This is a genomic window from Gudongella sp. DL1XJH-153 (assembly GCF_049310905.1).
Taxonomy (GTDB): domain Bacteria; phylum Bacillota; class Clostridia; order Tissierellales; family Tissierellaceae; genus Gudongella.
This window is the reverse complement of sequence record NZ_JBMEMN010000014.1, coordinates 1-57,671: the sequence shown is the minus strand read 5'-3', so window position 1 is coordinate 57,671 and position 57,671 is coordinate 1. Positions and strand designations below refer to the sequence as shown.

At 39.1% G+C, this 57,671-nt stretch carries 55 protein-coding genes, 2 tRNA genes, 1 rRNA gene, 1 pseudogene, 1 riboswitch and 1 other annotated feature; of the genes and pseudogenes, 8 read left to right on the top strand and 51 right to left on the bottom strand.

Features of this window, described 5'->3' with window-relative positions; all coding sequences use genetic code 11:
- The first annotated feature begins 233 nt into the window (after positions 1–233).
- Positions 234–998, top strand: a complete 765-nt coding sequence (locus ACOEN1_RS07210; protein ID WP_422486038.1) for an EFR1 family ferrodoxin — start codon at positions 234–236, stop codon at positions 996–998.
- Positions 999–1,211: 213 nt separating this feature from the next.
- Here ACOEN1_RS07210 and ACOEN1_RS07205 read toward each other — a convergent pair whose 3' ends face one another.
- From ACOEN1_RS07205 to rpsF, 23 genes are all read right to left on the bottom strand, one after another.
- Positions 1,212–2,930, bottom strand: coding sequence for a hypothetical protein (locus tag ACOEN1_RS07205; protein WP_422486036.1), 1,719 nt, complete (start codon positions 2,928–2,930; stop codon positions 1,212–1,214).
- Between the two features lie 266 nt (positions 2,931–3,196).
- Positions 3,197–5,122 carry a stalk domain-containing protein gene (locus tag ACOEN1_RS07200; RefSeq protein WP_422486034.1) on the bottom strand — a complete coding sequence of 642 codons (1,926 nt, stop codon included), beginning with the start codon at positions 5,120–5,122 and terminating at the stop codon, positions 3,197–3,199.
- A 142-nt stretch (positions 5,123–5,264) separates the two neighbouring features.
- Positions 5,265–6,578, bottom strand: a complete 1,314-nt coding sequence (locus tag ACOEN1_RS07195; RefSeq protein WP_422486032.1) for a copper amine oxidase N-terminal domain-containing protein — start codon at positions 6,576–6,578, stop codon at positions 5,265–5,267.
- 276 nt (positions 6,579–6,854) lie between these two features.
- A tRNA-Ser gene (locus tag ACOEN1_RS07190) sits at positions 6,855–6,946 on the bottom strand.
- A gap of 79 nt (positions 6,947–7,025) precedes the next feature.
- Entirely contained in the window at positions 7,026–9,014 is a 1,989-nt protein-coding gene (locus tag ACOEN1_RS07185) for a molybdopterin-dependent oxidoreductase (RefSeq protein WP_422486030.1), read from the bottom strand.
- The gene (tadA, locus tag ACOEN1_RS07180) at positions 9,007–9,471 is read right to left on the bottom strand and encodes a tRNA adenosine(34) deaminase TadA (protein ID WP_422486028.1); all 465 of its coding nucleotides are present in this window, start codon (positions 9,469–9,471) and stop codon (positions 9,007–9,009) included. The genes ACOEN1_RS07185 and tadA overlap by 8 nt, the downstream gene beginning before the upstream one ends.
- A gap of 20 nt (positions 9,472–9,491) precedes the next feature.
- Positions 9,492–9,567 (bottom strand) — tRNA-Arg (locus ACOEN1_RS07175).
- Between the two features lie 102 nt (positions 9,568–9,669).
- The gene (locus ACOEN1_RS07170) at positions 9,670–11,754 is read right to left on the bottom strand and encodes a TRAP transporter permease (RefSeq protein ID WP_422486026.1); all 2,085 of its coding nucleotides are present in this window, start codon (positions 11,752–11,754) and stop codon (positions 9,670–9,672) included.
- A complete protein-coding gene (locus tag ACOEN1_RS07165) occupies positions 11,751–12,308 on the bottom strand; it encodes a DUF1850 domain-containing protein (RefSeq protein WP_422486024.1) in 558 nt (185 codons plus the stop codon). Before ACOEN1_RS07165 ends, ACOEN1_RS07170 begins: the two co-directional genes overlap by 4 nt.
- The gene (locus tag ACOEN1_RS07160; RefSeq protein ID WP_422486022.1) at positions 12,289–13,320 is read right to left on the bottom strand and encodes a TAXI family TRAP transporter solute-binding subunit; all 1,032 of its coding nucleotides are present in this window, start codon (positions 13,318–13,320) and stop codon (positions 12,289–12,291) included. Before ACOEN1_RS07160 ends, ACOEN1_RS07165 begins: the two co-directional genes overlap by 20 nt.
- Positions 13,321–13,519: 199 nt before the next feature.
- On the bottom strand, positions 13,520–14,794 hold the full coding sequence (serS, locus tag ACOEN1_RS07155) for a serine--tRNA ligase (RefSeq protein ID WP_422486020.1): 1,275 nt from the start codon (positions 14,792–14,794) through the stop codon (positions 13,520–13,522).
- A gap of 51 nt (positions 14,795–14,845) precedes the next feature.
- Positions 14,846–15,012, bottom strand: a binding site (T-box leader).
- 44 nt (positions 15,013–15,056) lie between these two features.
- Positions 15,057–15,857 (bottom strand): glutamate racemase, encoded by an 801-nt coding sequence (gene murI, locus ACOEN1_RS07150; protein ID WP_422486018.1) that lies wholly within the window; start codon positions 15,855–15,857, stop codon positions 15,057–15,059.
- 15 nt (positions 15,858–15,872) lie between these two features.
- On the bottom strand, positions 15,873–16,892 hold the full coding sequence (locus tag ACOEN1_RS07145; protein ID WP_422486016.1) for a PTS transporter subunit IIC: 1,020 nt from the start codon (positions 16,890–16,892) through the stop codon (positions 15,873–15,875).
- A gap of 19 nt (positions 16,893–16,911) precedes the next feature.
- Positions 16,912–17,892: an ATP-binding protein gene (locus ACOEN1_RS07140; protein ID WP_422486048.1), complete on the bottom strand. Its 981-nt coding sequence runs from the start codon at positions 17,890–17,892 to the stop codon at positions 16,912–16,914.
- Positions 17,885–18,973, bottom strand: a complete 1,089-nt coding sequence (locus ACOEN1_RS07135) for a DnaD domain protein (protein WP_422486014.1) — start codon at positions 18,971–18,973, stop codon at positions 17,885–17,887. Before ACOEN1_RS07135 ends, ACOEN1_RS07140 begins: the two co-directional genes overlap by 8 nt.
- Positions 18,970–19,587, bottom strand: coding sequence for a GNAT family N-acetyltransferase (locus tag ACOEN1_RS07130; RefSeq protein ID WP_422486012.1), 618 nt, complete (start codon positions 19,585–19,587; stop codon positions 18,970–18,972). The genes ACOEN1_RS07135 and ACOEN1_RS07130 overlap by 4 nt, the downstream gene beginning before the upstream one ends.
- A 150-nt stretch (positions 19,588–19,737) precedes the next feature.
- Complete coding sequence (gene dnaB, locus ACOEN1_RS07125) at positions 19,738–21,084, bottom strand: replicative DNA helicase (RefSeq protein WP_422486010.1); 1,347 nt, start codon at positions 21,082–21,084, stop codon at positions 19,738–19,740.
- 12 nt (positions 21,085–21,096) lie between these two features.
- Entirely contained in the window at positions 21,097–21,543 is a 447-nt protein-coding gene (gene rplI, locus ACOEN1_RS07120) for a 50S ribosomal protein L9 (RefSeq protein WP_422486008.1), read from the bottom strand.
- Positions 21,540–23,534: a DHH family phosphoesterase gene (locus ACOEN1_RS07115; protein ID WP_422486006.1), complete on the bottom strand. Its 1,995-nt coding sequence runs from the start codon at positions 23,532–23,534 to the stop codon at positions 21,540–21,542. Before ACOEN1_RS07115 ends, rplI begins: the two co-directional genes overlap by 4 nt.
- A gap of 10 nt (positions 23,535–23,544) precedes the next feature.
- A complete protein-coding gene (locus tag ACOEN1_RS07110; protein ID WP_422486005.1) occupies positions 23,545–24,501 on the bottom strand; it encodes a DUF2232 domain-containing protein in 957 nt (318 codons plus the stop codon).
- A gap of 147 nt (positions 24,502–24,648) precedes the next feature.
- Entirely contained in the window at positions 24,649–24,873 is a 225-nt protein-coding gene (gene rpsR / locus ACOEN1_RS07105) for a 30S ribosomal protein S18 (protein WP_422486003.1), read from the bottom strand.
- A 17-nt stretch (positions 24,874–24,890) separates the two neighbouring features.
- Positions 24,891–25,322: a single-stranded DNA-binding protein gene (locus ACOEN1_RS07100; protein ID WP_422486002.1), complete on the bottom strand. Its 432-nt coding sequence runs from the start codon at positions 25,320–25,322 to the stop codon at positions 24,891–24,893.
- Between the two features lie 20 nt (positions 25,323–25,342).
- Positions 25,343–25,627: a 30S ribosomal protein S6 gene (rpsF, locus tag ACOEN1_RS07095; protein ID WP_422486001.1), complete on the bottom strand. Its 285-nt coding sequence runs from the start codon at positions 25,625–25,627 to the stop codon at positions 25,343–25,345.
- 230 nt (positions 25,628–25,857) lie between these two features.
- Between rpsF and phoU the strand changes: the two genes are divergently transcribed.
- From phoU to ACOEN1_RS07080, 3 genes are read left to right on the top strand one after another with little or no spacing between them, the layout of a single operon-like run.
- Positions 25,858–26,508, top strand: a complete 651-nt coding sequence (gene phoU, locus ACOEN1_RS07090) for a phosphate signaling complex protein PhoU (RefSeq protein ID WP_422486000.1) — start codon at positions 25,858–25,860, stop codon at positions 26,506–26,508.
- Between the two features lie 5 nt (positions 26,509–26,513).
- Positions 26,514–27,185 carry a winged helix-turn-helix domain-containing protein gene (locus ACOEN1_RS07085; protein WP_422485999.1) on the top strand — a complete coding sequence of 224 codons (672 nt, stop codon included), beginning with the start codon at positions 26,514–26,516 and terminating at the stop codon, positions 27,183–27,185.
- A complete protein-coding gene (locus tag ACOEN1_RS07080; RefSeq protein WP_422485998.1) occupies positions 27,186–28,244 on the top strand; it encodes a sensor histidine kinase in 1,059 nt (352 codons plus the stop codon).
- A 60-nt stretch (positions 28,245–28,304) separates the two neighbouring features.
- Here the strand turns inward: ACOEN1_RS07080 and ACOEN1_RS07075 are convergent, their stop codons facing one another.
- The 3 genes from ACOEN1_RS07075 to ACOEN1_RS07065 form a co-directional block, all read right to left on the bottom strand.
- On the bottom strand, positions 28,305–29,201 hold the full coding sequence (locus ACOEN1_RS07075; protein ID WP_422485997.1) for a glycine betaine ABC transporter substrate-binding protein: 897 nt from the start codon (positions 29,199–29,201) through the stop codon (positions 28,305–28,307).
- 65 nt (positions 29,202–29,266) lie between these two features.
- The gene (locus ACOEN1_RS07070) at positions 29,267–30,106 is read right to left on the bottom strand and encodes an ABC transporter permease (RefSeq protein WP_422485996.1); all 840 of its coding nucleotides are present in this window, start codon (positions 30,104–30,106) and stop codon (positions 29,267–29,269) included.
- Positions 30,099–31,292, bottom strand: a complete 1,194-nt coding sequence (locus ACOEN1_RS07065; protein WP_422485994.1) for a quaternary amine ABC transporter ATP-binding protein — start codon at positions 31,290–31,292, stop codon at positions 30,099–30,101. The genes ACOEN1_RS07070 and ACOEN1_RS07065 overlap by 8 nt, the downstream gene beginning before the upstream one ends.
- Positions 31,293–31,721: 429 nt before the next feature.
- On the opposite strand from ACOEN1_RS07065, the gene ACOEN1_RS07060 reads away from it, so the two are divergent.
- The gene (locus tag ACOEN1_RS07060) at positions 31,722–32,264 is read left to right on the top strand and encodes a GbsR/MarR family transcriptional regulator (protein WP_422485992.1); all 543 of its coding nucleotides are present in this window, start codon (positions 31,722–31,724) and stop codon (positions 32,262–32,264) included.
- A 2-nt stretch (positions 32,265–32,266) separates the two neighbouring features.
- Here the strand turns inward: ACOEN1_RS07060 and ACOEN1_RS07055 are convergent, their stop codons facing one another.
- The 14 genes and pseudogenes from ACOEN1_RS07055 to ACOEN1_RS06990 form a co-directional block, all read right to left on the bottom strand.
- Positions 32,267–32,698 carry an HNH endonuclease gene (locus tag ACOEN1_RS07055; protein ID WP_422485991.1) on the bottom strand — a complete coding sequence of 144 codons (432 nt, stop codon included), beginning with the start codon at positions 32,696–32,698 and terminating at the stop codon, positions 32,267–32,269.
- Between the two features lie 55 nt (positions 32,699–32,753).
- Positions 32,754–33,938: a PLP-dependent aminotransferase family protein gene (locus tag ACOEN1_RS07050; protein WP_422485989.1), complete on the bottom strand. Its 1,185-nt coding sequence runs from the start codon at positions 33,936–33,938 to the stop codon at positions 32,754–32,756.
- 85 nt (positions 33,939–34,023) lie between these two features.
- Positions 34,024–35,082 carry an S-methyl-5-thioribose-1-phosphate isomerase gene (locus ACOEN1_RS07045; protein WP_422485987.1) on the bottom strand — a complete coding sequence of 353 codons (1,059 nt, stop codon included), beginning with the start codon at positions 35,080–35,082 and terminating at the stop codon, positions 34,024–34,026.
- 10 nt (positions 35,083–35,092) lie between these two features.
- On the bottom strand, positions 35,093–35,914 hold the full coding sequence (locus ACOEN1_RS07040; RefSeq protein ID WP_422485985.1) for a purine-nucleoside phosphorylase: 822 nt from the start codon (positions 35,912–35,914) through the stop codon (positions 35,093–35,095).
- A gap of 87 nt (positions 35,915–36,001) precedes the next feature.
- A complete protein-coding gene (locus ACOEN1_RS07035; protein WP_422485983.1) occupies positions 36,002–37,165 on the bottom strand; it encodes an iron-containing alcohol dehydrogenase in 1,164 nt (387 codons plus the stop codon).
- 66 nt (positions 37,166–37,231) lie between these two features.
- Positions 37,232–39,385, bottom strand: a complete 2,154-nt coding sequence (locus ACOEN1_RS07030) for a hypothetical protein (protein ID WP_422485981.1) — start codon at positions 39,383–39,385, stop codon at positions 37,232–37,234.
- Positions 39,382–39,696 carry a hypothetical protein gene (locus ACOEN1_RS07025; RefSeq protein WP_422485980.1) on the bottom strand — a complete coding sequence of 105 codons (315 nt, stop codon included), beginning with the start codon at positions 39,694–39,696 and terminating at the stop codon, positions 39,382–39,384. Before ACOEN1_RS07025 ends, ACOEN1_RS07030 begins: the two co-directional genes overlap by 4 nt.
- Positions 39,683–40,222, bottom strand: coding sequence for an RNA polymerase sigma factor (locus tag ACOEN1_RS07020; RefSeq protein WP_422485978.1), 540 nt, complete (start codon positions 40,220–40,222; stop codon positions 39,683–39,685). The genes ACOEN1_RS07025 and ACOEN1_RS07020 overlap by 14 nt, the downstream gene beginning before the upstream one ends.
- Positions 40,223–40,641: 419 nt before the next feature.
- Complete coding sequence (locus ACOEN1_RS07015) at positions 40,642–40,872, bottom strand: DUF951 domain-containing protein (RefSeq protein ID WP_422485976.1); 231 nt, start codon at positions 40,870–40,872, stop codon at positions 40,642–40,644.
- A complete protein-coding gene (locus ACOEN1_RS07010; protein ID WP_422485974.1) occupies positions 40,872–41,747 on the bottom strand; it encodes a mechanosensitive ion channel family protein in 876 nt (291 codons plus the stop codon). Before ACOEN1_RS07010 ends, ACOEN1_RS07015 begins: the two co-directional genes overlap by 1 nt.
- A 9-nt stretch (positions 41,748–41,756) precedes the next feature.
- Positions 41,757–42,017, bottom strand: a complete 261-nt coding sequence (locus ACOEN1_RS07005; protein ID WP_422485972.1) for a DUF3343 domain-containing protein — start codon at positions 42,015–42,017, stop codon at positions 41,757–41,759.
- Positions 42,018–42,022: 5 nt separating this feature from the next.
- Positions 42,023–42,628 carry a sulfurtransferase-like selenium metabolism protein YedF gene (yedF, locus tag ACOEN1_RS07000; protein WP_422485971.1) on the bottom strand — a complete coding sequence of 202 codons (606 nt, stop codon included), beginning with the start codon at positions 42,626–42,628 and terminating at the stop codon, positions 42,023–42,025.
- Positions 42,625–43,707 (bottom strand): DUF5711 family protein, encoded by a 1,083-nt coding sequence (locus ACOEN1_RS06995; RefSeq protein ID WP_422485969.1) that lies wholly within the window; start codon positions 43,705–43,707, stop codon positions 42,625–42,627. The genes yedF and ACOEN1_RS06995 overlap by 4 nt, the downstream gene beginning before the upstream one ends.
- A gap of 58 nt (positions 43,708–43,765) precedes the next feature.
- Positions 43,766–44,224 (bottom strand): annotated as a pseudogene (locus ACOEN1_RS06990) (Csac_0668 family 2Fe-2S cluster-binding (seleno)protein); the annotation flags it as partial.
- Positions 44,225–44,437: 213 nt separating this feature from the next.
- On the opposite strand from ACOEN1_RS06990, the gene ACOEN1_RS06985 reads away from it, so the two are divergent.
- On the top strand, positions 44,438–45,358 hold the full coding sequence (locus ACOEN1_RS06985) for a carbon-nitrogen hydrolase family protein (RefSeq protein ID WP_422485967.1): 921 nt from the start codon (positions 44,438–44,440) through the stop codon (positions 45,356–45,358).
- Positions 45,359–45,361: 3 nt separating this feature from the next.
- Here the strand turns inward: ACOEN1_RS06985 and ACOEN1_RS06980 are convergent, their stop codons facing one another.
- The 3 genes from ACOEN1_RS06980 to ACOEN1_RS06970 are packed head-to-tail and all read right to left on the bottom strand — an operon-like array spanning position 45,362 to position 47,189.
- Complete coding sequence (locus tag ACOEN1_RS06980) at positions 45,362–46,120, bottom strand: hypothetical protein (RefSeq protein ID WP_422485965.1); 759 nt, start codon at positions 46,118–46,120, stop codon at positions 45,362–45,364.
- Between the two features lie 15 nt (positions 46,121–46,135).
- Positions 46,136–46,408, bottom strand: coding sequence for a hypothetical protein (locus tag ACOEN1_RS06975; protein ID WP_422485963.1), 273 nt, complete (start codon positions 46,406–46,408; stop codon positions 46,136–46,138).
- Between the two features lies 1 nt (position 46,409).
- The gene (locus ACOEN1_RS06970) at positions 46,410–47,189 is read right to left on the bottom strand and encodes a transposase (RefSeq protein WP_422485961.1); all 780 of its coding nucleotides are present in this window, start codon (positions 47,187–47,189) and stop codon (positions 46,410–46,412) included.
- A gap of 288 nt (positions 47,190–47,477) precedes the next feature.
- Here ACOEN1_RS06970 and ACOEN1_RS06965 point away from each other — a divergent pair, with 288 nt between their 5' ends.
- Positions 47,478–48,890, top strand: a complete 1,413-nt coding sequence (locus ACOEN1_RS06965) for a PLP-dependent aminotransferase family protein (protein WP_422485959.1) — start codon at positions 47,478–47,480, stop codon at positions 48,888–48,890.
- A gap of 74 nt (positions 48,891–48,964) precedes the next feature.
- Positions 48,965–49,136: riboswitch (cobalamin riboswitch) on the top strand.
- A gap of 219 nt (positions 49,137–49,355) precedes the next feature.
- Entirely contained in the window at positions 49,356–49,853 is a 498-nt protein-coding gene (locus ACOEN1_RS06960) for a hypothetical protein (protein ID WP_422485957.1), read from the top strand.
- 137 nt (positions 49,854–49,990) lie between these two features.
- Here ACOEN1_RS06960 and ACOEN1_RS06955 read toward each other — a convergent pair whose 3' ends face one another.
- The 8 genes from ACOEN1_RS06955 to rrf all read right to left on the bottom strand — a co-directional run.
- Entirely contained in the window at positions 49,991–50,830 is an 840-nt protein-coding gene (locus ACOEN1_RS06955; protein WP_422485955.1) for an alpha/beta fold hydrolase, read from the bottom strand.
- A gap of 23 nt (positions 50,831–50,853) precedes the next feature.
- Complete coding sequence (gene glsA, locus ACOEN1_RS06950; RefSeq protein WP_422485953.1) at positions 50,854–51,804, bottom strand: glutaminase A; 951 nt, start codon at positions 51,802–51,804, stop codon at positions 50,854–50,856.
- Between the two features lie 108 nt (positions 51,805–51,912).
- Positions 51,913–52,866 (bottom strand): 3-hydroxyacyl-CoA dehydrogenase family protein, encoded by a 954-nt coding sequence (locus ACOEN1_RS06945; protein WP_422485951.1) that lies wholly within the window; start codon positions 52,864–52,866, stop codon positions 51,913–51,915.
- 67 nt (positions 52,867–52,933) lie between these two features.
- Complete coding sequence (locus ACOEN1_RS06940; protein ID WP_422485949.1) at positions 52,934–53,593, bottom strand: 3-oxoacid CoA-transferase subunit B; 660 nt, start codon at positions 53,591–53,593, stop codon at positions 52,934–52,936.
- The gene (gene atoD / locus ACOEN1_RS06935) at positions 53,593–54,249 is read right to left on the bottom strand and encodes an acetate CoA-transferase subunit alpha (RefSeq protein ID WP_422485947.1); all 657 of its coding nucleotides are present in this window, start codon (positions 54,247–54,249) and stop codon (positions 53,593–53,595) included. Before atoD ends, ACOEN1_RS06940 begins: the two co-directional genes overlap by 1 nt.
- A 39-nt stretch (positions 54,250–54,288) precedes the next feature.
- Positions 54,289–55,467, bottom strand: coding sequence for an acetyl-CoA C-acetyltransferase (locus ACOEN1_RS06930; protein WP_422485945.1), 1,179 nt, complete (start codon positions 55,465–55,467; stop codon positions 54,289–54,291).
- A gap of 320 nt (positions 55,468–55,787) precedes the next feature.
- Entirely contained in the window at positions 55,788–57,491 is a 1,704-nt protein-coding gene (locus ACOEN1_RS06925) for a sigma-54 interaction domain-containing protein (RefSeq protein WP_422485943.1), read from the bottom strand.
- Between the two features lie 109 nt (positions 57,492–57,600).
- Positions 57,601–57,671: ribosomal RNA gene (gene rrf / locus ACOEN1_RS06920) — 5S ribosomal RNA — on the bottom strand; the annotation flags it as partial.

Here is a 57,671-nt window from a genome sequence, read left to right as displayed (position 1 = left end):
CCACAAGTCAGGTGTTTTCTGAACTTTGTAGTCAATTAATGGCAAATGTTTAAATTGTAACATTCATTCTAGAAGCTACTCGCCTGTTTAAAATCTTTGTACAATATTTATTCTGTATCAAGATTTTTAATATTTTTTTTTAAAACTATGTTAATTAGATTACGTAGTTTTCCAAATCTGGGTATAAATAAATTAACAGGGAATTTAAAATTAAAATTAGGAGATGTTTATGTATGATTTTTTATTTTTCTGGTACGGGAAACTCTTTGCACATTGCCTCAACAATATCCCAATACCTGCACGACAATCTTTTTTTTATTCCTGAAGAGTTGGAAAAAAGATCTGAAATCCTTGAACACCATTTTGATTCAGATGACTATCTTGGTTTTGTATTCCCAGTACATGCCTGGGGTCCTCCAAAGATTGTCCTTGATTTTGTGGACAAGCTTAAACTTTCAGGCCATTCACCCTATGTGTTCTCAGTTGTATCCTGTGCTCAGGAGGAAGGAAAAACTTCTGAAATTTTCAAAAGGCATCTTGAAAAAAACGGCATCAGGCTTTCCAGTTCCTTTACAGTTATAATGCCCAATAACTATATCCTGGGAAATGATGTTGAATCACAGGAAGACATAAATATGAAGCTTCTTATGGCTGATAAAAAGGTTGCGGAAATATTCTCGATACTTGAAAGTAAAGAAGAGATGTTCGATTTGATTCCAGGCAAAACACCCTCTCTTAGAACAGGCATTGTCAACCCTTTCTTTAGAAATTTTGCTCTGAATAACAAGCATTTCCATGTAGATGAAAACTGTGATGGGTGTGGAATTTGTGAGAAGGCATGTCCGCTCCATTCCATAAAGGTGGCCGCCAAACCCATTTGGGATGGCGATTGTACAATGTGTCTGGCGTGTATCAACAGATGTCCAACACATGCCATTCAATACGATAAGAAAACTGCTGACAGGGGAAGGTATGTTCATCCTGATCTTCTTCTGTGAATTAATCTCACTTTAAAAACTTGTTATTAATCTTAGATCCAGTTTATTGAACTGATTAGAATCCACGAAAAATATTCTGGCTGATACATACAGTTTAATGACTACAAAATATTAACTGCACCTTAAAAGCTTACATAAGCTTTTAAGGTGCAGTTAAGTCTTGTCATCAATTTTTTTGCTGATAAGACAATAGAAATTTGTGCAGTATTCTTATCAAGGTCTGATTTCAAGGATATCGAATTGATTCTCTCTAGGGTTGCCAAAAATATTCAGAGCATCACCAGGCTTGGCAAATATTATTTCCGCTCCCAGGGTCTTTGCATTACCGATATATATAACATCGTCGTCCTCTGCCATAATGTAAAAGATGGTATTGCCTTCAATTACCACACTCTGAATCTTTTCAATCACGATGGTGCGTTCATCGGCATCAGCGCCTGGAAGACTTGATGTGTCCGACCTCAAGTAGTACTGGTTTATTACTTCCTGGACCGTGTTTCCAACACTAACATTTTGATAGTTTTCAGCATCTACCAGTGCGAACATTTTTGCAAGACCGGAAACATCCTTTAGTCCTATCAAATAAGTCGGCCGGTCCTTAATGTTTAGGAGAATTGGGAAAGCAGGGGTATAGTTCTTCTCTTGAATCTGTCCGGTAGCCGAGTTCATTGCCGATACCTCATCAGCTGATGGAACAGAGAAGAAATTGGCTTCCTTGGTTCTCAAGTTGACAAAGTAGAATCCAAGATTTGAGGAATCGCTTCGAATGGAGGTTACTCCTGTGTAAAGGTAAATATCATCATTCAAAGGAACATAATTGTAGCCTTGAGTTGTTCTGGTGACATTTTGCTGACCAATTATGGAGTTTATAAATCCACTTGTAAATTTACCCCTGTAGTCCAACTGCTGAATAATAAGGCTGGATGGATATACTCGGTCCACCCAGGATGGTACGTCTGTTATATTGTAATATTTTGATTCTCCGGTGCTTCCATTGGTGACAATGGCACCTTTGACATCGGTTCCTCCAAATATCCCAATGCGTCTTGTAAGAACAGAAGTTATATAGAAACCATTCTCCTCATCGTCCACTTCAAAATTGGTTTCGCCAAATATTTTAGTAGGATACTTGAATCTATTGTGTCTTGTTATGTTCCTCATCAATATATCGCTCTTGGAGTATTTCAAAGGTTTGATCAGTTTAGTCAGTTCTGCTTCCTGTGTTGCCATATCTATTTTGACATAGTATGGAATTCCATTCCTAAAGTTTATGAAGTACTTTATGATATCTGAGTATGCAAGTGGTGACACTCTGACAGGTACACCTTTAATATTTATCTGAGTGTAGTTATCATTTATCTCAAATTGGGATACTACCTCCTGGATAGAGCCCATTTGTCTAGCTCCTATTACAACAGCTGCATCTCGATCCACTATTGGAACCTTGTCGTAGCTTATTTCCTTAACAGTATCAGCAAAGTTCGCATCTTCAACAGGTATTAGTCTAGAGTAACCCTTTGCCCTAAAGATTGGCTGAGATAAAAACCCAAGAACAATTGGCGCAATGACTAAAATCGCTATTATAACTACTGATACGGTACCCGTACGTAGAATTGACATCTTGCCGATAACGAGATTCAAGACGTTATATACAATAACTGCGGTTATCAAAAAAGAGTAAAACTCTGGTGCCATGTAATTCAAAGCAGGTAAAGTCATAAAGAATATTATGAACATAATTACCAATGCTAGAAAAACTACCAAGAACGGATTTTTACCCTTTCGGTTGCTGTCGCGATCTTTTATCTTTCTTTTCAATTCTGCAAAAGCTTCTTTAAAGCTTCCAGATTGACCTTTCATGTCTTTTTGTTGTCCTTTCCCGAAATCAAAATTGAATTTAAAGCCCTTGTTATTGTTCTGATTGAAATCCATTATGTACTACCCCTTCCTTGGACTATCTCCTGGCTTTAGCTTTATACCCAAATTACATCAGTTAATTACTAAATTAGCAGCGGCTCTACGATTATTATAATAGAATTCTAATTCTAAACATACAATAGCATCACCTATACAATCCAAAAAACGACAACCCCCTGAATCAAGGTGCTATTAAAGTGTTCAGGGGGTTGCTAAATCTATAATGGTGATAAAGTAAGTAGATAATTGTCCTCCTGATTTCTTTATGTTAAATTTTGCGACTATTTTTTTAAGTAATCTCTGGCATAGTCAAGACCGGCACCGGATAAACCCTTGTCTATTGCCAGCTGGTAGTATTCTTTTGCACTGGATTTATTCTGCACTGAGTAGCTTGAGAAGCAATGCCCCATTCCATAATATCCTGCAGGAGATGATGGTTCCAAGTCAACATATTTCTGAAAAGCATCCATGGAATCATCCATTTTGTTTTCATTGTAATAAGCCCAACCAAGGGAATGCAATGTTCCAGAATCATTTGGGTCAACCAGATGGATTCTTTCATAGTAACCTATTGCTTCTTTGAGATTCTTCTCCTGTACGCCATGGATATTGGCCATTCTCTTAAGCGCTATTATATTTTTAGGTTCCGTCTCAAGTACTTCCTCATATAACTTGGCGGCTTCCTTGTAGTTCCCTGCTGAAAACAGGTTTTCTGCCTTTTCCATTGTATCGGACGACCTTGATATCTGAAGTTCAACTGTCTTGGTATTTCCATTCCAGTTTACTTCTCCTCCAAAAAATTCAGTAATGAACCTAACTGGCACATATGTCCTGGAATTCCTCAATACCACTGGTGCATCCATGGTATTCTTATCACCATCTACATATACATCCTGACTTCCTACCTTAAGTCGAAGACTTGTTCCCTGTCTATCGATCAGAACAGATGATGTCGCCTGATCCCAGCCTACCATCGCACCAAGTGATTCAGCTATTCCCCTTAGTGGAACAAGCGTCCTGTTGTTTGCTGAATCGATAAAAGGATCTGTATCAAAAATAATTGGAGAATTATTCAAGTTTACTGATATTGGCTCATTGTTAAGGTATTTTACAACGATAGCGTTACTCAATAGTCTGCCTTCCCTGACAACGTTCTTCCCATTGTATACCGTTCCGCTGGAAGCTCCGCCGTCAAGATTCATGGCGTCCTTCATTCCAAGAGCCTTTGCTATTTCTGCAAGTTCGCTTACATTCACACCATCCATACTTGCAAAACCCATTCTGCCATCAGCCGTTACTCCGATAAAGCTTCTTCTTGCTCTGTTATTAAGTATCTTCTCTTCTGTAAACCCTTCCAATGCTGGGTTTACAACAATCTGTCCGTTCTTCACAAGAGTGGGTCCTGCTCCAGTTGCTGTTCTTACATTTGTAAAATCAACCTCTCGGTTAGTATGAGGCTTTGTCAAATAGTCGTTTTCATATATTCCATATCTGAAATCAGCAGTACTTCCGGTTTTGAATTTGCCTATCATATTTTGATCATTTGTAAGAAGCAGGAATCCTTCCTGAGGGATATTGAAGCCACCCTTGTCAATAGATGTTACGATTCCTTTATCTACTTGAATTGACGTAAAGCTGTGGGTTGGTCTTGGTCCTTTGAAGTTGGAATCAAAAACCATCACCGCAGCAGGGTCAGTATAAAAGTGGTTTATATTCCATGCATACCAGTTGTTTGGCCATTCCCATTGATTGTTGATTCCTCCCTGAATTCCAATATAAATAGAATCCACCTTTGCCTCTCCATCTGAATCAACGATAAACATTGAACCTGTGTTAGAAATATGCTTTATCTGACCGGCGCTTACCAGTGTACCCGATGGTTGAAAGTCAGTATAAGCCTCAAAAAATGAGCCGTTTATTCCTGCCACTGCCTTCCCATCTGAATCAGTTGCTGAGTTAACTATATTTGCAAGTGTATCTGTTTGCCCAACTGAACCCTTTGCCAATACGGTTTCGACTCTTACTCTCTTGTCATTAAGATTCGTCCAGATTACACTAACAGATTTTGTTCCCCCAGAGTAATTAACATCGTAGTTCTTTAGAGTTACACCTGTGGCTCTTACATATGCTGGCATCAACAGAATTACCGCTGCAATAAAAACAAAAGTCAACTTCTTCATGAAGATTATGCTCCCCTTTTCAGTCATCGTCTGTCCTCCCTTTTATGATTTTCGTCCATTTCCAATATAATACCATGTAATCGCCTATTAATTCTATTTATTAATTATAATCGAGTGTATGTTAATCCCTCAAAAATGCTCCCTGGATTTGTCCAGGGAGCATTTAAGTTTACCACATATTCACCAATACTCCGTCATCAAAGTAATAGATCACATCTCCGTATTCATGCTGGTATACCCATAGCTCAAGTACTGAGAACTCCGTAGTTATCTTGGCGGTCTGGTCTGGGCTTTCCTTAAGCTTCACAAGCAGCATATCAGAGGTCATGCCAACCCATGGAAGCTCCCTATCCAGCCTGTTCCATGTCATTCTATCCCAAGTGAACAAGGTTGTTGGATCCCTTTCAAGGTAGATGTAGATTCTGTCCTTCTCAGGCTCAATTATGGTTTTCCTAAGAGCCACAAGAGGGATATACCCATCCACACCATCTCCTACTGTCACCCTTAAAATGGTGTCGTAGGCAGGAATTTCAGTCTCATCAAAAATCTCAGAATTAATTGCAGAAGCAAATTTGGAACCAGATGATCCAATCAATTCCTTCCACAGCTGTAGGTCAAACAGATGGTCCTGGACAGATATCCTTACATACCCTCCAACAGTCTCCATATCCTCCAACTCACCCATTGTAAGAGGTTCCAGGGTTTCACCTGTTCTTATTATACTGAGACTTCTGCTTCCTTCAAGTTGATCCCTGTGAATCCACCAGGTTTTGCCTGTGAATGGTGACTTCTGTGACCACTGATAAGAGTACTCATCAAGTTTGAAGTCAGGTACATTGGGAATAATCCTACCATCCTTTCTGTAGAGGTTCAGGTGCTCTACATCCTTGAATGTTCCAGTATATCTATACTCACTTGTGACTTCGCCATTATAGTATTTGTATTCGTATTCCCTGTAGGGCTTGGCTTCTTCAAACCCTCCGTATCTCCATTCAATTATCGGTTCTCTGCTTAAAAGAATGAGCTGTGAATCAGCTATCCAAACCACATTGTAGCCCAATGCCTCGGACAGGAACCTTAAAGGAACCATAGTCCTTCCATCGATTATAGTCGCAGGAGCATCAAGGGTGTGGACCAGACCGTTCACCGTTGCCTGGTTGCTGTCGATTTCAAACCTTACAACCAGTCCCTCTCCCTCACCGGTTACGGTTCTCTCCTCTTCATTCCAGGAAACCTCAAGGCCAAATTCCTCAAATATGGCACGCATTGGAACCAAGGTCCGTCCACCTGAGATTCTTGGTGCCACATCAAACTGTAAATCTTCTCCATCAATTACAACTCTTATAGCCTCTGATCTTGTGTAGTCAATACCATCAAAGGGTGATTCCGAAGGTATCGTTTGTGCCTGGACAGAAGTCGGCAATATCATCACTATAAGTATCGATAAAACCGTTGCAATCAATTTTTTCACTCCAACAAACATCGCTATCCCTCCCAAAAAAAATACCGACCTTTATGGTCGGTTACGCTGCTTGCTCACCTGAGAGCAAGCGTCCAAATACACTCCCAAGATCAAAGCATCCCTGTTTATTGTGCTTCCTGTTAATTATTTACCCTAAATACACTTTTGGCCAACTTAAATAGCTGATTTTTGCAAGTTATATGCTTGATTAATTTTTTGGAGATTATCATTTATCAATATTATTTTATTTCCAGAACAAAAAAGGCTTCCCCTTATTATGGGAAAGTCTTTAGATTCTGGCGGAGAAGGAGGGATTTGAACCCTCGCGCCGGTTTTGCCGACCTACCGCTTTTCGAGAGCGGACCCTTCAGCCACTTGGGTACTTCTCCTATCAAGTTGACAAATTATATTATACAGCCGATTCCATTAGTTTGCAAACATCTTTAGTGGAGTGATTTCAGTTGCTTGTCATTCCTTTTCAACCCTGCATACAACCTCATAATAGGCTGCATGGATTCCCATTTTGGAATATATCTCCGGAATGATTCTATTCACTCCTCCACCCTTTTTCATCCATCCACCCTGATATACCATTACCCTGTCAGGAAGGATTTCCTTATCAAGACTAAGTATAGCCTTAAGTGAACCTTTCTCAGTTGTAATAGTTACATCGTCTCTTTCTTTAAGCCCCATCTCTCTAGCTTTCTCTTTATTCATATAGACAAGAGGTGTATGATCTTCCTCAATCAGCGCAAAGTGCTGAGAGTGAAGAGATCCTCTAAGCTTTGGAGTGATGAAATAAAACGGATATTTATTTGTAGTCTCGACCTGGATCTTCCTCTTCTCTGGAAGAGCCGAGAATCCTTCTTTTTCAGCTGTCTCAGAATAGAATTCAAATTTTCCAGAGGGGGTCAGGAAATTTCCATCACTCCAAGGAATATCAAGAAGTCCAGGTACCTTTAATGGCTTCTCCCTTAGCAATTTCATATCAATTTTTTCTTTCATTGGCTGAGTGATTCTATCAATCCATTGGTCTGCAGTCATAATTGGAAAATCGACAAGACCCAGTCTTTCTGCAAGATGGTTCAAGATTTCTATCTCTGAAAGAACTCCTTCAGGTGATTCTACAATCTTGTTGCAGTAATTTATATAGCTATGGTTTGCAGGTGGCATGACGATGTTATCCTCTTCAAGAGGATGCCTCACAGGCAATACAACATCCGAAGCAGCTGCGGTATCTGTAAGGTACATGTCCAGAGTTACCTTGAAATCCACGGTTCTAAATGCCTCTAGAATCTTTGTCGCATCCATTCCCTGGTTTACCGGGTTGGCCCGGGCTGTATATATCATCCTTACTGGAGGGTTCTTCTCTGTCAAGATGAATTCTCCAAGCAATGGCCTCTTATAAGTCCTTTTTTCATTTGCCAGATATGTTCCCGTTAAAAAGTTATCATCAATCAGTCCATCTGTCACACTGTTGTTATAACTGACTCCTCCGCCGGATTTCCCAATGTTTCCACTTACAGCACCGAGTGCATCAATTGCTCGTACTGTTTCACCACCGTTAGAGTATCTTTGTATTCCAAAGCCCAGTATGATTGCTGCAGGGTTTGCTCTTCCATACTCCAATGCCAGTTTTTCAATCTCTTTTGGATCAATTCCAGTTCTTGCAAATAATTCCTCCTGTGAAATCTTAAGTACCGCTTCCTTCAAATTTTCAAAACCAATAGTGTTTTTATCTATATACTCCATGTCAACAAGATTATTCTCAATTAAAACCTTTGTCATATAGAGTGCAATCAGTCCATCTGATCCGGGCTTCGGAGACAAATGAACATCAGAAAAAGCAACCGTTTCAGAAGGAAGAGGATCAATTACGACTATTTTTGCGGCTTTTTCCTTTGCCTTTTTAAAAAACGGCATCATATGTGGTCCTGTTGAAGCTGGATTTCTCCCCCATATTATTATCATTTCGCTATTAATGTAATCCGTAGGTTCGTGTGACAGGCACTTGCCGAAATCATATCTTTGAGCCTCCACGCCTGCTCCAGCACAGAGATTTCCTGTAGGCATTGTCACGCCCCCATATGCATTGAAAAAACGCTGATCTGCTTTTTTAAGCACACCTGAATTCCCAAATTCGCTTATGTATAGAAGAGATGTTGCAGGATACTCTTTTCTTAAGGAATCCATTTTGATTGCCACAAGACCCAAGGCTTCATCCCAGGATGCTTCTCTAAGGTCTCCATTTTGTCTTATAAGAGGTTTCAGGAGCCTATGCCTGGAATTCCTCATCTGGATGTGTTTGTAGCCCTTCTCGCACAGGAATCCACCTGTTACTGGATTTTCTGGATTCCCGGTAAGTTTCTTCAATTCCCCATTCTCAACCAGAGCCTTTATTGAGCATGAATCCCAGCAGTCCAATGTACATGCTGTACTTATCCACTTTTTACTCATCGCTGACACCTCTATTTCTTTTTCTCAGATCTCTGAAAAAATCTTTCAACAATTGTGCACATTCCTTTTCAAGAACTCCCATTTTGAGCTCGACCCTATGATTGAGCCTTGGGTGTCTTACAAGGTCTTCAACAGATCCGCAGCATCCGTGTCTTGGATCCATTGCACCTATAACAAGCCTTGGTATCCTTGCATTTACAATAGCTCCTGCACACATGGCACAAGGCTCCAAAGTGACATATAGGGTACAATCTACTAGCCTCCACCCGCCAAGATACCTGCTGGCTTCCTGTATTGCCATTATCTCTGCATGGGCGATTGGATTTTTCTTTGTCTCTCTTTGGTTATAACCTCTACCGATAATTTTGTCATTGTATACAACAACAGCACCCACTGGTACTTCGTAGGTGCTGGTCTTAGCAATTTTGATAGCTTCATTCATAAATTTTTCATCCATATTAGATCACCTTGTTTTAATGGTGCACCCGAGAGGAATCGAACCCCTGCTCATGCCTTAGGAGGGCACCGCTCTATCCTTCTGAGCTACGGGTGCAAGTCACAAAGATATTTTACAACTATTTTTAGTCTTTGTCAAACACTGTAAGCCTATTTAAAAACCGGATTGTGCAAATCACACAATCCGGCGGATTATCTTCTAAGCGGCTTTGGCTTTCTCTCTTTTTATCTGCATTTTCTGGAATAAATATGTTCCTACCAGCGCCACCAAACCAAATGCATCTGTAAAATAACCTGGATACAGTAGCATCAATGCTGCCGCAGCAAGTAATACCCTCTCAATTATATTGGTCCTTTTAATCAAGTAACCCTCCACGGAGCTTGCCAGACAAAGTATTCCAATAATTGCTGATACAATCACAGGTAGCGCCTCAATAAATGGCATAAATATAACTGTTGTACCAACAATATCCTCTACCATTATCAGTTCAGGATTGATGACGAATATATATGGTACTATAAACGCCGCCAGAGCTATCTTTACAGCCTGGAATCCAGTCTTCATGGAATTTGAACCTGCTATTCCCGCCCCGGCATATGCTGCAAGTGCAACTGGTGGTGTAATATCCGCAACTACTCCGAAGTATAGAATGAACAAGTGAGCTGACATCAAGTTGACATCAAGCTTTATAAGTGCTGGAACTGCCATTGTTGCTAGTACGATATACTTTGCCGTTGTAGGTAGTCCCATTCCAAGTATAATTGATGCAATCATCGTAAAGAACAATGTAAGCAAAAGATTACCTTGAGCAACTGTTACAATAATTTCTGCGATTCTAAGTCCAAGACCTGTAAGCGTTACAACTCCAACTATCATACCTGCAGATGCACAGGCACAGGCAACCCCAACAGAGCCCTTGGCTCCTGCTTCAAGAGCACCAAGGAAATCCTTGAATGTAAATGAACTGTCCTTTCTTATCAATGTAGCAATAATTGCTACGACAACACTGATTATAATTGCCTTGAATGCAGCAAGTGTAGGTGTATTACCTGATATCAGGAAATAAACAACACTCACCAATGGAATTAGAAGGAATCCTCTGGTAAGTAGAAGCTTGCTTACTTTTGGAAGTTTCTCTCTTGGTATTCCTTCCAAACCAAGTTTAGAAGCTTCAAGGTGAACCATTGTACCAACTGCAAAATAGTAAAGAACAGCAGGAATTGCAGCTGCTATTATTATCTGAAGATAGGATATGCCGGTAAACTCAGCCATGATAAATGCTGCCGCGCCCATTACAGGTGGCATTATCTGTCCACCTGTTGAAGCGGCTGCTTCAACTGCTCCTGCAAAGTATGGCTTGTAGCCTGTCTTTTTCATCAAAGGTATTGTAAATGCACCAGTAGTAACTGTATTGGCTACAGAACTTCCTGATATTGATCCCATGAATCCACTGGCTACAACTGCTGTCATGGCAGGTCCACTCTTCAAGTGTCCGGTCATGCCAAATGCCATATCAATAAAGAATTTACCTACTCCAGTCTTGTCAAGGAATGCCCCAAACAGTATAAACAGGAATACGAAGGTCGCAGATACACCAGTAGGTATACCCATTATTCCTTCAAGCCCCATGTACATATGAGATACTATCCTCGTAAGCGAAAATCCTCTATGTGCAAGGATTCCAGGCATCTGTGGTCCAAAGTAAGCGTAGCTTAGGAACACGATTGCAACTATTGGAAGCTCAGGTCCAACAACTCTCCTAGTAACCTCAAGTGTCAGAAGTATGGCAATAACACCAAATACCAGGTCCAAAGGTGTTGCATTTCCTCCCTTAAGAGCCATCTGCTCTGGGAAGAGGAATATGTATCCAAATACTACCAATGTAAGCCCCATCAATGCAAAATCAAGTATTGCAGGTTTTTCCCTGCTGGACTTCTTTCTCGCGGGATAAAGGAATAATCCAATTATAAATGCAAATATTATATGTAGCGATCTCTGTCTGTAGGAAAGCAAAGTCCCGAATCCTGCAGTGTACAGGTGGAAAGTTGACATTGCAATGGCAATAACCATAACAAGCTTTGATAATGTTCCTTTTAGCTTTCTAAGTTTCGATGTCTCCTTGTCATAGGATTCCATCAGTGAATCAACATCAAGTCCTTCATCATCCAGTGCTATTCCTCCTGATGTGTCCGCAATGACAGTCTGTTCTTCAAGGATTTCATCATCCCCAATTATTTTGTCTTCTTCATTGTTGTCGTTGTCTAATCTTTTATCGTCACTCATCTAAACCCCTCCTTTGCCAAATATACTATGAGTGGAGTTTTTTGGGTCTCAAACTTTACAGCTTCGGTAGGTTCTGAAAATTCAACAAAAAAATAAGGTTTTCCTCCTACCATTAGCTCGTGATTTGCCCTTACTGCTCCTGTTCTATAAACGAGGTTTGTCATTTTTTGGTCAATGTTGTACAGTCGAAAGCCATCTTCAACTATATCAAAATCATATGGACTTGTTGCCGGAAGTCCAGCCCCATAGGACTGAAAGACTGTTTCCCTCAGTATAATTTCACCATCATCCATTGTGTACATTTCCCATACGGGTGTCCGTTCAACCGAATGAATGTATTTTACTGTAAAGGAATTATCACCCCTTGGCCACCAGGACCTTAGATATTCTCCACTTTTTGCATCTGATGCCTTTAATACCTCTACTGGATAAACCATCATCGCAATCACCAATAGAATCGTGACCACTGCCAAAAACCTCTTTAATAAGGGAAAGGTACTGATACTATCAGTACCTTTTCCATTGAATTCTTTTCTACTGGATGCCTTGCTCATCGTAATACTTCTGAGCGCCTGCATGAAGGTCTATTGGCATACCTGCAAGTGCAGTTTCCAGTTTAATGTCGTTACCTCTTGCATGCGTGTCAATTATAACTTGTCTTTGTTCGAAGATGTTCATTGTCATGTTGTAAACCAAGTCTTCACTTAGGTCCTCTGGAACAATAAGCATTGCCATTACTGCTGCTGAAGTTACATCTGCTTCCATACCCTTGTAGCTATCTCCAGGAATGGATACTTCAGTGTAGAATGGATACTTCTCTGAAAGTGAAGCAATTCTTGCAGGATCCATTGCGACAACTACGATATCTGCAGTTTGAGTTACTTCTGTTACTGCTGAAGTTGGAAGTGCACCAGTTACGAATGCAGCGTCTACCTGCTTGTTCTTAAGCTGGTCTGCAGCCTCGTTAAATGAAAGGTAGTCAGCTTTACCAAGGTCATCATATGTCATTCCGTACTCTTCAAGAATCTGTCTTGCATTAACTTCAGTACCTGATCCAGGTGCTCCTACTGCAACCTTCATTCCAGCAAGGTCTTCAATGCTTGTGATTCCTGAGTCAGCTGTTGCAATTACCTGAATAACTTCAGGATATAGCATAGCCATTCCTCTAATGTTTGTTATTGGGTCTTGACCATCAAAAGTCTCTGTCCCTGTAAATGCATAGTAAGTAACATCGTTCTGTACAAAAGCAAGTTCTGCTTCGCCTTGAGCTACAAGGTTAACGTTCTCAGCTGATGCTCCAGTTGATTGTGCATTTGCATTTACTCCAGCAATATTATCGTTGAAGATTTTTGAAATAGCTCCACCAAGTGGATAGTAAGTACCGCCTGTTCCTCCAGTTGCTACTGATATAAATATGTCTTCTGCTGGCTCTTCTGCTGGCTCTTCTGCTACTGGTTCTTCCCCTGCTGGCTCTTCTGCTGGCTCTTCTGCAGCTGGTGAGCAACCAACCATTAGTGATAGTGTCAGTATAAATACCAACCACAATGATAATGTCTTTTTGTTCATATTCATCCCCCTTTTTAATTTTCTACCTTTCTTAGTTGTCCGATTCTAACTATTTGGACAACTTGTAAATACATTATAACGTAAACTGGCGTGATAATCCACTAAAATTTTGTTAAATTATTCTTAAACTTGGTGTTTCTGCCATCTACGAGTTCTTTAGAGAGAATAGTCCGAAGATTTCATCTTCGGACTTATTGTTCTATTTTTGAAGCCTTTCAATGCCTCCCATGTATTTTCTTAGCACTTCAGGAACTGTTACAGAACCGTCTTCCTGCTGAAAGTTCTCGAGTATAGCCGCAAAAGTTCTTCCTACCGCCAAGCCGGATCCATTTAATGTATGAAGATATTCAACCTTGCCGTTGTCTTCTCTTCTGAATCTTAAATTCGCTCTTCTTGACTGATAGTCCTCAAAATTACTGCAGCTTGATATCTCAACATATCTGTCATAGCTTGGCATCCAAACTTCCACATCGTAGGTCTTTGCTGATGAGAATCCAAGATCTCCAGTGCTTAGCATCACAACTCTGTAAGGAATCCCCAGTCTCTTCAGAACTTCCTCTGCGTTGCCTGTAAGAGTCTCAAGCTCATCATATGATCTATCGGGATGAGCAAACTTTACCATCTCAACCTTGTCAAATTGATGATTTCTGATAAGTCCTCTTGTATCTCTTCCAGCTGATCCCGCTTCCTGTCTGAAGCAAGGAGTGTAAGCCGTGAAATAAACCGGAAGCTGTTCCTCAGTCAGTATTTCGTCCCTTAGCAGATTTGTAAGGGGAACTTCAGCAGTTGGTACAAGGAAGAAATCCTTGCCAGGAACATAGAACATGTCCTCTTCAAACTTTGGAAGCTGTCCTGTTCCCATCATACTGTCCCTGTTTACCATAAATGGCGTAGACATTTCAGTATAACCGTGCTCTCCTGTGTGAAGGTCAAGCATAAAGCTGATTAATGCCCTTTCAAGTCTTGCGCCTGCTCCTTTGAATATGCTGAATCTGGCACCTGATATTTTTGATGCCCTTTCAAAATCCAGGACATCAAGCTTAGTTCCAATATCCCAGTGAGCTTTTGGCTCAAAATCGAATTCTCTTGGGGTTCCATCTTTCCTCATCTCAATATTGTCCTCATCGGATTCACCTTCAACAACACTATGGTGTGGTGTGTTTGGAATCTGAAGAAGCATACTCTTTAACTGATCATCTACGTCCTTGACCTGTACGTCAAGCTCCTTTACCTTATCTGAAAGTTCTTTCATCTGGGCAAAAATCTCGGTTACATCCTTGCCTTCCTTCTTTAATTTTGGGATTTTCTTTGAAACCTTGTTCTGCTCTGCTTTCATCTCTTCAACCTGAACAAGTACTTCCCTTCTCTTTTCATCAAGTTCAATCACCTTGTCAATCGGGTAATCACCATGTCTCTTTGCAAGAGCTACCTTGACTTCTTCGGTATCCATTCTAATTCTCTTGATATCCAACATAATATTCCTCCTCCTTCTCCTAATAATTAAAAAACTCCCATCCCTATATAGTATAGGGACGAGAGTATACCCGCGTTGCCACCCTAGTTAGCCGTATCACGGCTCACTCGAATAATACTGGCTCAGGGTTGGATTCAGTAATTCCGTCTTCCGGTTCGCACCTACCACCGGCTCTCTTAAAGACTTTCTTGCCTACTATTTCCCTTCACTGCCTTATTTAATTAAAATCAATTATAGCATATCTGAGTTCATTGTCAATAGACTATTCTTTATAAGGTGGTATTTCAATGGTCTTAATATCCTCAGCTTCTAACATTTCAAGCTTTTCCACAACCGCTTTGTAGATTTCTGGAAATCCTGATGTAAGGATCTGAAGAGTTCCCTTTCCTTCTTTTTTTAAGGTCCCCTGCGCATGGAGGACCATCCTCATGGCTTTTGCCTGCTGAAAACCTGGATTTATGTAGTTGAGTGTCGGGTCAAGTTCCAGGAATACATCTTCTACAATTGGATAATGTGTGCATGCCAGCACAATATTATAGAAGTTTCCCATCTGGGATATGCTTTGAAGATGACCACTGATCGTATCGTATATCTCCCTTGACCTATAGTCCCCCTTATCAACCAGCTCAGCCAGTCTAGGACTCTTTTCGGAGGATATTTCATAGTCCTTTCTTCTCTCTCGCAGAAGCCTCTCATAGGCTTTTGTCCTAATGGTGAAATCCGTTCCCAATATTACCATCTTATTGATTCCCATATTTTCAATGTGATCGACAGTAGGTGAGATTATATCCACGATGGGAAAATCAAATTTATCCCTGAATCTATCTGCCATTGTTGAAATAGTATTACATGCAATAGCTACCATTTTGACATCTCTCTTCTCAAAATATTTGAGCATTGCCATTGTTAAACGATAAATCTCTTCTTCGTCGCGATTTCCGTATGGTACATTTTTACTGTCTCCAAAGTATATGATGTCCTCATGGGGCAAAATCTTTTGAATTGACTTTACCACAGTAAGTCCTCCTACACCTGAATCCAGTACTCCTATTGGTTTCTCCATATAATTCCTCCCAAATTAAAGTGACATATCCCCTCGTTTTATGTAACCCTTCTTTCTCATCCACTCTGAGACAGAAAAGGAAATAAGTCCAGGGAATACAAAGTGCATCATAAGTATGATTAAAAATACATAGGCGCTAGCGCCCATTGTCTCTACCATGGCAAACTGACCTACAAGTCCGCTGGTTCCCATCCCCGCCCCAAGGGAATTGCTTCTCATTTCCAAAAGATATGTTGAAACCGGTCCCAGTATTGCCGAAGCAACAATTGAAGGGATCCATATCAATGGATTCCTTACAATATTTGGAATCTGGAGCATTGAAGTACCCAAGCCTTGAGCAACCAGACCTCCCATTCTATTTTCCCTGTAGGATGCCACAGCAAATCCTACCATATTGGCTGCACATCCTACGGTTGCTGCTCCTGCGGCAAGTCCTGAAAGATTGAGGGATATGGCCAATGCTGCCGAACTGATTGGGAGTGTCAGTGTAATACCCATGATAACTGCTACTATGATTCCCATCGGTATCCTGTGCAATTCAGTAGCCTGATTGATTATTGCTCCTATCCCAGTCATAAAAGCTGCTATATATGGAGATATGTAGCTTCCAACAATACCACCCACAAGAATTGTTATCATAGGAACAAGAATTATATCAAATTTGGTCTTGCCTGCTACTAGCTTTGAAATCTCAGCCCCTGCCAAAGCTGCAACAAATGCACCTACTGGTTCTCCTATTGCAATTACAGCAGCAGCTCCGTCAAAGGATACACTGCCTGCTCCTATGGCACCTGCCACTGCAGATGCAAATATTCCAAGTGGTGGTGCACCTACGCTGTATGCAACACCAACTCCAATGGCAGGTCCCATCATCCTTTGAGCTACATTCCCAAAGTACACCAGGGAAGGTATGTCTCCATAAACTCCTATCTGTCTTATTATCAGACCAATAAGAAGGGATGCGAAGAGGCCCAAGGCCATCCCGTTAAGTGTTTTTACAATATAATCCTGTATTCCCGTCACTTTTTTTGCCATTACTCGACTCCTCCCAGTATTATTCCCACCTGAGATCCTTACCGTAGAATCTCAGTGGTAAAAATTTGTCGAAAATTCTTGAGAATACTCTGTCTGTGTATATCTCAGAAATTTCATTTGGTGTAAGATTTGTTGATATGATTGTCTTCTTACCTGCTAAAAGTCTTGTGTTTACAATGTTGAATATCTCGGCATTGGTAAAGGTATTTGAGATTTCAGTTCCAAGATCGTCAATAATCAAGAGGTCTGCCTGGAACAAAAGATTGTACTCGTATTCGGATATTTCACTATTGCCTTTTCTAAACCTTCTCTTTTCAAGGATATCCAAGATTGTAAAGGCAGTCTGGTATATGACTATCTTGTTCTTATCCAGTAGTGCCTTTGCAATACAGCTGCAAAGGAAAGTCTTCCCAAGTCCGGTCGTTCCATAAAAAAGAAGATTCTCGCCGTTTTTTTCATCAAAGTTTGCAATAAAACCTTCAGCATAGCTTAGGATATCCATCATATTCTCTCTTGGAGTCAATTCTTCCCCGTCAAAAGGTTCCGTGCTGAAAAGCTCAATATTGAAGTTCTGGAAGTTCTCCTTGTGAAGGATGTTCTCTAGATTTGACATCTTGTAGGATCTATTGATCAAAAGCTGCTTCATGCAGTTGCATCTCTTGGAATCATCCATATATCCTGTATCCTTACACTTGTTGCAGGTATACTTTGGCTCAAGATAATCTGCTGAAATATTCCCTTCAGTCATATGATATGCCTTTTCCATTTTCAGGGCTTCAATTTTTTCCCTAGCTTCCTTGGCAGCCTTCTCTGAATTCTCTGGCTTTAAAAGAACAGTTTTTGCCATCTTCAGACCGGTTCTTCTTATTTCATCATCAATTTCCCTAACTTTGGGAATCTTTTTATAGATCTCCTGTTGCCTTTTTCTCAAATCATTATCTGCCTTATCCCTTCTTCTTTCATAAATAAGCTGTATTTCCTTCAATACGGGATTATTCATCTGAATCACCGCTTCCCTTCATTCTGTGAGCTTCTCGCTTTCTCTTTGCCATATTTTCAAGATCCTCAGGAGAATACTTGGCACTTCTTTGTTCAAAGTTGTGAAATCTGGTCTTGTGAGGTGTGGTTTTTTTGCCTGAAGCCTTGTATTGCTTCTTCTCAGGCTTTTCATCCTGCTTGTCAAGAACCTCAATATCTTCCACTTTCCTGATGCCTTTCCTGTACCAGTCACTTATGACTCCATCGATGTAATTAACAGTTGGATACTGGACCTTGTTGGCCGCCTCGCACCCCTTGAGTACCAAATCCATTGAGTATCCGTACTGGTCAAACCACTTGTTGACCAGGCTCATATCGCCATCGGTTACTCCTTTGTGCTCCAGACCTATTGATTTCATTACCTTCTGATACCTGAAATACTTTTGGTCGACCTTGTTGAAATACTCCATTACCGCATCCATATTAGTGAGTCCCTGATCATACCAATTCCTTATTATCCCTTCAATGTACTTGACACTTCTTTTGTTCTTGACTTCCGCTCCGTAACTAAAAGCCTTTTCAATTACATCGGGATTCATATTGAAATCCTGTACCCATGAAAGAACCTGCTTCTTTTCCATTGGTGTTGTCTGCCTTCTCATCATATAATCAATATTGTTGAACATTTTATTTATTACCGGAATCTGATTTGCCTCGATAAGATCCTTCTGGCTGGAAGCTCTTGGCTTTTTCTCTTCACTGCTACTCTTTTGTGTCATAAGATTGTTTTTTATAAAAAGCTGTTTGAGGTTCAGAAAGGTTACTGTGTAATCCACATTATCTGACCCTTCTTTTCTTATAATCCCCTTGTTTTCCCAAAAATCCCAGGCTCTTAAAACATCCTCCATGGGAATGTCCAAATGCTTTGATATTGTCTTGTTGGTTACCTCAATTCTGTCATCTCTGTCATGGGCATATTTATAGCCCAGCAAATAGACCTTAACATAAGTTCCATTGGCCATGGGCATATAGTCGTTCAGGAATATATTTTCTATGGGGGTGTCTCCCAAATCCATATCTGTTGTCTCAATTATAAAACTCATTCTCTGATCATCCCCTTAACCTGACCTTCCTTCCCTCTAAATCTCTTCTTTGTAAGCTTCATTTTGTAGATATAATTATATATCTTTTCATCTTTAAATACAAAATAAGATTTTGAAGCCATTATTTCAGGATGACTCCTGTCAATCCCTTCCACTGGAAATAAATCAGTATAATACTCAAATGTTACAAATCCAAACTTCTCGTATAAATGGATTGCCCTCTTGTTAAACTCAGCTACTTCAAGATAGAGTGTTTTCATCTTCATCTCATTGAAATAGTATGGTAAAAAAATCTCCAGGCTTTCTGTACCATACCCCTTGCCCAAATGATTTGGATCAAAGACTATCCCAAAGAATGAACTTCTTCTAAAAAAATCCTTGTTCTTTATTCCTAAATAGCCAACCAATATTCCTTCTTCATTGTGTACTCCAAAATATTTGTTAAAAATGGTAAAGGTTTTGTACCGAAACCATTTTTTTATTTCTCGATCTCCTTCATAAGGAAAATTATAATCTCTCAAAAGAACAGTTTCGTGTGTTCCCCAACTTCTCATTGACTGGGCATCTTCCATGCTTAAAGGAGTTATTTTTATTCGGTTTCCTCTTATTATCATGTTTTTCACATCTCCACATAGAAATAACTTCGAGGTCTCCCCTCGAAGCTATTTTACACTATAATCTCAAGTTAATCAAAGTCAACTTATATAATTCCCATCAATATAAAATGTGTTGATTTATAGACTATTACAGGATCTTTAAATATTCTAATTCTCCCCTGCCCCCATATACCTCTCCATATTAAGGAACTTGGTGTATTCATTCTTGAATACCAGGTCAACCTGTCCAGTTGGACCATTCCTGTGCTTTGCTATTATAACTTCTCCAATATTCTTCTTTTCTGATTCAGGATCGTAATAGTCATCTCGGTAAAGGAACATAACTACATCGGCATCCTGCTCAATTGCTCCTGATTCCCTAAGGTCAGATAAAATTGGTCTGTGGTCTGAACGTAGCTCAGGCGCACGAGATAGCTGAGATAATGCAAGTACAGGACATTCCATCTCCTTGGCCAGTGCCTTTAACCCTCTTGAAATCGCTGAGATTTCCTGTTGTCTGTTTTCAACTCGGCCATCCGCTTGCATCAGCTGAAGATAATCCACCACAATAAGGTCAAGGCCTTTTTCAACCTTCAACCTTCTGCATTTGGCCTTCATCTCCATCAGTGATATTCCAGCAGTATCGTCTATGAATATATCCATCTTTGACAAAGGAGCCATGGCATTTACAATTTGAATCCATTCATCATCAGATAGATTTCCACTTATTATCTTCTGAAGATCGACATGTGCAGTTGCACTTATAATTCTCTGTACAAGCTGCTCTTTTGACATCTCCAGTGAAAACACTCCCACTTTACCTTTTCCCTTAAGGGAAGCATTTGTGGCAATATTAACACCCAGTGCAGTTTTTCCCATTGAAGGTCTTGCGGCAAGAAGAACCAGCTCAGATTTCTGGAGACCAGACAACTTATGGTCAAGGTCAGCAAACCCTGTGGTAAGACCTGTTAATTCTCCTTTATTGGCTGCTCTTTCCTCAATCTGTGCAAAGCTTGAAAGCAGCACTTCACTTATTGGATGAAACCCTTGCTTGTGAGCTCCCTGAGTTATATCGAATATGTTCTTCTCTGCCTTTTCTATTATTGAATTTACACTGTCCGAGTTGTCATAGGCAAGTCCCATTATTTCATTACTTGATCCTATCAGCCTTCTTAGTATTGACTTCTCCTGCACTATGTCGCAATAATACTTGGTGTTCGCCGTAGTAGCAACACTTCCAGACAGGTTTGCCAGATAAGTTGCTCCACCTATACTATCTAGGGTGCCCCTTCTTTTAAGCTCTTCTGAGAGGGTTACCAGGTCGACAGGTTCATTCCTGTTGTTAAGCACAAGAACGGCCTCGTAAATCTCTTTGTTTGCCTCTTTGTAAAAGTCATCGGCTCTAAGATGTTCAATTGCTGTGTTTATGGCTTCCTTGTCAAGCAGCAATGCTCCTATGACCGATTGCTCTGCCTCCATGCTATGTGGAGGTATTCTTCCAATGCCTGTTTCCATTTGATTCACCTCTTATTCTGCGGACACGTCCACCTTTAATGTAGCCGATACATCAGGATATACCTTAACTTCAACCTCTGTAACTCCTGTTGTCTTTATGTTTTCCTTCAACTCAATCTTTCGCTTGTCTATATCAATTCCATGCTGCTTTTTGAGTCCATTTGAAATGTCCTGAGAGGTTACTGATCCGAAAAGTCTTCCTTCTGTACCGCCCTTGGCTTTAAGGTCGACTGTAAGCTTCTCAATCTTTTCCTTGAGTTCCATGGCTTCCTTCATTTCGTTCTCCTTTTGGTTGGCCTCTTCTGCTTTTGATGCTTTCCACTTTTTAATATTTTCCGGAGTTCCCTCGATTGCTATATTTCTTGGGATCAGATAGTTTCTGGAATAACCATCTTTAGCGTTTACGAGATCTCCTGCTTGCCCCATGCCTTTAACATCCTTTAAAAGTATGATTTTCATCTCTTTTCACCTTCCTTTAAATACTTATCTATTATATCTGTCAGAAGCTTTTCAGCTTCTTTCATTGATGCCTTCTCTACTTGGGCTCCGGCACTGGTTAAGTGTCCGCCTCCTCCAAGTTTTTCAAGTATAAGCTGAACGCTAATGCCTCCCAGAGAACGACCGGATATGTGGATTTTTTCATCCAATTGACTTAATACAAAAGAAGCTTCGACATCATTAATATTAAGAAGCTCATTTGCAGCCTGGGCTGCAATCAGAATTGAATCCTCCATCTGCTTTTCCAGTCTTCCTATTGCAATTCTATCAAATATTATCTTAGAAGACTTTATTACCTCCGCCTTATTAACGAATGTGCTGAAGTCATCCCGGAATAATTGCTTGACTATTGTGGTGTCCGCGCCAGCTCTCTTTAGAACAGAAGCCGCTTCAAAGGTACGAACTCCAGTCTGGAAGCTAAAATTCTTTGTATCTACGGTTATTCCTGCAAGCAGAGCTTCTGCTTCAAACTTCGTTAGATTGGTCTCATCACCCATATAGGTCAAGACTTCTGTAACAAGTTCAGCTGTCGATGATGCATAGGGCTCAAGATATGTTAAAACTGGATTGTTGATAAATTCAGCACCTCTTCTGTGATGATCAATGACTACCACCTTCTGAGTCAATTCAAGCAACTCAGGCGCCTCTGTAAGACTTGGTTTGTGGTTGTCCAAGACTATAAGCAAAGATTTTTCATCCATGATTTCTGAAGCTTCATTTCCAGTAATTATACTCTTAAGCATATCAGGGCTATCTTTTCTCATTCTCTCCATAAGATTTCTAATGGATGGATTCTCTCCGTTTAAGACGATAAACCCCTCCTTTTTCCTGTTGGTTATTGCTCGCATTATTCCAACACTGGAGCCGATGGAATCCATGTCTGGATTCTGATGACCCATGACAAATACTCTTTCATTCTGGTCAATAAGCTGTCTCAAGGCATCTCCAATAACCCTCGCCTTGACTTTATTTCTCTTCTCCACTGCCTTTGACTTGCCACCATAGAAATCAAATGTATTGCCTACGTTAATAACCGCCTGGTCTCCACCTCTACCAAGTGCAATATCAATTGCAGCGCTAGCGTTTTCGTAGGAATCCAGCAAAGTCTCTCCTGCCTGACAAACTCCTATGCTCAATGTTATAGGTATGATGTTACCCATACTCATATCCCTTACTTGATCCATAAGGTCAAAATTCTTTGATTTTATAGCCTCAAGTCCACCCTGATTAAGAATCACCATGTACTTGTCGTTCTCGTACTTTCTTACAATCCCCTGATATTCACCAAAATAGCTATTTATAAGCTGGTCTATCTCTGCCAGTACAATAGGTCTGTGGATATCTGGAGTTGAGTTTTTTACATCATCGTAATTGTCAACATCAACAAGAGCCACAACGGTTTTTTCTCGTATATGCTCATTTCTAAGTACTACGTAGTCTGTATCATCAACCCAATATAGGACAGTTATCTTCCTTTTTCCTGAAGTCTTCTTGTCCTCCAGAAAATTTGGATATACCTGAAAATATTTGTCCATATACTTTATTGAAACTGACTCATTTTCTTTTTTCTTAAGCAACTCAGTAAGATTAAAGTCATCAACAAGTTCGCTAATGGACTTGTTAACGATCTCCTCTTCTCCCAGAAGTGTAAGGAATGGAGTGTTATACCATGTTATTTTCCCTTCATTGTCAATAAATACCATTGGAAATGGCATGTTGAAAATTGCATGTTTGGCGGCAGAATCGAAATTCTGTGACAGGCCTTCTACGTATCTGGCCAACTCCTTGTTTTTTTCCTCTATCTTCTTAGAGTTGTAATAAACAAGATAGGCAAGTATGATGCCCATTATAAAAGCAAAAATAGGTTGGAAAAATGCTATTATCAGCACCGATAGTCCGATTACAATCAGATACAATTTTGTGTCAGCCCATGTAAACATTTTATATTTCATATTTTTCCTCCTACTGGGTTTTTCTTCTTAGTTTCCTGAAATCAAGGACCATATCCATTCCACCTAAAAGTGTTATGGCGGTCAGCACCGGCGAAATTAAAATGGCCATGAAGATTGCCAGTCCCCTCATAAACATATTCATTTTCCACTTTATCATAAAAAAGTTTATTACAGCCAGTCCCTGGAGTATAAAAGCAACCCCAACCAGAACCATCATGTTTAAAAATATTGTATCATAATATGTCCCATCCATACTTCTTCCAATAAAAACTCCCAGAAACATTATAAGAACACCAAGTGCAAAATTATTTGGAACTGTGAATTTATGAAGCCAGGGCATCTGAAGTATCCCAACACCCAGTTTTCTAAGTATCCATACGGTTATAATGTAATTGGTATAACTTACTACAAGTGCCATAAACATTAAAATTGATGGAAGTATAAGGATAATATACTTGTATGCATCCTCCAACATAATCCTCGCACTATCCAACTCGTAGTTGCTAAGACCCATCCCTTCAAGCATCTGAAGCTGGATAAACAAAGTTTCCTTGAAGGTTCCTTCAATCTGCTTGATTATGCTTAATCCTGTTAGGCTATCTGCCAAATAGAAAACTATCAAGGTACTTGTGAAAAAAAACAAAATTCCTGTGACAAGAACCTGTAATGGTCTCCTTCTTTTTTTCATTCCATAAACCAGGACCAGACTCAAGGGACCGAATAAAATCAAGAGAATTATTCCATTTACAAGATACCCTGTACCTACACCTATTATTAATGATGCAACTGTAACCACAACTGCGGCTGGGTTGATTCCATTCTTGATACCATATACAACAACACCAACTGGAAACAAAATAAGCACAAGTGGTGTTAGGTATACAGATAAAAGTCCCACAAGTACTACCACAGCTACTGCTCCTGCACCCTCTATCAGCGGTTGCATCAATTTATTATCATCTTTCATGAGTCTCACCTCAAGTCTCGTATTAGTGTCAGAATTAGTCAATTTACTGCAATGCTTATCCTTGATTATATATTAATTTGAAGACAATTAAAAGCCTCGTTGTGTTGTAAATCTCTAACAAAGAAAAAAGAGAGGTCTCCCTCTCTCTTACTCAGCGCTATATGGCAACAATGCAACTTGTCTTGCTCTTTTAACAGCAATTGTAAGCTGTCTTTGGTGCTTTGAGCAAGTTCCGGAAACTCTTCTTGGTAGAATCTTTCCTCTTTCTGTGATATACTTCTTAAGTTTGCTAACATCTTTATAGTCGATATGTGTTGATTTGTCTGCACAAAAGCTACACACTTTTTTTCTTGGTTTAAACCTTCTTTGCATCCTTTTCCCCTCCTTGATTAGAATGGAATATCATCATTGTCGGTAGGGTGGAATCCGTCTATGTCTGAGAAGTCCGATCCGGTTGAACCTGATGATTTCTGAGTGTTGTCTCCCCATTCAAGGAATTCAACATTGTTTGCCACAACTTCAGTTGTGTAAACTTTTTTCCCATCCTTGTCATCATAGCTTCCAGTCTGAATTCTGCCGTTTACGCCAACCAGTTTCCCTTTATTAAGGAAATTAGCGCAGTTCTCTGCTACTTTTCCCCATACAACAATTCTAATGAAATCAGCAGTAGGCTGATTTTTTGATTCCATTTCCATTTTCTTTTCTTTCGAAAGATTTTTATCTACAGCCAACGTGAATGTGGAGACTGGCGTACCTGAATTCGGTATATATCTTAACTCAGGATCCCTTGTAAGTCTTCCAATTAAAACAACATTATTCAAAATACTCACCGTCCCTTAGATTATTCTTCGTCTCTAGTGATCATGTGTCTCATAATGCCGTCTGAGATCTTGGCAATTCTGTCGAACTCATTGACAACGTCTGCGTCTGATTCAAAGTTGATCAGTACATAATACCCTTCAGCCAAATCATCGATTAGATATGCTAGCTTTCTCATTCCCCATTCGTCTACTGTTGTCACTGTACCGCCTGCCTCGATTATCTTCTTGAATCTCTCAAGCAGCGCATTTCTTTTTTCTTCCTCAAGATTAGGGTAAAAGATTACCATCGCTTCATATTTTCTCATTTATTTCACCTCCCTATGGACTATCGGCCCTATTTTCATTAATAGAGCAAGGAACACTAAAGTAGTATAACACAACTCAATGAATATTTCAATTGTGATTTCAAGTCATAGTGAGTAAACCTGTAATTTTACAATTTTTTTTACATAAATTTAACACAGTGCAAGAATTAACTTTACAGTTGGGTATTATAATGGTAGTAGAAAATAAATAATGATAAAGGATGGTTTTTATGAGAAGTAGATTTGATCAGGAGCTAGATAGACTTAATGAAGAGCTTGTACAGATGGGAAACCTTGTGGAGAGTTCCATTGAAGCAGCGGTATCAGCATTAAAGACGCAAAATATTGACCTTGCACAAAGAGTTGTGGACGGAGACCGTGAGGTAAACAACAAGGAAAGGGAAATTGAGGACATGGCGATGAAGCTTATTCTTCGTCAGCAGCCTGTTGCAAGTGACCTTAGGCTTATTTCTGCAGCACTTAGAATGATAACAGATATGGAAAGAATAGGCGACCAGGCGGCAGACATATCTGAAATTACAATTTTTCTTGCAGATCAGACTTATTTGAAAGAGTTGATCCATATCCCACAAATGGGTGATGCAACGATCAAGATGGTACGAGAAAGTATCGATGCCTTTGTAAGAAAAGACCTTGAGCTGGCAGTAAAAGTAATTCAGTATGACGATGTGGTTGATCAATTATTTGATGTTATCAAAGAAGAGCTTATTGGTCATATCAGGGAAAATACAGGCTCCAGTGAACAGGCAATAGATTTTATGATGATTGCAAAATATTTTGAGAGAATCGGTGATCATGCCCAGAATATAGCAGAATGGGTTTACTATGCCATTACAGGAGAACATTACAACAGGAGTTGATTTTATTGAGTCTAATATATTGTGTGGAGGACGATGAGAGCATAAGGGAACTTATTCTCTATGCCTTGAAAAATGCGGGCTTTGAAACACTAGGATTTGAGAGTGGCTCAGATTTGGATTTCGAAAAAATTCCAGATCTCTTGCTTCTTGATATTATGCTTCCTGGTGACGATGGATATGAGATACTTGCCAAGATTAGGAATAATCCAAGAATTGCTCATATCCCAGTTATAATGCTCACATCAAAGACAAGTGAATACGACAAGGTACGGGCACTTGACATGGGAGCAGATGACTACATGGACAAACCCTTTGGAGTTATGGAACTACTTTCAAGAATAAAGGCAGTGCTTCGAAGATCTGGCGCCCAGAAAACTTCTGAGGGGCTATGCATTCATGGAATATGTCTTGACTCCGAGAGACACAGGGTCATTGCCGATGATAGAGAAATTATCCTTACTCCCAAGGAATTTGATCTTCTTCATTATCTTATGAGAAATCAAGGACTTGTACTTTCAAGAGACAAGATTATGAATGAGGTATGGGGTTTTGATTTTGAAGGAGAGACCCGTACAGTGGATGTCCATATAAGAACCCTTCGAATGAAGCTTGGAGATAGCGGCGAGTCTGTCGAAACAGTCCGTGGTATCGGTTACAGATTCGGAGGTGATTTTTAGGTGGAAAAAAGAATATATGCATATCTGGCTACTGTTATGGCGATAACTATGCTGGTAACTCAAATTATTCTATCCTTTCTAATGAAAGACTATTATTCTAGCGTAGGGGACCCCAGCATTGTATCTATCGGGGAAATCTTCGTAGCAATGATTCCTGCCATGCTTGGAATTCTTGTCTTTCTATTAGTGATTCTTTTTGTTCTTTCCAGCAAACTAACAGACCGAATTCTCACTCCAATCAAGAAAGCAGCCGATAGTATTGAGAGTATCCTATCTGGTAAAAATGTCCGGGAAGCCTCAATCTATCCTGAAGTTAGACCTTTTATTCAGACAATAGGCCATCAGAAAAAACAAATTGATATGGCCATCAGCGAGCTGAGAGAAGCTGAGAAAATGCGGAGAGAGTTTACGGCAAATGTTTCCCACGAGCTTAAAACTCCACTGACAAGTATAAATGGATTTGCTGAAATGATTGCTTCTGGTACGGCACCAAAGGAAGATACCATAAAGTTTGCCGGTATAATTCATAAGGAAGGTACTCGGTTGCTACAACTGATAGACGACATTATAAATCTTTCGCGTCTCGATGCAACTCAGACACAACAGGAATTTGAAATTCTTGAAATTGATAAGCTTGCTGGTGAAATAATAGATCAATTAAGATTCAGGGCAAAGGACAAGGATATTGATCTTCATTTCGAAGGGGAATCTATATCAACCAGAGGTAACAGGAGAATGATTGAGGACCTTGTGTATAATCTTATTGACAATGGTATAAAATACACAGATATCGGTGGCAAAGTCATGTTATCTACATCCTCGGAATCCGACGGAGTAGTTATTCAAGTATCCGATACTGGAATAGGCATCCCCATGGAAGATCAGGCAAGAATCTTTGAGCGCTTCTATCAAGTTGATAAAAGTAGATCAAAAAAAGCAGGTGGATCTGGTCTTGGTCTTTCAATTGTAAAGCATATTGTTCAAAGTCATGGCGGCTCTATTAACCTCAAAAGCAGTCCAGGTAATGGAACTACAATAACTGTCAAACTTCCCAAGTAAAAATCAGGTTAAAAAAATGGTATTCCTAAAATTTTAGGAATACCATTTTTAAAGTCTATATTATTCTACTAAATCTTCTATTGAGTTAATATCCATATATGCAGGAACTATAAGTCCAATTCTCGCACCTTCAAGGTTAGCTCCAAGATCTTCAAATTCACTTTCATATTTATCATAATGGTCTCCGTGAGTTCCAGGCAACCAAGCTGCTACTATTGCATCAGTTTGTCCTGAAGCTACTGCTTCCCACATTGGTCCGTTTTCAACTTGGGTAAGTGTAACATCATAACCCATATCTGAAAGAACCGTTCCTATTACGTTAGTTGAAGCAATTTCTGAATCCCATGCAACATATGCAACATTGATTTCAGCGCCATCTACAGCATCTACTCCGTCAGTCCATTCAGCTACCTTATCCTGATTGTTGTCAACCCATTCTCTTGCAACATCAGCAGGTTCTCCACCTTCGTTAACTAGAACCATTACATCTTCCATGTCTGATCCTTCCCAGTAGAAATTATCAAGTATTTGATAAGCTTCCGGTAAATCTTCACTTAATCCTGCTCTTGCAATCGTGTGAATATCTTCAGCTTCTCCGAATGATCCTTTTGGATCGTCAAGATACTTAAGGTCATATGCTGCAAATTTCCAGTGTGGATTCCAGCCAGTAACGATAATTGGCTCTTCGTTAGCTATTGCATCTCCAAGTGCCTGTGTCATTGCTGCACCTGAACTGGTTTGTACTGTGTACTCCAGACCATAATCTTCTACTGCCTCTTCTGCTGAACGAACAACTCCTGCACCAGCATCAATTCCTGTTATAGTGTAGTCAAGCTGCTCTCCAATTGAACCAGTTTCTTCTCCACCGTTTCCACCATCACTTGCACATCCTGCCAAAGCAAGTGCAAAAACTGCTATTGCAATTAATGCAAACTTCTTAAAATTCTTGTTAAACATAAAATAAATTCCTCCTTAGATATATCATTACTTATTTCCGTATTGAAATAAGTGTTGTCCTTGTTTTAGTACTTCTTCTTATTCATTACCTGTATCAGTCTGTCAAGTATTATTGCAAGTATTACTATTGCAATACCTGAAGCAAATCCCTGACCTGCCTGGTTTCTTCCAATAGCTCTGTAGACTTCTGTACCAAGACCTTCTGCACCGATCATGGATGCTATTACAACCATTGAAAGGGCAAGCATTATTGTCTGGTTTATACCTTGCATTATTGTATTCTTTGCCAATGGCAGCTGAACCTTGAAAAGTTTCTGCGTGCCTGTAGCCCCGAAAGCATCGGATGCTTCTATCAACTCAGTCGATACTTCCCGAATACCAAGGTTTGTCAGTCGAACCACTGGTGGCATTGCAAATATAACTGAAGCAATTATTCCCGGTACCATTCCGATACCAAAGAATGAAACTGCAGGAATAAGATATACAAATGCCGGCATTGTCTGCATAAAGTCGAGTATAGGTTTTACTATATTTTCAACCGTTTCACTTTTAGCCATCCATATTCCAATAGGGATTCCAAAAACAATTGCTACCAAACTCGCTGAAAGTATCAACGACAAGGTCAGCATTGTACCTTCCCAGTAATCCAGGTTCCAAATAAGCAACAAGCCCAATAGAACGAATACAGGGAGGCCCCATACTTTTTTTGTCAGATATATTGTTATTATTACCATCAAGGCAATAAAAACCATTGGTGGCAAGAACATCAATACGTCACTTATTATGTTTACAAAAGTATCCAGGAATTCACTTATGGGATCAAAAAACCAACGTGCATTGCTTCTTAGGTAGCTGACCATAGTATCAACCCAGCTTACCAAAGGTATTTGTGGTATATTATTCATCCAGATTCACCTCATTTCCTGAAAGTGCAGCCAATACAGCTCCACGAACAATGATTCCCTTCAATATTTTCCCTTCTGTAACAGCAACAGGAATCGGGGTATCATAGATGACTTTAAATAAATCATTCAAGGATATATCTGGTGGAACTGTTGGAATATCTTTCTCGATAATTTCATCCAGGTCCTTGATACCGTTATCAACAGCTTGAGCTGCTGCCTCTGCAGTAACAATACCGTATAGTTCATGATTGTTTTTTGTAACATATACACTGGAAATTCCAGCCTTCTTCATTCTCTGAAGTGCAACCCTTGGACCATGCTTTTCAATCTGAATGGTCTCTGGCTTAATCATTACATGAGCTGCAGTAAATACCTTTGATCTATCAACATCTTCAACAAATTTTTCAACATAATCATCAGATGGCTTTGTCATGATTTCTTCGGGAGTCCCTATCTGAACTATTACCCCATCCTTCATAAGAGCTATCCTGTCTCCTATCTTAAGTGCTTCGTCAAGATCATGGGTAATAAAAAGGATTGTCTTCTTCATTGTCTGCTGCAATTCCAATAATTCATCCTGCATGTCTTTTCTTATTAGTGGATCCAAAGCGGAAAATGCTTCATCCATCAACAATACATCTGGATCATTGGCAAGTGCCCTAGCCAAACCTACCCTTTGCTGCATCCCTCCGGAAAGCTGATTGGGATACTGGTCTTCATATCCCTTTAATCCAACCATCTCTAAAGCTCTTCTAGCTCTTTCTTCGATTTCAGTTTTATCAACACCCTGAATTTCCAATCCATATCCAGCATTTTCAATGATTGTTCTGTGTGGAAACAATCCAAAATTCTGAAATACCATGCTTAGTTTTTTTCTTCTGGTTTCAATTAATTTTTTCTTGTCCATTTTTGACAGATCTTCACCGTCAATCATAATAGTTCCACCTGAAGGTTCAATAAGTCTATTTACCAATCGAATCAATGTTGACTTTCCACTTCCAGATAAACCCATTATTACAAATACTTCTCCAGTATTTACATCGAAGGAAACTCTGTTAACACCAACAGTCATACCTGTTTTCTTAAGAATTTCATCTTTTGTTTTTCCTTCTTTTAGTAGTTTTATTCCCTGCTTGGGATTCTTACCGAAGATCTTGGTTAAATCTTCCACTACAATCTTTTTCATTCATTCACCCCGTTCTTTAACTCTCAAAATGTTGCATTCCTATATATATTAGTTGAATCCCTGAAGCTTATCTACAGCTATTTATCCTATAAGCATCTGTAAAATATGGATTCAAATGAAATATTCCAATAATTAGTCAGAAAAAACCTCAACAGAATTTCTTTGAGGCTCCACTTAACTAGTATACAGGTTTTTGAGAAAATGTCAAGCGTTTATTCTGATTATATTGTTTGTTGCGTTTGTTCAGTTTTTTCTGTACAATAATAAGTATACATCATTTTGATGAAATATTGTTGATTATTGCTTAAATAATCTATATTATATTGCTTAAATAATCTATAATGATTTTATAGGCTGTTGAATTTTTTAGAAGCAAATAATTTACTTATAGCAGTAGATTTATATGGAATACCCACTAGGAGGATTTAAATGTCTGAGAACCAATTATTAATTATGAATGAAGTTGAGGAAATTAAAAACAAGGCTACTGCAGCTCTTGCCAAGCAAATAAATTTTTATGGATTAAATCTGTCAGAATCTCGATTGTTTTCACTGATGTTTATTGAAGATGCCCCCATGACTCTGGATGAGATGAGCAAGCAGCTGGGCATGAGTAAAACATCAATGAGCACGGGCATTCACAGTCTGCAGGATGCAAAAATGGTTGAACAGACCTGGAAAAAAGGAGTAAGGAAAGATTTATACAAAGCAGAGGAAAACCTTTATGCGAGCTTTTCAAACACATACCTGGAAAAGTGGTTTTCTGTAATAAACAACAACAAGAAGACTTTCAACAGTATTTCCAGGGACATAGATTCTCTTTTGAATAAAGTCGATGAAGAGGAATTGAGAAAATCTCTATTGAGTTATTCCAGAAAGATTAATGGAATTCTTGATTTCTACAGCTATTTAGAAGTAATGTTTAGAGAGATGAAAGATAAGATGGACAATATGGAGAACGAGAATAAATAGGACTAGAAACTCTTCACCCTGTCCCCATCCATTCTGTAGACTACATTGTTTCTAATATACAGAGTCTGCTTCTTGTTTCTTGCAACAGAGTAATCCCCCTTGCAGGTAACAGTATCGATCTGGGAGATTATTCTACCTGATTCCATTTTATTGTATCCTTTTACTTCCCATAATAGTTTTTTATCCTCCCATGCCCTGTGGAAAAGTCTCAGCTGAACCTCGTCTTTGTCCACAGGGATATTGTTTTTTTTGTACTTATTGCACAACCTGCAGCTGGACACAAGATTAAAATAATCGTCTGTACCCGATTTTGAGCGAGGTTGGTAGTGATCCAAGGTCATCTGCCCAGGTTTTAGAGGTTTTCCACAATAAAAGCATCTTTGCTTGTCTCTTAGGTATATATATCTTTTATCAAGTGCTTTTCTTTTAACCATAGATATCCCCTCAACAAAAAGCAATCCTCGGAAATTAGATTTCCGAGGATTTATTTTACTTCATAGCTTCCTGTATTACTCCTGCCAACAGCTTCATTCCTTCAACAATCTTTTCATCATCCATTGCTGAGTAGTTTAGTCTCATGCTGTTTTCATGTCCACCATTTGCATAGAATGACCCACCTGGTACAAATGCCACCTTCTTTTCAAGAGCCTTTACTGCAAGATCTCTTGTGTTTATATGCTCAGGTAGAGTTACCCATGTGAATAATCCACCTTCTGGTATTGTATAGGTAACCCCATCAGGGAATTCTTCCTTCATTACATTAATCATTAAATCTCTTCTTTTTACGTATACTTCTTTTATTTTTTCTATATGCTTTTCAATGTCATACTTCTCAAGGAACATTGCAACTTCCATCTGAGATATTGTACTTGACTGAAGATCTGCTCCTTGCTTCATAAGTATATATTTGTTGAGTATTTCTGGTGAGGCTGCAATCCATCCAAGTCTGAATCCTGGACAAAGGATCTTTGAGAATGTTCCAAGATAGATTACTCTTCCCTCAGTATCAAAGTGCTTTATTGAAGGAAGCAGCTCGCCTTCAAATCTAAGCTCTCCATATGGGTTATCCTCAATTATTGCAACATCATATTTGTTTCCCAGCTCAACAAGTTTCTTTCTTTTTTCAACTGACCAGGTCTTGCCAGATGGATTCTGGAAATCTGGTATTACATAAATGAACTTGACATTTGAACCCGTCTTAAGTGCTTCTTCAAGCTCCTCCATATTCATTCCGTCATCCTCAAGTTCAATGTCAATAAAGCTAGGCTCATAAGCCTTGAATGCGTTTATTGCTCCAAGGTAACTTGGCTTTTCAAGTATTATTGTGTCTCCTGGATTGATAAACAATTTAGCAGAAAAATCAAGTCCCTGCTGTGATCCACTTGTCACAAGAATGTCTTCAGCCTTAACAAACGCCTGCATCTTTTCCATTCTAGTTGCTATTGCTGCTCTCAATGGTTGGTAACCTTCTGTTGGTCCGTACTGAAGCGCCTGTGATCCCTTCTCTTCAATTACTTGCTTTGATACAGCAATCATCTCATTTACTGGAAACAACTCAGGAGCTGGAAAACCTCCACCAAATGATATTATTCCCGGCTGAGCAGCAACCTTTAAAAGCTCCCTTATTTCTGAGGCTTTCATATTATCCATTCTCTTTGCATATTTCATAGCCATGTAAAACACCTCCGTTATTCTTCGGAAAACCTTTTCCCTCTATTACTTATAGTTTACACTTTCTCAATTAAATTGTCCAGACCATTTAAAGAACCAGTTCTGCTTTCTCGCCATCCTTGAAATACCTGTGAAGATCATATGCTGAGAAAATCCCCCTGTCTGTTACAACTCCGCTGACAAGATGAGGTGGGGTAGCATCAAATGATGGATAGTAGCCCTTAACACCTTCCATTGCCGTTCTGACACCCATTGCCTGAAGTACAAAATCTGGATCTCTCTCTTCAATTGTCACAGTATCGATTGTCTCATGACCCTTATCCGGGATTCCAGTTACAAAGTATGGAATTCCAAGATACTTGGCTACAATTGCAATCTGATATGTTCCAATTTTATTCACTACATGTCCGTCTAGGCATATTGCATCCGCTGCTGAGGTGAAAATATCAACTTTTTTCTTTTCCATTACATACGCTGCCATATTATCTGTTATAACAGTAGTATCGAAGCCCTGATCCTGAGCAACACTCGCTGTAAGTCTTGCCCCCTGGAAATATGGTCTGGTTTCAGGACAGATCACCTTGATTTCCTTGTTTCTTTCCTTGGCTTCCCTAAGCATCAATCCTACAATGGTCTCCCCAAAGCATTGGGTCATAATTGTTCCCTTATCCGGAAAGAGATCCACAAGATTTACTGCCACCTTGCCGATCCTTCTGTATCTGTTGTCAGTATGGTCAACTGTATGAAAAAATATTGCCTGATCTGCCTTAGAACCTTCCTTTAGTGCTCTTTCAGCTACTTCAAGACATCCATCTACAATTATCCTCATCCTCTTTGTAGTGGTAGGTCTTGCTGTTGACAACGTATCAGCTGCTTTTCTCAAGTATTCCAGTTGTGATTCTTCCTTTAAATCCCTGGCTTCAAAGGCAGCCAATGCCATTCCCATGCCAGCTGCGGTGTAGGGTCCTGCACTTTGGGTTACCATATCCGCTATGGCTTTGGCAACTTCCTGGTGATTCTTGCAAACCTCATACTTTACAGTAGTTGGATACACTCTTCTGTCCAATATTCTTACCTTTCCATCTTCATACCAGGCTACATTTTCATATTGAAGCATAAATGCCAGATCCCTGTCCTGTCTTGCCATCTTGCACCTCCTAGATCTCCTTAATTATCTCCCTGATAAGTCTTTCGACCTTTTCTTCAGATCTTTCTCCAACCTCGTTGACCTCCTGGGTTGTTACCGGATCTCCAGTGACCCCTGCTGCCATATTTGAGATTAGAGAAAAACCAAGAACCTTAATTCCACAGTGTGCAGCTGTAATGGCTTCTGTTACCGTTGACATTCCTACTGCATCGCCTCCGAGAATACGCATTGCCCTAATTTCTGCCGGCGTCTCAAACTGAGGTCCTGATGCGTAGAAATAGACCCCTTCCTTCAGCTCAATGCTTTCCTTTTCCCCTACTCTCTTTGCAAGGTCCCTCAGATCTCTGGTGTACATATCTGAAACATCAAAGAATCTTGGTCCAAACTCGGGGATGTTATGCCCTCTTACTGGACTCTGACCTTGAAGCTTTATATGGTCATTTATAAGCATTATGTCCCCTGGAGCCATGTCCGTATTTATGGCACCAGCTGCGTTTGTAAGAATCAAGGTTTCAACTCCCAAAAGCCTGAACACCCTTATTGGTATTGCCAGCCTTTCAAATTCATAGCCTTCATAATGGTGGAATCTTCCACTCATGCAGACTACCCTCTTTTCTCCAAGATTCCCAACAATCAGCTTTCCAGCATGACTCTCCACAGTTGATAATAAAAAATTAGGAATTTCCTTGTAGTCAATTATCACCGGATCCTTGATTTTATCAGCAAGTCCTCCAAGACTTGAACCAAGGATAAGCCCAAATTCAACCTCTCCTCCGATTTTCTCCAATATGTAGTCAGCTGCCTTTTTGTAATATCCATAAGCATATTTCACAATATTTCCCTCCCTGAGTTTATCTCCTTCAAGTATATCAGATTCATGCATGAAAAATAAGGGCCTTAAAGACAAGGCCCTTATTGATTATTCTGCAAGTTTATAAATATTGATAGCATCTTCCCTGTCTATAGTCTTTAGCGCTCCAAAACTACCCATTGATACGGCCAGGTCAGCCATTCTTTCAAATTCATTTGTAGGAAGACCCGCCTCAGTCAATGTTCTTGGCAAACCGATTTTTTTCAGAAACTCTTCAAATCGTCGTATTCCTTCAAGAGCAACATGCTCTCGTGTATTTCCAAAGGCAGATACTCCAAATATGTTCACGGCAAATTTGTTGAAAATATCGAGATTCTCCCTGTACACATATTTCATCCAGGCAGGAAAAATTACTCCAAGGGTTTCTCCATGGGTCGCACCATAAAGAGCACTCAGCTGATGTCCAAGCTGATGACTTGCCCAGTCATCTTCTCTTCCCATACCAAGTATGCCATTGTGTGCGATGGTTCCTGCAAGCATAATTTCAGCCCTTGCATTGTAGTCATCAGGATTTTTAAGAAGTATATATGCATTGTTTATAACGGTTTTTATGGTCGCCTCGGAGAGTCTGTCAGTAAGTTCAACATTTTCTGTATTTGTAAAATATCTTTCAAAGATATGGGACAATATGTCCATTACACCAGAAAATGTCTGCTCTTTTGGAAGAGTCATTGAATATTCAGGATCCATTATTGCAAAAACCGGTCTTAAAATATCGTGGTTAACTGCCAATTTTTGGCGTTCATCATAATTTGTTACTACACTGCCCATACTTGCTTCACTTCCGGTTGCGGGTATTGTAAGTACAACTCCCACAGGTAAAGCTTTCTCAACACTTTCTTTTCCGAGAAAGAAATCCCATATATCTGAATCTGACATCGCACCAAGAGCTATTGCCTTTGCTGAATCGATAACACTTCCTCCACCAACTGCAAGTACAAGGTCTATATTATTCTCCTTGGCAAGCCGGACTCCTTCCCTTACCCTTGAGAGTGCTGGATTAGGCTTGACTCCTCCAAGCTCAAAGACCTGGACTCCTGCCGTATTAAGCTGTTCCATGGTCTGCTTATATATTACGTTCTTTTTTATGCTACCTCCGCCGTAATGAAGAAGCACTCTTTTATATCTACCTTCCACAAGCTTTTGAAGATTTATAATACTCCCTCTTCCAAACTTGATCATGGTAGGTGAGTAAAAACTGAAATTTTTCATAGACAAATCTCCTCTCATTCTGGATATTTATAGTATACCCAGAAGAAAGGAGATTAGTTTTCTTAATCAATAATTCCAGTGTCTTACATTGTAAATTTCATCAACAATAGTAAGGATATCCTCGTTATCTGCATTGTTAACAAGCTTATTGTATATCTCATCCTTGCGCTCATAGGCTCCACCGCTTATCATCTCCAAAAGGAACTCTTTTAGGGCTTTTATTTCCTCAGCTGGAGGAGGATTTTCTTCAAGTCCAAGAACTGCACTACTAAAGGTATCTCCCTGAAGTCTTGATGGGTAGAATCTATCATCAAGAAGTCTCTGGACTGCCAGGTCAAAATCCCCCAGGTAGATGTGAAGAAATATCAGGCTATCAGGCAGGAAATTTTCAAGTTTTTCCAGTGCATCCCTTGCTGCCCTATAGTCTTCCCGGGCAATATATAGCTTGTATTTATTGTAATGGCTGTTATCATTGCCAAACTTGCTTAACACTTCTATTCCATCAATTACCTGATTTTCAAACTCCAGAATCTCTTCTGTATCCATTTGTGATAGTGTACTGTTTAAAAGATCCGCTTTTAGCTTTTCATCACTTATTCCTTCAATTAGTTTAAAAGCTCTTTCAAGGTTCTTTTCACCCTTTTTCCAACCTATTCCATATATTTTTACAAGACTTGAGATGGCCTCCACATTTTCAGGATCATCTTTTAGGATATCCTCATAATGCTGGATTGCTTCAGGATATTTCATTTCTGCCACAAGTTTTTGTCCCTCTGAAAGCTCCCCTTCGATAATTATGCTTGGAATTTCATCGTAGTAGGTTCTCATTGGAAAGCTGCTTGTTATAAGGAGATTGTTTTTGTCATAGGCATTTACAATTATTGGGTACTCCCCTCCAGGCAGAAACTTACCAAGTACTGCACTTGATCCCAGAAGCCATTCCTCTCCCTCAAAGGTCATCCCGCCAGTTTGATTCCTGACGTCTGATATCCTGAAGTCTGCACTTGTTCCATTGAACCTTCCTTCACCATTAACATCCTCAATCGGACTTCTGAATGATCCTCCGGATTTTTCCAATGGTTGTGAAAAGATCACAGGTTCGACTGTGTAGTAGTCAGCCTCTGGAACTTCTTCCCAGGATACTGTAAACTCATCATCTTCTACAACTTCACCTGGCTGAGGTGAATATACTTCGAAGATGTTTCTGAAGGTGTATTCAACATATTCATCATTTTGGGTCAATTCAACATATCCTGTCTCACTTTTCTGGAAGACCTTGTCTGTCAAAAGACTCGAGTCAATGCCAAGTCCCACATCATAGAGTCCATCAGCTAGTCCCATTGTTTGGAAGTATCCATGTTCGTCGGTTATTGCAACATAGCTTTCTCCCCCGATTCTAATCCCTCCATCTGCATTCAGAATATAAACCTCCACAAATGCCATGGGATCTCCTTCATATGTTACTCTACCTGTGATCTTGTTGTTACCTGAAAGAAGCTGCTCAGATTCCTGGAGCCAGAAACTTCTGCCGCCGTATGCTCCTGAAGCAAAGTAATTGTATTCTTTCTGTCTCCAATCTCTGTTCTGGTAAGATTTATATTCCTTTTTTGCATCCTGGATATTTCCCTGTGCCAGGTGGATTTCCGCCTTCAGGATATCCAGTCTTGGATCATCCATCCCTCCGTTTTCAAGCTTGTTAACTATATTTTCTGCCTCTTCAAACTCTCTGTTGACAAAGTGAAGGTATGCCTTGTAAACAAGCGAATCATCCTTTAGATTACTATTGGTATCACCATATTCGATAAGCTCTCTAAGCTCCCTGACATCTCCTTTTGCTATGGAAATATCCATAAGCATCCGATACGCATCAATATACAGTTTTTCTTCATTACGTGATGGATCTTTTTTAAGGATTTCCTTCAGCAGTTCTTCCGCCCTTGTCATATCATCCTGAGTGGTTTCTTCTCCTCCACCCCAGCCCTGCTGATAGATGGTGAATTTCTGAAAGCTCTTTACAAGACTTTTTGCATAATCCAGTCTTCCTTCGATTGAATCATCCATTTTTATGTGTCTCTCAAAGAAAAGTTCTGCTCTTGGTGAGTCTTTCTTTTCCAGATATCTTGCTATTGCAAGAGTTCCCTGAGGTATAACCCAAAGGTAGGCAACAGCAAAAACAACTAATACCAAAAGTAGTGTCTTTACCTTTAATCTAATTTTCATCTCTTGGTCACCTCTCTGTCTTCCTGTATCATAACCTGGGATCCAGCAATATCAATTGTAGTGAAATTGTACTGCTTTTCAAGGATTCCCCCCGGTAGGATCGTAATTGCCAGAAGCGCTGCTATTCCTACAGCAGCAGGCACAAGCGGTATCTGAAGTTCGTAGTTTAGGATTTTTCTTATCTTTCCAGCCTTTGATCTTGTTGTCTTGTTAAGGACACTTTCCATCATCTGGCTTGTAAATTCCATTTCATTTGTTTCCTCATCATAGATTTTTTTAATATCATCTTTTATGGAATCATTCCTGTTCATCTTCAGTACCTCCTTTCCCAATTTCTGAGGCTAGTATCTTCCTTGACCGGGATAGCCTGCTTTTTATTGTTCCTTCCTTTTCATGTAATAGACTTGATATTTCAGTTATTGACAACTCCTGAAAGTAGAACAGCACCAAAACTTCCCTGTATATCGGATTTAATGAAGATAGCCTGTTTTTAAGCTCCGCCAGTTCCAATTTATGCTCAACCAGGCTTTCTACATTCTCATCACCAACAATTTCTTCGTTCAGACTGAGATCATAGGATCTTTTTCTAAGCTTGTCTCTAGATAAATTGATTGCTATTCTGTATATCCAAGTATAGAGACTGCTGTTTCTCTTGAAGCTTTTAATGTTTTTAAACACTCGCACAAAGGTTTCCTGAACTACATCCTCTGCCTCTTCCCTGTCCTTGAGTATCAGGTAACAGGTCCCAAGAAGCTTGTTTCCGTATTGCTGCATCAATTGTACAAAGGCCTGTTCCTGACCCTTTATAAGTTCATCAATCATCTGGTTTTCTGTCACCTTCAACCCTCCTTATCCTTTAGACGTAATTTTTAACAAAAGGTTGCATCAAAAAACAAAAAAGAGAGAAATATTCTCCCTTTTATTATACAACACTAATCTATTGTATTGATAACTATGTCTTTATCCTTGTCCAATTCAGGACGTAATTCTGTATGATACTGTAAAATACAAGGAAAGCATCAATTACAAACGAACATATGGAAAGATTAGCAAGATTTTTCACTCGAGATGAGAAAATCGTACTGGTTTGCGTGATTGTATATTACGTTACTGCTACCGTATATGATAAAGAACTCGAAGTCTTTCTTTATCAAGCTTTAAGCTGAATCGATAGCAAACCAATTTTAGAGCCGAGTGTGATAAATCTCTGATCTTGAATCCGTGAGTGATCAATTATGATTTCCGTAGTAAGCTTATCATTCAGACTTATCTTCCGGTTTATGATGTACTATACTTATCCACTTATCATCTACAAGAATTTTACGCACTCTTTTTTCAAATTCAATTCTGGTAAGCCAAATCTGTCTTTCGCATCCCATGCACTTTAATTTTATATCCACACCAGTTCTCAGTACTTCCCATTTGTTTTCTCCACATGGATGACCCTTTTTCAAGGTGACCTGATCTCCAACCTTGTAATACAGCATTATTTATCTCCACCTCCATAAACAACAACCTTTGAATATGGTATTTCAATACCCTCACGGTCAAAAGCCTGTTTATATTTTTTTCTCATTTCCCTTTCCACAGCCCACTGCTCCATGGATCTTGTCTTGGCGATTGCCCTTATTACAACATCAGAATTTCCAAAGCTTGCAACTCCAAGTACCAAAGGTCCTTCAATAATATTATCGTTTGTCTCTGCAATTTCAGCACTGATTCTTTCCATGATTTCCATGGCTTTATCGATATCAGCTTCGTAAGCTATTGAAATATCAACCAATGCTCTCATTGCTCCTCTGGTCCTGTTAGTCACGACATTAATGCTACTGTTTGGAATGATATGGAGCTCACCTGTAAAATCCCTGATTTTGGTGACTCGCACACCTAACTCTTCTACAATTCCCTCTTTGGTATCAATCTGTATATAGTCTCCTACGGCATATTGATCCTCAAGCAGAATAAAAAATCCAGTTATTATATCCTTTACAAGAGACTGGGCTCCAAATCCAATAGCAAGACCTCCAATACCTGCTGTTGCAATAATTGATGCCGTGTTTATGCTGAAGATTTCAAGAGCCATGACTACACCGATAAAGAACAAGATATACTTAACAACCTTTTTTAGAATGTTGGTCAATGTGTCCCTTCTTCTGTCGGAAATCTGGAACTTGTCAAAGTTTTTATTGGTTAAGGTCCTGTCAATAAGTCTGCTGGCAAATTTAACTATAATTATTATGGCCACAAAGATAAGAATAATAGTCAAAACTTTCCCAAATAGATTAAGATCTCCATCTGTGTTTTTAATAAATGTATTAATTGATTGTGCTGCCTTGTCATATAGGTATTTCAATGATTCCATCGCTACCTCCTAGTCAAGTTTTTTGAGTCTTCTCTCACCGTCGATTGTCTGCAAATGGTGGAGTTCCTTGTAATCCAATTTACCTTCATTTTTCAATTCTTTGATTTTTTCAATTTCCTCTACCTCAAATCTTATGGCAAGACCACAGCTTAAGGTAATATCCCTTGGGGTCGGGATTGTCTTAATCTTAATTCCCTCCTTGGTCAATACCTTCTCAGCCCTCATTGCATGATGGGTTGACTGGAATGTCAGTATTCCAAATTCACTCATATTTATCATCCTATCGTAATAGTATTGGTTCCAGACTGCATCTTTTCATATATAGTATACATATTGGATATGTCTCCAACAGCCAGACTATCCTTTAGATTATAGAAGTCAAGACATGTTCCACATGAAATTATCTCGACACCAGATTTATTAAGCTCCAGGAGATCCTCCAGAACCGGGCTATCCTTTACAGTAAGTTTTACACCACTGTTATAGAAAAGAATTGCTGCTGGAAGAGGCATAGTCTCATTTACTGTATAGATGAAGCTCTTCATAAGAAGTCTTCCCAGTTCCTGATCACCTTTTCCCATCTGGTCAGACTGGATTATTAAGATTGTTCCAGCATCAGATTTATGAACAGCAGGCTTTACAGGTTTATCCTCTTTCTGTTCCACTGATTTTAATATGGTAATTGCATACTCATCTTCTCCCAGGTCCTCCACTGAAAACTCCAATGACATGCTATTCGCAAGCTTTGAAATATTCTCACGCGCTGTTTCATTATCAACGATTATTTTAACAGACCCACTGGTCATCTGATCCAGCTCTTTTTTAGTAAGAATTACAGGCTTTGGGCAAGCCAGTCCTTTTGCATTAATTTCTCTAATCATTGCTTCTCCTCCTCTGTTTCATTTTCCTTGTCTTCTATTCTCATTATATTTACACCATTTTCGGTAGTAATAACCAGATCATTGAACTGACTTTGTATATCCACAATGGTTGCATTAAAGCTATAACTCGCTACAGGCTCCCTATGGAGCAAAACCAAAATATCCTTGTCACCTGCTAGTATTATATATTTGCCATGGTTGTGGAGATTATTATAGTCCATCCCAAAGGTCTCCTGCCTCAATGTGCTGCCTTTGTCATCCAGAATTCTTAGATTGTCACCATATATGACGTATATCTCATTTCCATCAAGCAAGACATCCTTTAGCATTGGAAAATCTCTACCCCACACCAGGTCTTCATTTTGCTGCATATATATTCCAGTATCTGCAACTATCAGATTGCCTTTTGTCATACTTGCGACTTTAATTATTATCCTGTCGTCAATTGAATATAACTCCTGATCACCGTCTTCATTATACCTTAATACTTTTGTATTTATTCCCTTGTTCTGGAAATCAAGTACGGTAACCAATATTGACTCCTCTTCCAGGATGTAGTCAATTGGATAGCCTTTTGTGAATATAATGTTCTCACGGTGTTCTCCATTTCTTTCATATATCTTAAGAACCTGCCGTGCCTCTTCTTTAATATGGACAATATGTCCATTTTTTGATGGCTTAAATGAAAATATTGGTGACTCTTCTTCTATCTGAGCAAGAATTTCTCCATTGAAGCTAAAGACCATTGCTTCACCGCTTATTCTATCATAGATACCAATAAGATTATCTCGAATATCCAGCTTGGGATCATCCATCAGAAATGTCCTCTCCCAAAGAATTTTCCCAGATTCATCCGATACAGACAGCTCCTCACCGTTCCAGACCAAATACCTTCCGTTGATGTAACTTATTCCATCACCCGGAATATATGCATTCTCGACAACTTGTTTTCCCTTGTTGGAAAAACTGTCAAGATATCTTACAAACCACTTCTGATTTTCTTCAAATGAGAAAAATATCATTGTCCCAGCAATGGATAATATTAATAATATAAGGATTACCATTCCAAGTCTTTTCATATATTATGTCCCCTCAAACACCAGGGACGGTTCTTTTTGTTTGCCCCTGATTAGATTCTTACATTTGCTTCAATGCCAACTTAATGGTTTCGATTATTTGTGGGCTGCAGCATTTTCCTAGTGGGTTGTTCTCCTCACACCTGCAATTTTTCATTGCACCAGTAATATTAACAACTTCAGTAAAGGTCCTTGCTCCGCCATTTATTACAGCATCGATAATCTGTTCTTCGGTTACCTTGCTGCAATAACATATGTATTTGGGATCAGCGTCCTTCTTATACCATACGTCAACTTTCAGGTCATTTCTTCTTAATATGGTATCTTCATTTTGAGAAAAGTATACAACATCACAGTCTTGTTCAAGACATATGTTGTAATTCTTGTATTTGACTTTATTCCTGTATTCATCCTTTACCATATGCTCAACTGTAACAGCTCCAACAGACTGAGACTTACCTTTGCATTTAGGACACTTTAAAATTTTTTCCACTAAACCTGTGGAATAACCATTGCTTGATCAGCAAGACTTAACTCTCATATTCAAGTCCACTTCATCACTCCTTCCATGATAAAACACTCGGGAAGGTTCCTTTTATTTGTCCCAGTTTCATCATAACTATATTTTAACATACTTTATTGAAAATGACTTCTGTTTCCTGTTAAGAACCCGTTTGATACATTACTGTGTTATAATTAGCTTATTATAAAGGAACTATAGGAGGTCTTATATATGGAAAAGAAATTCAAGGTATCAATAATTCAGGACTCACCTGTTCTGTTTGATCTGGAAAAGACGATGGAAAAGACCATTGTACTTACCAGAAAAGCTGCTTCAAACGGATCAAAGCTGGTTGTATTTCCTGAAAGCTTTATTCCATGCTACCCAAGGGGGCTAACATTTGGAATGGTTGTGGGAAGCAGGACCAAGGAAGCAAGAGAAGATTACAGAAGATATTACGAAAATTCCGTTGCAGTTCCAGGACCAGAGATAGACCAGTTGGCAGAGCTTACAAAAGAGCTGCAGATATACCTGTCCATTGGGGTTACAGAGAAAAATGGTGATGGCCTTGACGGCACGCTCCATTGCAGCAACCTGTTCTTTGGACCAGAAGGATATATGGGAAGGCACAGAAAATTAAAGCCCACTGCGGCTGAGCGGGTTATCTGGGGCGAAGATGACGGGTCAACCATAACAGTTGTAGATACTCCCTATGGTAAAATGGGTTCTCTTATATGCTGGGAAAACTATATGCCACTGGCCAGGATGGCCATGTATATGAAAGGGGTCAACCTTTATATTGTGCCAACGGCAGATCAAAGAGAAGTTTATCAGGCAACTTTAAGACACATTGCCTTTGAGGGAAGATGCTTTGTCTTTATGAGCAACCAATATGTTGAGAAATCAATGTATCCCACAGATCTAAAATACTACAGGGATCTTGAAAATGAGCCGGAAGTAATGTCTCGAGGTGGCAGCTGTATTATAGACCCCTATGGTGAATACGTTGCAGGACCATTGTTTGATGAACCTGGCATTCTTACGGCAGAAATTGACCTGGATATGATTGTGGAATCAAAGCTTGACTGGGATCCAGTCGGTCACTACAACAGGCCAGAGATATTTGACTTTAAAATTAACGAAAGACCTTAATAGCTACTGAATAGGGAGATATCCAATTATCTCCTTTTTTTCCACATCAAAAACAAGCCCCGCAAAATTGTGACCTTCTCCAGAACCAAGCTCTACGAGCAAATCAGAGGAGTCAATGCTATCTGGAGTTGCAGGCCCGTCATGGGTCCATAGGCTGTCGAAAACCTCAGGAGGAACCTTTTCGAAATTTACCTCTGAAAAATCAATTCTCAATTTGTTCTCCCAAGGTGATTCCATAACATATTCAATGGCCTTTTCAGAAGCCAGCCTGTGTTCTGGTGAGATAAGAAGTCTCTTTTCCACCTTTTCTTCCATTTCAGCTATTAGGTCATCGATATGCTCACTTGAATAATCCAAAATCTTGCTGTGCAGCTCTTTAGGAAAAAGTTCCCTTACATTTTCTGTAAAGATTGATCCATCTCCTGGAATCCTGCTTTTGGTTATTTCAATAAGATCATCCTCCCTATCAACTTCCAGTACAAAGGGTAGGGATGCCCCGGATTCAAGATTTGCGTCAGTCCCACCAAATGAATGCTCTTCAATCAGTGCCCAAATATATACTTCTTCCTTGGATTTATCCGAGCCAAGAATATCGATGATCACAAATGTATTCCCAACACTTCCACCTGTTCTGTATTCATCTCTTATGTAATTTTCAATAACTGTTTTGTCCACATCAGAAAGCGGTATCTCACCTGCTGAACAGCCTGACGTAAATATAGTCAATATAATCAATAGAAGAACCATTTTAGTGATTTTCACAATAACATCCTTTCCTTATGCCGATATTAGTCTCCACAATATAACCATGAACCCTCCTGCAGAAAGCAGCATCAGAAACATTCCCAATAATTTGTGCTTCTCATATCTTATATATCCTTCGTGGAATATAAGTATTCCCAGAATAGGAATTACAAAATCCCTGGCCGATTCATTGAGAACGCCAGTAAATGTCAACGCCATAATTAAAAGTGCCACTATTGACAATAACCCCACAATCGTTGAAAACAATCCATTTCGGGACACCGGGGACGGTCCTTTTTGTCCCATTTTAAATTCCTCCTCTGCTTAACCTATGTACGGTACTTTTGCTGACCTCAAGTAATTCTGATACTTTTCTTATACTTAAGTTTGTGTTTTCTAATAGCATACCTATAAGTTGATCCATTTCATCTGAATTTCTTCTTATACTCTGAGAATCAATTTCTACCTTGTTCTTATGGTAGTCATGAATAATTCTCTGAGCTCTTGAATACTCCAATCTATCTAGCTCTTCCTTTGTGTCAATGAATCTAATCTCATCCTCCAACTTATGAAAATCCTGAAACTGTTTATTCGATCCAATACTCTTCATAATCCTCTCTATTTCTCCAGAATCTAAAAGATTACTTTTACCTTGAAGGAAATGAGAATAACTACTCCAGTCATATTGTTGTGGACTTTTGATGATTCCAGCTTTTACGGGATTATTATGCACATATCTTGTTGCACATAGAAGATGAGCTTCATTATGAATAATTTCACTTTTATACCTATCCTGGAACACATGCCCTACTCTATCCAGGCTTCTGTTTATTCTCATCGCAAAAGAGGTATTTATTCTTCTCAAAGATAAAGAAATGTCATCCAATTCACCTTTTAAAATGATATGTACATGGTTATCCATAATACAAAATGCAACAATTAAAACATCTTCTTCAAACTTTGTTTCAATCAATGAAAGGAAATTCTTCTTATCAAAATTGTTCTTGAATATCATTTCTTTGTTTATACCCCTCATCATAATATGATAATAACCTGTTGGACTCACTTCTCTACTCAATCTCGCCATAAAAACTCCTCCCGCATTTTTCTTGTTTTGGGACAAAAAGGACCGTCCCCGGCGTCCCTTTCTGTGTTTTTAATTTTTGAAAATATCAGTTGCAATTAGTATTTTTAGACATTTAATCCTATTAACTCAATGTTACCTTCAAGTAATTGATATGTCAATCCTACGAATCCCAGGTACTAATTATAATACCTTTATATAAACCAATATGATATACTAAGTGTATCCATACAGAAAGGACTGATCAATGTGCTTACTCATATCAGGCTTAACAAGGAGAAGGATTTACCCTTGTATATCCAATTATACGAGGCTATAAGGGATGTTATTGAGGACGACAATATCCAATCTGAAAAGCTCCCTTCAATTAGATCTCTTTCCAAACAGCTTGGGGTTAATAATGTTACAGTAGTAAATGCTTATAAACTCCTTGAGCAGGAGAATTATATATATACTGTAAAAGGTAGCGGTACCTTTATTAAGCGTCCTTCATTTAGTCAGGATAGTTATCTTGTAGAAGAAGGTGACATGGAGCTAATGCTTTCTGGTATCTACCCTCTCCTTAAAAACAGTATAGATTTTGCAAGCGTTTCACCTACAGCAGAACTTTTCCCAATTGAGGAATTTAAAAAATCATTAATTGAAGTTTTGGACAGAGACGGAGGTCAGGCTTTTCTTTACCCTGAAATCACAGGCTTTGGACCACTTAGAGAGTCTATCTCAGAATTTCTTCTGGAGCATTACTCGATTTCGGCTACCAAGGATCAGATACTCATTACATCCGGAGGTCAGCAGGGTCTTGATATAATCTCAAAGACACTTATTCAACCTGGAGATGTTATTTTGGTTGAGAACCCTACCTACCCAGGTGCTTTTGCGGCATTTCAATCAAGAGGAGCCAAGATTATAGGAATACCAATGGATGAAGATGGAATAGACCTGGATGGACTCAAGTCGTATGTAAAAAGATACAGACCCAAATTTATTTATCTTATGCCAAACTTCCACAGTCCAACAACAATCTGCTACAGCGAAACGAGAAAAAAAGATGTCCTTAGACTTGCTCGGGAATATGGCTTCTACATTATCGAAGACGATTTTCTGACTGATTTAAGTTTTTCTGACGATAATAAGCTACCCTTAAAGACCATGGACAAATTTGATCAGGTTATTTTTATCAAGAGTTTCTCCAAAATTTTCATGCCTGGAGTAAGAATAGGTTTTATGACTCTACCAAAGGCATTGATGAAGGATATTATCAAAGCCAAGCACACCACTGACATTTCATCCTCTGGATACCTTCAAAGAGCTTTTGACCTCTACTTGAGAAAAGGTTTCTGGAGAGATCATATAGAAAATATTACAGCCTTCTACAGGGATAGATATCAGCTTATGATTTCAGGACTAGCGAAACTCAAGCATTTTGGCATTTCATACCTGGAACCAGTTGGAGGTCTTAGTATATGGGTCTCACTTCCTAAAGAATTCGATGCCATTGAGCTCTATGAGGAATGTGGAAAAAGAGGTTTGGCAATTGTTCCTGGAAAAGTATTCTTCACCGACTCCAGTGACTCAGAGAAATTTATACGCTTAAGCTTTAGTGCTGTAGGTGAGAAAGAAATAAACAAGGGACTTGGAATTCTTGAGGATATACTTTCAAAATCAGAAAATGAGCCCTCTGAGAAATATATGCCATTTCTCTAGCTAAATGTATCCCTCAATTTGAGGGATTTTCTTTTTCTTGATTTATTGGATCTTGGCGTGTAAAATTAACTTGTACAATTGAATATTTAAATAGGTGTATTTTACTTAATAGGGAAATGCGTGAAACGCTGCAGCCCCCGCTACTGTATATGGTACATCCATCTCAGATACCACTGTGTTAGATCATGGGAAGGTGAGATGGTCACAGCCATTAGCCAGGAGACCTGCCTTTTGAATGTAAGAACCGCTTTCGGAGGGAAAGGAGGAAACAATTATGGTAACAGCAGTTGCAGTTTATCCATTTTTAGATTTTTTCAGTTCCTCCTAGTTGAGGAGCTTTTTTTATTATGAATAGGAAATTTCTTTTTTTCTTGTATAATGAAATGTCCGTACATGAGTATCAAGAAAAGCTACCTTGGAGAATCGTTAGATTCTTTTCTTATTAAAAAAACTAGGAGGGATAAAATGAACGGAAATTTTGATTTTATAGCATATCCATTTCTAAACGACAAAAACAAAATGGTTGACCATGAAATACTTACTGACAAACTGTCTTCAACCTTGGGGCACATTATTTCGATGGGGACTCCTCTGGAAAAGGAAACCTGGTGGCTGATGGACAAGGTTTTGCATCTTAATGGTTCTTTAAGGGGAAAACTAGCAATTTCGCTGGATGACCTAAGAGATGGCCAGACGATCTATCATGTCCTTAAAGATAGACACAAGGTAGCAGGATTCATTTATCCTGTAGGTAACAGACTTGCAACACAATACCATATTGCAAGATGTGAAGCTAAAATTGTTACACGTAATTTATACTTGATTCAACAGTCAGGTATAATTGTTCCAGAAATACTTCTAGATATTTCAAACCTTATGGCAAACATACTATTTGTAATGTCACTTGAAGTAAATAGACTGGAAGGTTTTGAGGAAATACCTTTTGAATCAAGATCATACTAATGAGGATAAATTTGAAGAATAAACACTTAAAAATCATCTTATCAATACTTGTTGTCTTTGTAATGGTTGCGACCTTTCTTGGGGTCAGCAGCTTCATAAAGGGAGCTGATGGCGAAAAGGAAATTCTGATATCTATTCTAGATGAAGAAAATGACATTGTAATTATCGAAAATAAAGCTTTTTACAGCCCTGTTGAATTCCACAGGGCTTTCAATTGGTGCAAGGTGACCTCCACTTATTGAATGATGAATTCCTTTTTTCATCATTCCTGCCAAGAACTGACCTGAGTCTACGCCGTAAAAAGCACTTTCATTACCACTTATTACAAGACATGGCTCCTCGAAATCTCTTAGAACATCCCTGTAATCAACAGAAATAATATTCTCCCAGATTCTTGCCATGTAGTCAGGATTGTTTTTTCCCATTGCCTCAATTGCGATTTTTAGATTTTCACTATCTAGTTCAGGAGCCATCTTACTCATAAACCGTGAAACAAAACCTCTAAAATCATTCTTGATACTCAACAGTTCCTCTTCAGCCATCTCTCTGGTAAAATCTCCCTTGAAAAGTCCATACTTCCATTTGTCATCATTAATAACCTTTGGTGATGTCTCAACAAGAATCAGATTCTTGACTCTATCCTGTCCAAAGTCTTTTAAGTACTCCATTGCTACAGCTCCACCCATGGACCAACCCAGTAAATTGATTTTCCCTAAATCTAGATACTCTCTAAGCACCTCAATATCACTTGCCATCGCATTAAAGCTGAGATCTCCATTTCCTATCACAGTCCTTCCATGACCTCTCAGGTCCAATGTAACGACAAGAAAATCTTTTGAGAGTATCTTTTCTGTCAGCCTGAATGTAGTGCTATCCGCTCCAAATCCGTGGATACATACAATTGGATGCCCCTTTCCACCTATTCTGTAATATATTCTTGAGCCATCTTCTGTATTAAAATATCTTCCTTCCATCATATCACCAGCTTTTCCTTAATTATCTAGTGGGTATCAATTTCCACCTGCAATTTTCTATCATCAAATATATTGTAGTGTAATCTCCTTGTGAGTTCCTTGATTATTCCAATTCCAGCTGATGAATTTCCATTCTCATCCAGAGCTGGTGAAAATATACCAATTCCCATGCCATTTGGAAGGACACCCATAATACCTCCACCTACACCTGATTTTGAAGGAATACCAACTTCAATTGCATAGCGTGCACTGTAATTGTACATTCCACAGGTAAATAGCAAGCCTTTTAAAAGGATCGACATATCTGTTCTCGAAATTCCATCTATATTTATTCCCTCACATCCTGCTGAGATAAACCTACCAATTTTTGCAAGATCTCTAGTGTCAACTTCAATGGAACATTGCTTGAAGTATGTATCAAGAACATCCTCAACATCACCTTCAAGAATATTCTTACTGCTCATAAGATATGCCATGGATCTGTTTCTACTGCCTGTCTTCTTTTCTGAGAGGTAGACCTCCTCGTTATAGCCTATATTCGGATTGTGAGCCATCCGTCTTGTAAGTTCCAATATTTTTTGGAACTTCTCATCTCCATTCCCCTTGATCATGGAAGTTGTAAGAATCGCACCGGAATTAATCAACGGATTTGCAGGCTTGTTTACATTTGGTAGATCCAGCTTGGTAAACGCATTGAAGGGTTCATCTGTGCTGTCACACCCTACTTTTTCAAAAATATCTTCTATTCCATTATCCATTGCAGCTACCAGAAATGAAATAACCTTTGATATACTCTGAAGTGTGAACTTCTGATTGTAATCCCCTGCACTATATAATAATGCTCCTGTTCTACCAGCAACTGTTACTCCAATTTTCTCAAAGTCTGCTTTTGCAAGTGCTGGTATGTAATCTGCAACCTTACCATTTTTAATTAGGTGTCTGTTGTTTTCAATTATTTCATTAAGTAGTATCTCCATAGCATCCTCCATATCCTATTATAGTAATTATAACGATAAGACAAGATATCTCTCTGTATATGATAATATAATCCCATTAATATAGCAAAGCATATTAATGGGATTATATTATTTTTTTTCAGCTGAATTGTTCAATTTTAACATTTTAATAAACATACTGTCTCTTCGTTTTATAACTTCCTCATCTTGTCCATCAAAATACTCGTAGAAGCCTTCCTTTGTTTTAACGCCAAGATTTCCTGAATCTATTTTCTCCTTGAGTATCTCAGGAGCTTCCTTGCTATCACTAAGATTTTTAAACAGATATGCTGAAATATAGTAGAATGTGTCCAATCCTCCAAGGTCAGCTGTTTCAAGTGGTCCCAATACCGGATATCTGAAACCGGGCCCAAATCTCATGGCTTTATCAATATCTTCCACTGTCCCGACTCCTTCCTTCAGAATGTGGAGCGCTTCCCTGAAAGCTGCGAACTGAAGTCTGTTACCGATAAATCCTGGTGTATCCTTCTGTACAATAACAGGCTCTTTGTCAATTCTCTTCATCAGAGATTTGAGAACCTCAACAGTCTCATCCGATGTCTCATCTCCCTTGATCAACTCCACCAAAGGCACTATATGAGGTGGATTCCAAAAGTGCATTCCCACAAATCTTGTCTTGTCTACAATATCTTCAGAAATACTGTTGATACTTAATCCTGATGTATTGGTTGCAAGGTATGCATCCTTTTTAGCTATTGATTTTACTTCTTTCCAAAAGCTTTGCTTCACTTCCAGTTTTTCAACTATTGCCTCAATAATCAAATCGCAGTCCTTAAATGCACTCTTATCCAGAGAGTACTCAATATTACTCATTACTCTTTCTTCTTCATCGCTTGTCATTAATTCTTCAGCCAAGAGAGTCTGGTTAAATATGTCCACCAATTTTCGCGAATCTTCCAGCAGAGTTATGCTCAAATCCATTACTGTGACTTTATATCCCTTCTTTGCAAAGATAAGGGCTATACCAGATCCCATTGTACCGGCTCCGGCTATACCAATTCTTTTAATGCTGTCTAGTTTCATATCGACATCCCCCAGAGTAAAGGCACCGACCAGATAAGCCCGGTGGTGCCCTAATTCTTTATTCAAACTATACTTGCATATCCTTAAGGTCATCTGCAATAATCAGTTTTGCTTCAGTTGCTTCCTGTACCTGCTCAACCGTAAATTCTGGATTGATTTCCTTAAGAACTATACCTTCTTCAGTAACTTCCATCAAACCCATCTCTGTAACAATAAAGTCAACCTGGCCAGCCGCAGTAAGGGGCAGTGTACAATCCTTAAGAATCTTTTTTGCACCTTTTGCTGTGTGCTCCATTGCAATCGTAACCTTTTTTGCTCCTGTTACAAGGTCCATGGCTCCACCCATTCCAGGTACCATTTTCCCTGGAATCATCCAGTTGGCAAGATTACCCTTTTCATCTACCTGTAAAGCTCCCAGAACTGTCATATCAACATGGCCACCTCTGATAATTCCAAATGATGTTGATGAATCGAAAAATACTCCTCCAGGAAGTATGGTAACACACTGCCCTCCTGCATTTGTTATTCTCCAGTCTTCATTGCCTTCTTCAGGTACAGGGCCCAAACCAATAAAACCATTTTCTGATTGCAGGAAAATATTTGCTCCCGCTGGCAGATAATTTGATACCTGGGTTGGAAGACCTATGCCAAGGTTAACTACGTCACCATCATGAAGCAATTTTGCCACTCTCTTTGCTATATATGCCTTCATTTCATTTCTTTCCATTATTTTGCACCTCCGTTGACAAGATGAGTAACAAAGATTCCCGGAGTTACCACATGGTTAGGATCCATTTCTCCAACTTCAACAATTTCTTCTACCTCTGCTATTACAAGATCAGCAGCAGTAGCCATAAGCTGGTTGAAGTTTCTTGTTGCTCCAAAGTATTCAATGTTACCAAATTTATCAGCTGTCTGTCCAGCAATCAATGCTACATCAGCTTTTAATGGAAGTTCCAAAATGTATTCAATTCCTTCGATTTCAATCTTTTGTTTGCCTTCCTCTACTACTGTTCCAACTCCAGTAGGTGTTAGGAATCCTCCAAGTCCAGAGCCTCCCGCTCTTACCTGCTCAGCCAGAGTTCCCTGCGGTACTAGAACTACTTCCATTTCGCCCGCATTCATCTGTCTACCGGTCTCAGGATTTGTTCCTACATGGGAAGCTATAAGCTTTTTGACCTGCTTGTTTACAATAAGTTTTCCAACTCCATAATCAGGAAAAGAAGAGTCATTACAAATCAATGTAAGATCCTTTGTTCCCTTTTCAACAAGCTTATCTACCAGTCTATGAGGATTGCCACATCCAAGGAATCCTCCCACCATTATAATCATGCCATCCTGAATCTTATCTATAGCCTCATCAATTTTTACCTCTTTATTCATACAGATACCTGCCTTTCATTATGGTTTATTGTTATGTCTCTAGCGCTTGACTACCATTGCAATACCCTGACCGCCACCGATGCATAGTGTTGCAAGTCCAAGCTTGTTGTCTCTCTTTTCCATTTCATGTAGCAGGGTTACTAGAATTCTTGCACCACTTGCGCCGATTGGGTGACCTATTGCAATAGCTCCACCATTTACATTAACTTTTTCCAAATCAAAGTTCAGTTCCTTGGCCACAGACAATGCCTGAGCTGCAAAGGCTTCATTCGCCTCAATAAGTTCCATATCTCCAACAGTCATTCCTGCTTTTTCCAATGCTTTCGTGCTTGCAGGAATTGGTCCTGTTCCCATTATTGCAGGATCTACTCCACCTGATGCATAGCTTACTACCTCTGCCATAACCTTGAGTCCCAGCTCCTTGGCTTTGTCTTCACTCATAACAACAAAAGCGGCAGCTCCATCGTTGATTCCTGATGCGTTACCAGCAGTGACTGAACCATCCTTCTTAAAAGCTGGTCTTAGTTTTGCAAGTGTTTCCATTGTTGTTCCAAACTTTGGATACTCATCAGTGTCAACTACAACTGGATCTCCTTTTCTTTGAGGAATCTCAACAGGTACGATTTCTTCCTTGAATCTTCCCTCTTTTATTGCCTTCTCTGCTCTTGTCTGAGAATTAAATGCAAGTTCATCCTGCTCTTCTCTTGTAAGACCATACTTCTCAACTATGTTCTCTGCAGTTACTCCCATATGGTAGTTGTTGAATATGTCTGTAAGACCATCTGCTACCATGTAGTCGACAACTTTGCCATCGCCCATTCTCTGCCCCCATCTGTTGTTCGGAAGAAGATATGGTGCCATGCTCATGTTCTCAGTACCACCTGCAACAATCACTTCTGCATCTCCTGCTTTAATAGCCTGGGCAGCCAATGCGACAGTCTTAAGTCCTGATCCACATACCTTGTTAACTGTATATGCTGTAACATAATCAGGTATTCCAGCTCCAATGGCAACTTGTCTTGCTACATTTTGTCCCTGACCTGCCTGAAGAACATTACCATAAATTACCTCATCAACTATTTCAGGATTAATTCCTGCTCTTTCCAGTGCAGCCTTAACAGCTATCTTTCCCAGTTCAACTGCGCTTGTATTTTTGAATACTCCTCCATAGCTTCCTACAGGTGTTCTTACTGAACTAACAATTACTACTTTTTTCATACAAAAATACCTCCTCTTTAGATTTATTAACCTTAATAACTTGCAATTCCCGTGCCAATTATGATAGATATTCATCTGATTTCTAGTAGGAATTATATCCTAAATGATTAACATTGTTAAATAATAATCATTTATTCTTTCAATAACCCACTCATATGTGACTTTCAAGTATAAATATGCTATTTGTCGATTGATGAGTGTAAGCTTTCCCTGACACATTGTTCTCTTCTTATTACTTATTGTATCACTTTGTGTACACATATGATATAGTATTTCAATTATTGTTCATAATACGTACATATCTGTGTATTGTTATTTGTTTAACTATCTAATACTCCATACTTGTCCATCTTTTCATATAAACTCGTTCTGCTTATATTAAGCAGTTTTGCAGCCTTGGATTTGTTGCCCTTGGTCTGTACCAAACTTCTTATTATTACTTCCTTTTCAACTTCTTCAAGAGTTTCCTTCAAGCTTCTGTCATAGTATAATCCGGTACCACCATTTATCTTGGTTGGAAGATGCTTAGGCAAAATAGTCCTGTCATCCCCCAGGAAGTTTATAGCTCTTTCAAGTATGTTTTCCAGTTCTCTTATATTTCCAGGCCACTGATAGTTTTTCATCAAATCAAGAGCCTGGTTTGAGATTCCATGTACTTGCTTGTTCTCCTTTATACTTATCTTATTGATAAGGTGCTTGGACAGGAGAGGAATATCATCCTTCCTATCTCTCAATGACGGGATTCTTATGCTTACAACATTTAGTCTATAGTAAAGATCAAGTCGAAATGATTCATGTTCCACCATTTCCTCAAGATTTTTATTGGTAGCTGCAATAACCCTCACATCCACCTTTTCCGATGTATTTGATCCAATTCTCTCAATTACCCTGTCCTGAAGCACTCTTAAAAGCTTGACCTGCATATTCATGGGTAGATCAGCTATTTCATCTAGAAAAATCGTACCTCCATCAGCAGCTTTAAATTTGCCGATCTTGCCACCTTTTTTCGCTCCAGTAAAAGCTCCTTCTTCATATCCAAAAAGCTCTGATTCAAGTAATTCATATGGGATTGCTCCACAATTAACCTTTATGAATGGTGCTTCCACTCTTTTACTGTTGTTATGTATGGCATGGGCAAACAGTTCTTTTCCTGTGCCGGATTCCCCAAGAATAAGAACATTGGAGTTTGTAGATGCGACATTTTTTGTCATCTCCTTAAGTCTCTTTATCTCAGGACTATCGCCAATTATACTTTCAAGGGCATATTCTGCCTTGTTCGCCTTCTTAAATTCATCCCTGTATAGGTTTAGCTCTTTTTCAATATTATTGATTTTCATATATAAATTATTAAGTTCATCTACATCCCTGAATAAAATCTTGCCGATTGCTCCCACTATCTTACCCTTTGCATATACTGGAATCCTGGTAGCAATTATTTTTTTCCCTTTTACAATTTGTATCTGTGCTATTTCTGATTTTCCAGTCTTAAGAACTACATCCAGTCTTGTATTGTCAACAACATCAACAACATTTAATCCTATCAGATCCTCTTTTTTTCTGTTTAGAAACTCCGCGTAGCTTTCACTAATCATTTCAATTATTCCTTCATTGTTAACGTATATAAAGGACTCATTTGAAGAATCCAATACAGTCCTTAAAAGAGAAGATGCCTGAATCTCATAGTCAAAGGACTTCAATTCTTCCTTGTGTTTGCTTAAGGGATTGAATTCAATAAACACACCCTGGTAATCATCTGTTTTTACTCTACCCGTATACAATAGAAGTTCCTTGTCTCTGTACTTGATCAGATTCCGTGAAACATCTTCATTATCAATGCTTTCACGAAGCCTTATATCCCCAAGTATTCCAGTTGCAATCCTTTCAGCTTCAGCTTCATTATCTACCTCAAGTAATTCCATTCCTCTATTGTTGATCAACTCAATATTATAGTCATCATCCAATACTATTAACCCTGAATCAATTATATTTACAATGTTTTCTACTGTAATCCTATTTTTTGACATTATAACACCTCATTACTTGTCTGATTGTCCTTATTATATCATTATTGTCAATTTTTTGAACAAAAAAAGACTCTGTTGAATAATCAACAGAATCTTCACTAAGTATATAGACTGGCAACTTCCTACTCTCCCAGATCGTTTCCAACCAAGTACCATCGGCGTTAAGAGGCTTAACTTCTG

Bases quoted from the DNA above. Each gene is read 5' to 3' on its own strand.
- ACOEN1_RS06930 (WP_422485945.1), bottom strand. From the start codon at position 55,467: ATGAAAAAAGTAGTAATTGTTAGTTCAGTAAGAACACCTGTAGGAAGC.
- dnaB (WP_422486010.1), bottom strand. From the start codon at position 21,084: ATGGAAACAGGCATTGGAAGAATACCTCCACATAGCATGGAGGCAGAG.
- ACOEN1_RS07005 (WP_422485972.1), bottom strand. From the start codon at position 42,017: ATGAGTGAATTTGGAATACTGACATTCCAGTCAACCCATCATGCAATG.
- ACOEN1_RS07065 (WP_422485994.1), bottom strand. From the start codon at position 31,292: ATGAAAAAGATTGTAGTGGAAGATTTAACCAAGATCTTCGGTAAGAAT.
- ACOEN1_RS07135 (WP_422486014.1), bottom strand. From the start codon at position 18,973: ATGAGTTTTATAATTGAGACAACAGATATGGATTTGGGAGACACCCCC.
- ACOEN1_RS06995 (WP_422485969.1), bottom strand. From the start codon at position 43,707: ATGAAAAGACTTGGAATGGTAATCCTTATATTATTAATATTATCCATT.
- ACOEN1_RS07170 (WP_422486026.1), bottom strand. From the start codon at position 11,754: ATGAGTGACGATAAAAGATTAGACAACGACAACAATGAAGAAGACAAA.
- ACOEN1_RS06955 (WP_422485955.1), bottom strand. From the start codon at position 50,830: ATGATGGAAGGAAGATATTTTAATACAGAAGATGGCTCAAGAATATAT.
- ACOEN1_RS07145 (WP_422486016.1), bottom strand. From the start codon at position 16,892: ATGGCAAAAAAAGTGACGGGAATACAGGATTATATTGTAAAAACACTT.
- ACOEN1_RS07160 (WP_422486022.1), bottom strand. From the start codon at position 13,320: ATGAACAAAAAGACATTATCATTGTGGTTGGTATTTATACTGACACTA.
- ACOEN1_RS07110 (WP_422486005.1), bottom strand. From the start codon at position 24,501: ATGAAAGATGATAATAAATTGATGCAACCGCTGATAGAGGGTGCAGGA.
- rpsF (WP_422486001.1), bottom strand. From the start codon at position 25,627: ATGAGAAAATATGAAGCGATGGTAATCTTTTACCCTAATCTTGAGGAA.
- ACOEN1_RS06985 (WP_422485967.1), top strand. From the start codon at position 44,438: ATGGAAAAGAAATTCAAGGTATCAATAATTCAGGACTCACCTGTTCTG.
- ACOEN1_RS06970 (WP_422485961.1), bottom strand. From the start codon at position 47,189: ATGGCGAGATTGAGTAGAGAAGTGAGTCCAACAGGTTATTATCATATT.
- glsA (WP_422485953.1), bottom strand. From the start codon at position 51,804: ATGGAGATACTACTTAATGAAATAATTGAAAACAACAGACACCTAATT.
- ACOEN1_RS06945 (WP_422485951.1), bottom strand. From the start codon at position 52,866: ATGAAACTAGACAGCATTAAAAGAATTGGTATAGCCGGAGCCGGTACA.
- ACOEN1_RS07165 (WP_422486024.1), bottom strand. From the start codon at position 12,308: ATGAGCAAGGCATCCAGTAGAAAAGAATTCAATGGAAAAGGTACTGAT.
- ACOEN1_RS06925 (WP_422485943.1), bottom strand. From the start codon at position 57,491: ATGTCAAAAAATAGGATTACAGTAGAAAACATTGTAAATATAATTGAT.
- ACOEN1_RS07200 (WP_422486034.1), bottom strand. From the start codon at position 5,122: ATGACTGAAAAGGGGAGCATAATCTTCATGAAGAAGTTGACTTTTGTT.
- rpsR (WP_422486003.1), bottom strand. From the start codon at position 24,873: ATGCAAAGAAGGTTTAAACCAAGAAAAAAAGTGTGTAGCTTTTGTGCA.
- tadA (WP_422486028.1), bottom strand. From the start codon at position 9,471: ATGGATGAAAAATTTATGAATGAAGCTATCAAAATTGCTAAGACCAGC.
- ACOEN1_RS07045 (WP_422485987.1), bottom strand. From the start codon at position 35,082: ATGGCAAGACAGGACAGGGATCTGGCATTTATGCTTCAATATGAAAAT.
- ACOEN1_RS06960 (WP_422485957.1), top strand. From the start codon at position 49,356: ATGAACGGAAATTTTGATTTTATAGCATATCCATTTCTAAACGACAAA.
- ACOEN1_RS07130 (WP_422486012.1), bottom strand. From the start codon at position 19,587: ATGATAATAAGAGGAAACCGAATAAAAATAACTCCTTTAAGCATGGAA.
- ACOEN1_RS07195 (WP_422486032.1), bottom strand. From the start codon at position 6,578: ATGTTTGTTGGAGTGAAAAAATTGATTGCAACGGTTTTATCGATACTT.
- yedF (WP_422485971.1), bottom strand. From the start codon at position 42,628: ATGATTAGAGAAATTAATGCAAAAGGACTGGCTTGCCCAAAGCCTGTA.
- ACOEN1_RS07010 (WP_422485974.1), bottom strand. From the start codon at position 41,747: ATGGAATCATTGAAATACCTATATGACAAGGCAGCACAATCAATTAAT.
- phoU (WP_422486000.1), top strand. From the start codon at position 25,858: ATGAGAAGTAGATTTGATCAGGAGCTAGATAGACTTAATGAAGAGCTT.
- ACOEN1_RS07060 (WP_422485992.1), top strand. From the start codon at position 31,722: ATGTCTGAGAACCAATTATTAATTATGAATGAAGTTGAGGAAATTAAA.
- ACOEN1_RS06940 (WP_422485949.1), bottom strand. From the start codon at position 53,593: ATGGAAAGAAATGAAATGAAGGCATATATAGCAAAGAGAGTGGCAAAA.
- ACOEN1_RS07185 (WP_422486030.1), bottom strand. From the start codon at position 9,014: ATGAGTAAAAAGTGGATAAGTACAGCATGTACATTGGACTGCTGGGAT.
- ACOEN1_RS07140 (WP_422486048.1), bottom strand. From the start codon at position 17,892: ATGAATAATCCCGTATTGAAGGAAATACAGCTTATTTATGAAAGAAGA.
- ACOEN1_RS07055 (WP_422485991.1), bottom strand. From the start codon at position 32,698: ATGGTTAAAAGAAAAGCACTTGATAAAAGATATATATACCTAAGAGAC.
- serS (WP_422486020.1), bottom strand. From the start codon at position 14,794: ATGTTGGATATCAAGAGAATTAGAATGGATACCGAAGAAGTCAAGGTA.
- rplI (WP_422486008.1), bottom strand. From the start codon at position 21,543: ATGAAAATCATACTTTTAAAGGATGTTAAAGGCATGGGGCAAGCAGGA.
- ACOEN1_RS06975 (WP_422485963.1), bottom strand. From the start codon at position 46,408: ATGGGACAAAAAGGACCGTCCCCGGTGTCCCGAAATGGATTGTTTTCA.
- ACOEN1_RS07025 (WP_422485980.1), bottom strand. From the start codon at position 39,696: ATGAACAGGAATGATTCCATAAAAGATGATATTAAAAAAATCTATGAT.
- ACOEN1_RS07015 (WP_422485976.1), bottom strand. From the start codon at position 40,872: ATGCTGTATTACAAGGTTGGAGATCAGGTCACCTTGAAAAAGGGTCAT.
- murI (WP_422486018.1), bottom strand. From the start codon at position 15,857: ATGGAGAAACCAATAGGAGTACTGGATTCAGGTGTAGGAGGACTTACT.
- ACOEN1_RS07035 (WP_422485983.1), bottom strand. From the start codon at position 37,165: ATGAAAAATTTCAGTTTTTACTCACCTACCATGATCAAGTTTGGAAGA.
- ACOEN1_RS07075 (WP_422485997.1), bottom strand. From the start codon at position 29,201: ATGTTTAACAAGAATTTTAAGAAGTTTGCATTAATTGCAATAGCAGTT.
- ACOEN1_RS07210 (WP_422486038.1), top strand. From the start codon at position 234: ATGATTTTTTATTTTTCTGGTACGGGAAACTCTTTGCACATTGCCTCA.
- atoD (WP_422485947.1), bottom strand. From the start codon at position 54,249: ATGAATAAAGAGGTAAAAATTGATGAGGCTATAGATAAGATTCAGGAT.
- ACOEN1_RS07030 (WP_422485981.1), bottom strand. From the start codon at position 39,385: ATGAAAATTAGATTAAAGGTAAAGACACTACTTTTGGTATTAGTTGTT.
- ACOEN1_RS07070 (WP_422485996.1), bottom strand. From the start codon at position 30,106: ATGAATAATATACCACAAATACCTTTGGTAAGCTGGGTTGATACTATG.
- ACOEN1_RS07050 (WP_422485989.1), bottom strand. From the start codon at position 33,938: ATGGCTATGAAATATGCAAAGAGAATGGATAATATGAAAGCCTCAGAA.
- ACOEN1_RS07115 (WP_422486006.1), bottom strand. From the start codon at position 23,534: ATGAAATATAAAATGTTTACATGGGCTGACACAAAATTGTATCTGATT.
- ACOEN1_RS07205 (WP_422486036.1), bottom strand. From the start codon at position 2,930: ATGGATTTCAATCAGAACAATAACAAGGGCTTTAAATTCAATTTTGAT.